This is a genomic window from Testudinibacter sp. 'clade 2', from assembly GCF_006227735.1.
Lineage (GTDB): Bacteria > Pseudomonadota > Gammaproteobacteria > Enterobacterales > Pasteurellaceae > Chelonobacter.
Genome location: NZ_VDHB01000078.1, coordinates 1 through 47,824, shown reverse-complemented (window position 1 = coordinate 47,824; position 47,824 = coordinate 1). Strand labels below are relative to the sequence as shown.

Annotated in this window: 55 protein-coding genes; 44 read left to right on the top strand and 11 right to left on the bottom strand. The window is 45.9% G+C overall.

The genetic code is table 11. From position 1 onward, the window contains the following. Both FHQ30_RS07360 and FHQ30_RS07355 read right to left on the bottom strand, forming a co-directional pair. Positions 1-613 (bottom strand): AAA family ATPase (locus tag FHQ30_RS07360; RefSeq protein WP_176552765.1); only part of this gene is annotated, 613 nt, incomplete at its 3' end. A gap of 83 nt (positions 614-696) precedes the next feature. Next, positions 697-1,407, bottom strand: a complete 711-nt coding sequence (locus tag FHQ30_RS07355; protein WP_139611851.1) for a S24 family peptidase — start codon at positions 1,405-1,407, stop codon at positions 697-699. Positions 1,408-1,526: 119 nt separating this feature from the next. Here FHQ30_RS07355 and FHQ30_RS07350 point away from each other — a divergent pair, with 119 nt between their 5' ends. From FHQ30_RS07350 to FHQ30_RS07310, 9 genes are all read left to right on the top strand, one after another. Further along, on the top strand, positions 1,527-1,748 hold the full coding sequence (locus FHQ30_RS07350) for a helix-turn-helix domain-containing protein (RefSeq protein ID WP_139611850.1): 222 nt from the start codon (positions 1,527-1,529) through the stop codon (positions 1,746-1,748). Between the two features lie 48 nt (positions 1,749-1,796). Further along, positions 1,797-2,234 carry a YmfL family putative regulatory protein gene (locus tag FHQ30_RS07345; RefSeq protein ID WP_139611849.1) on the top strand — a complete coding sequence of 146 codons (438 nt, stop codon included), beginning with the start codon at positions 1,797-1,799 and terminating at the stop codon, positions 2,232-2,234. Between the two features lie 65 nt (positions 2,235-2,299). Then, entirely contained in the window at positions 2,300-2,986 is a 687-nt protein-coding gene (locus FHQ30_RS07340; RefSeq protein WP_139611848.1) for a phage antirepressor KilAC domain-containing protein, read from the top strand. Next, positions 2,983-3,960 (top strand): conserved phage C-terminal domain-containing protein, encoded by a 978-nt coding sequence (locus FHQ30_RS07335; protein WP_139615021.1) that lies wholly within the window; start codon positions 2,983-2,985, stop codon positions 3,958-3,960. Before FHQ30_RS07340 ends, FHQ30_RS07335 begins: the two co-directional genes overlap by 4 nt. Continuing rightward, entirely contained in the window at positions 3,938-4,522 is a 585-nt protein-coding gene (locus FHQ30_RS07330) for a replication protein P (RefSeq protein WP_176552648.1), read from the top strand. Before FHQ30_RS07335 ends, FHQ30_RS07330 begins: the two co-directional genes overlap by 23 nt. Continuing rightward, a complete protein-coding gene (locus tag FHQ30_RS07325) occupies positions 4,519-5,061 on the top strand; it encodes a DNA N-6-adenine-methyltransferase (protein ID WP_139611674.1) in 543 nt (180 codons plus the stop codon). Before FHQ30_RS07330 ends, FHQ30_RS07325 begins: the two co-directional genes overlap by 4 nt. Positions 5,062-5,163: 102 nt before the next feature. Then, positions 5,164-6,174, top strand: a complete 1,011-nt coding sequence (locus FHQ30_RS07320) for a DUF968 domain-containing protein (RefSeq protein WP_139611673.1) — start codon at positions 5,164-5,166, stop codon at positions 6,172-6,174. Continuing rightward, entirely contained in the window at positions 6,162-6,545 is a 384-nt protein-coding gene (locus tag FHQ30_RS07315; RefSeq protein ID WP_139611672.1) for a RusA family crossover junction endodeoxyribonuclease, read from the top strand. Before FHQ30_RS07320 ends, FHQ30_RS07315 begins: the two co-directional genes overlap by 13 nt. Next, complete coding sequence (locus FHQ30_RS07310) at positions 6,515-6,883, top strand: antiterminator Q family protein (RefSeq protein WP_139611671.1); 369 nt, start codon at positions 6,515-6,517, stop codon at positions 6,881-6,883. Before FHQ30_RS07315 ends, FHQ30_RS07310 begins: the two co-directional genes overlap by 31 nt. A gap of 36 nt (positions 6,884-6,919) precedes the next feature. Here FHQ30_RS07310 and FHQ30_RS07305 read toward each other — a convergent pair whose 3' ends face one another. Both FHQ30_RS07305 and FHQ30_RS07300 read right to left on the bottom strand, forming a co-directional pair. Next, entirely contained in the window at positions 6,920-7,228 is a 309-nt protein-coding gene (locus tag FHQ30_RS07305) for a helix-turn-helix domain-containing protein (protein WP_139611670.1), read from the bottom strand. Position 7,229: 1 nt separating this feature from the next. Beyond that, positions 7,230-7,589 carry a type II toxin-antitoxin system RelE/ParE family toxin gene (locus tag FHQ30_RS07300; protein ID WP_139611669.1) on the bottom strand — a complete coding sequence of 120 codons (360 nt, stop codon included), beginning with the start codon at positions 7,587-7,589 and terminating at the stop codon, positions 7,230-7,232. 916 nt (positions 7,590-8,505) lie between these two features. Between FHQ30_RS07300 and FHQ30_RS07295 the strand changes: the two genes are divergently transcribed. The 35 genes from FHQ30_RS07295 (at position 8,506) to FHQ30_RS07135 (ending at position 37,771) form a co-directional block, all read left to right on the top strand. Continuing rightward, a complete protein-coding gene (locus FHQ30_RS07295) occupies positions 8,506-9,429 on the top strand; it encodes a phage antirepressor N-terminal domain-containing protein (protein ID WP_139611668.1) in 924 nt (307 codons plus the stop codon). Positions 9,430-9,603: 174 nt separating this feature from the next. Continuing rightward, positions 9,604-9,945 carry a phage holin, lambda family gene (locus FHQ30_RS07290; protein WP_267963839.1) on the top strand — a complete coding sequence of 114 codons (342 nt, stop codon included), beginning with the start codon at positions 9,604-9,606 and terminating at the stop codon, positions 9,943-9,945. After that, positions 9,932-10,345, top strand: a complete 414-nt coding sequence (locus tag FHQ30_RS07285; RefSeq protein WP_139611666.1) for a M15 family metallopeptidase — start codon at positions 9,932-9,934, stop codon at positions 10,343-10,345. Before FHQ30_RS07290 ends, FHQ30_RS07285 begins: the two co-directional genes overlap by 14 nt. Continuing rightward, the gene (locus FHQ30_RS07280) at positions 10,342-10,710 is read left to right on the top strand and encodes a DUF2570 family protein (protein ID WP_139611665.1); all 369 of its coding nucleotides are present in this window, start codon (positions 10,342-10,344) and stop codon (positions 10,708-10,710) included. Before FHQ30_RS07285 ends, FHQ30_RS07280 begins: the two co-directional genes overlap by 4 nt. Beyond that, positions 10,616-10,915, top strand: a complete 300-nt coding sequence (gene lysC, locus FHQ30_RS13435) for an Rz1-like lysis system protein LysC (protein ID WP_442805686.1) — start codon at positions 10,616-10,618, stop codon at positions 10,913-10,915. The genes FHQ30_RS07280 and lysC overlap by 95 nt, the downstream gene beginning before the upstream one ends. Beyond that, positions 10,899-11,213 (top strand): HNH endonuclease, encoded by a 315-nt coding sequence (locus FHQ30_RS07275; protein ID WP_139611664.1) that lies wholly within the window; start codon positions 10,899-10,901, stop codon positions 11,211-11,213. The genes lysC and FHQ30_RS07275 overlap by 17 nt, the downstream gene beginning before the upstream one ends. Positions 11,214-11,344: 131 nt before the next feature. After that, positions 11,345-11,803: a phage terminase small subunit, hendrixvirinae-type gene (locus FHQ30_RS07270; RefSeq protein ID WP_139611663.1), complete on the top strand. Its 459-nt coding sequence runs from the start codon at positions 11,345-11,347 to the stop codon at positions 11,801-11,803. A gap of 1 nt (position 11,804) precedes the next feature. Next, on the top strand, positions 11,805-13,316 hold the full coding sequence (locus FHQ30_RS07265; protein ID WP_139611662.1) for a terminase large subunit: 1,512 nt from the start codon (positions 11,805-11,807) through the stop codon (positions 13,314-13,316). After that, positions 13,313-14,551, top strand: a complete 1,239-nt coding sequence (locus tag FHQ30_RS07260) for a phage portal protein (protein WP_139611661.1) — start codon at positions 13,313-13,315, stop codon at positions 14,549-14,551. Before FHQ30_RS07265 ends, FHQ30_RS07260 begins: the two co-directional genes overlap by 4 nt. Beyond that, positions 14,535-15,194 (top strand): HK97 family phage prohead protease, encoded by a 660-nt coding sequence (locus FHQ30_RS07255; protein WP_139611660.1) that lies wholly within the window; start codon positions 14,535-14,537, stop codon positions 15,192-15,194. The genes FHQ30_RS07260 and FHQ30_RS07255 overlap by 17 nt, the downstream gene beginning before the upstream one ends. A gap of 3 nt (positions 15,195-15,197) precedes the next feature. Further along, complete coding sequence (locus FHQ30_RS07250; protein ID WP_139611659.1) at positions 15,198-16,403, top strand: phage major capsid protein; 1,206 nt, start codon at positions 15,198-15,200, stop codon at positions 16,401-16,403. 45 nt (positions 16,404-16,448) lie between these two features. After that, positions 16,449-16,769: a head-tail connector protein gene (locus FHQ30_RS07245; RefSeq protein WP_139611658.1), complete on the top strand. Its 321-nt coding sequence runs from the start codon at positions 16,449-16,451 to the stop codon at positions 16,767-16,769. 1 nt (position 16,770) lies between these two features. Beyond that, on the top strand, positions 16,771-17,106 hold the full coding sequence (locus FHQ30_RS07240; protein ID WP_139611657.1) for a phage head closure protein: 336 nt from the start codon (positions 16,771-16,773) through the stop codon (positions 17,104-17,106). Then, entirely contained in the window at positions 17,087-17,569 is a 483-nt protein-coding gene (locus FHQ30_RS07235; RefSeq protein WP_139611656.1) for an HK97-gp10 family putative phage morphogenesis protein, read from the top strand. The genes FHQ30_RS07240 and FHQ30_RS07235 overlap by 20 nt, the downstream gene beginning before the upstream one ends. After that, on the top strand, positions 17,566-17,910 hold the full coding sequence (locus tag FHQ30_RS07230; RefSeq protein ID WP_139611655.1) for a DUF3168 domain-containing protein: 345 nt from the start codon (positions 17,566-17,568) through the stop codon (positions 17,908-17,910). Before FHQ30_RS07235 ends, FHQ30_RS07230 begins: the two co-directional genes overlap by 4 nt. Before the next feature lie 4 nt (positions 17,911-17,914). Further along, positions 17,915-18,577: a hypothetical protein gene (locus FHQ30_RS07225; protein ID WP_139611654.1), complete on the top strand. Its 663-nt coding sequence runs from the start codon at positions 17,915-17,917 to the stop codon at positions 18,575-18,577. 61 nt (positions 18,578-18,638) lie between these two features. Beyond that, positions 18,639-19,061 (top strand): hypothetical protein, encoded by a 423-nt coding sequence (locus FHQ30_RS07220; RefSeq protein WP_139611653.1) that lies wholly within the window; start codon positions 18,639-18,641, stop codon positions 19,059-19,061. A gap of 44 nt (positions 19,062-19,105) precedes the next feature. Beyond that, the gene (locus tag FHQ30_RS07215; RefSeq protein WP_139611652.1) at positions 19,106-19,336 is read left to right on the top strand and encodes a phage tail assembly protein T; all 231 of its coding nucleotides are present in this window, start codon (positions 19,106-19,108) and stop codon (positions 19,334-19,336) included. 253 nt (positions 19,337-19,589) lie between these two features. Further along, complete coding sequence (locus tag FHQ30_RS13430; protein WP_267963837.1) at positions 19,590-19,715, top strand: hypothetical protein; 126 nt, start codon at positions 19,590-19,592, stop codon at positions 19,713-19,715. 61 nt (positions 19,716-19,776) lie between these two features. After that, on the top strand, positions 19,777-20,307 hold the full coding sequence (locus FHQ30_RS07210) for a hypothetical protein (protein WP_139611651.1): 531 nt from the start codon (positions 19,777-19,779) through the stop codon (positions 20,305-20,307). 237 nt (positions 20,308-20,544) lie between these two features. Beyond that, complete coding sequence (locus FHQ30_RS07205) at positions 20,545-21,306, top strand: factor H binding protein domain-containing protein (protein WP_139611650.1); 762 nt, start codon at positions 20,545-20,547, stop codon at positions 21,304-21,306. 305 nt (positions 21,307-21,611) lie between these two features. Then, a complete protein-coding gene (locus FHQ30_RS07200) occupies positions 21,612-22,052 on the top strand; it encodes a type II toxin-antitoxin system PemK/MazF family toxin (RefSeq protein WP_139611649.1) in 441 nt (146 codons plus the stop codon). Between the two features lie 386 nt (positions 22,053-22,438). After that, positions 22,439-23,383 carry a phage antirepressor N-terminal domain-containing protein gene (locus FHQ30_RS07195; RefSeq protein ID WP_139611648.1) on the top strand — a complete coding sequence of 315 codons (945 nt, stop codon included), beginning with the start codon at positions 22,439-22,441 and terminating at the stop codon, positions 23,381-23,383. A gap of 134 nt (positions 23,384-23,517) precedes the next feature. Continuing rightward, positions 23,518-23,730 (top strand): hypothetical protein, encoded by a 213-nt coding sequence (locus tag FHQ30_RS07190; RefSeq protein ID WP_139611647.1) that lies wholly within the window; start codon positions 23,518-23,520, stop codon positions 23,728-23,730. A gap of 57 nt (positions 23,731-23,787) precedes the next feature. Next, a complete protein-coding gene (locus tag FHQ30_RS07185) occupies positions 23,788-26,994 on the top strand; it encodes a phage tail tape measure protein (protein WP_139611646.1) in 3,207 nt (1,068 codons plus the stop codon). Then, positions 26,994-27,320, top strand: a complete 327-nt coding sequence (locus FHQ30_RS07180; RefSeq protein ID WP_139611645.1) for a phage tail protein — start codon at positions 26,994-26,996, stop codon at positions 27,318-27,320. Before FHQ30_RS07185 ends, FHQ30_RS07180 begins: the two co-directional genes overlap by 1 nt. Positions 27,321-27,328: 8 nt before the next feature. Further along, positions 27,329-28,051 (top strand): phage minor tail protein L, encoded by a 723-nt coding sequence (locus FHQ30_RS07175; RefSeq protein WP_139611644.1) that lies wholly within the window; start codon positions 27,329-27,331, stop codon positions 28,049-28,051. A gap of 8 nt (positions 28,052-28,059) precedes the next feature. Then, on the top strand, positions 28,060-28,800 hold the full coding sequence (locus FHQ30_RS07170; RefSeq protein ID WP_139611643.1) for a C40 family peptidase: 741 nt from the start codon (positions 28,060-28,062) through the stop codon (positions 28,798-28,800). Then, positions 28,740-29,534: a tail assembly protein gene (locus tag FHQ30_RS07165; protein WP_139611642.1), complete on the top strand. Its 795-nt coding sequence runs from the start codon at positions 28,740-28,742 to the stop codon at positions 29,532-29,534. The genes FHQ30_RS07170 and FHQ30_RS07165 overlap by 61 nt, the downstream gene beginning before the upstream one ends. Before the next feature lie 9 nt (positions 29,535-29,543). Continuing rightward, a complete protein-coding gene (locus FHQ30_RS07160) occupies positions 29,544-34,802 on the top strand; it encodes a TipJ family phage tail tip protein (RefSeq protein WP_139611641.1) in 5,259 nt (1,752 codons plus the stop codon). Then, positions 34,799-35,167 carry a hypothetical protein gene (locus tag FHQ30_RS07155; RefSeq protein ID WP_139611640.1) on the top strand — a complete coding sequence of 123 codons (369 nt, stop codon included), beginning with the start codon at positions 34,799-34,801 and terminating at the stop codon, positions 35,165-35,167. Before FHQ30_RS07160 ends, FHQ30_RS07155 begins: the two co-directional genes overlap by 4 nt. After that, positions 35,164-36,105, top strand: a complete 942-nt coding sequence (locus tag FHQ30_RS07150) for a hypothetical protein (protein WP_139611639.1) — start codon at positions 35,164-35,166, stop codon at positions 36,103-36,105. The genes FHQ30_RS07155 and FHQ30_RS07150 overlap by 4 nt, the downstream gene beginning before the upstream one ends. 67 nt (positions 36,106-36,172) lie before the next feature. Then, positions 36,173-36,511 carry a hypothetical protein gene (locus FHQ30_RS07145; protein WP_139611638.1) on the top strand — a complete coding sequence of 113 codons (339 nt, stop codon included), beginning with the start codon at positions 36,173-36,175 and terminating at the stop codon, positions 36,509-36,511. 748 nt (positions 36,512-37,259) lie between these two features. Further along, entirely contained in the window at positions 37,260-37,445 is a 186-nt protein-coding gene (locus tag FHQ30_RS07140; protein ID WP_442805685.1) for a hypothetical protein, read from the top strand. Positions 37,446-37,480: 35 nt separating this feature from the next. Continuing rightward, on the top strand, positions 37,481-37,771 hold the full coding sequence (locus FHQ30_RS07135; RefSeq protein WP_139611637.1) for a hypothetical protein: 291 nt from the start codon (positions 37,481-37,483) through the stop codon (positions 37,769-37,771). A 72-nt stretch (positions 37,772-37,843) separates the two neighbouring features. On the opposite strand, the gene secF is transcribed toward FHQ30_RS07135, so the two are convergent. The 7 genes from secF to FHQ30_RS07100 all read right to left on the bottom strand — a co-directional run. Continuing rightward, complete coding sequence (secF, locus tag FHQ30_RS07130) at positions 37,844-38,746, bottom strand: protein translocase subunit SecF (protein WP_139611676.1); 903 nt, start codon at positions 38,744-38,746, stop codon at positions 37,844-37,846. Positions 38,747-38,834: 88 nt separating this feature from the next. Then, positions 38,835-40,682, bottom strand: coding sequence for a protein translocase subunit SecD (gene secD, locus FHQ30_RS07125; RefSeq protein ID WP_139611636.1), 1,848 nt, complete (start codon positions 40,680-40,682; stop codon positions 38,835-38,837). A 36-nt stretch (positions 40,683-40,718) separates the two neighbouring features. Further along, positions 40,719-41,018: a preprotein translocase subunit YajC gene (gene yajC, locus FHQ30_RS07120; protein WP_139609623.1), complete on the bottom strand. Its 300-nt coding sequence runs from the start codon at positions 41,016-41,018 to the stop codon at positions 40,719-40,721. 151 nt (positions 41,019-41,169) lie between these two features. Next, positions 41,170-42,330, bottom strand: a complete 1,161-nt coding sequence (gene tgt / locus FHQ30_RS07115) for a tRNA guanosine(34) transglycosylase Tgt (protein WP_139611635.1) — start codon at positions 42,328-42,330, stop codon at positions 41,170-41,172. 80 nt (positions 42,331-42,410) lie between these two features. Next, a complete protein-coding gene (gene queA, locus FHQ30_RS07110; RefSeq protein ID WP_139611634.1) occupies positions 42,411-43,499 on the bottom strand; it encodes a tRNA preQ1(34) S-adenosylmethionine ribosyltransferase-isomerase QueA in 1,089 nt (362 codons plus the stop codon). Positions 43,500-43,718: 219 nt separating this feature from the next. Beyond that, positions 43,719-44,906 carry a hypothetical protein gene (locus tag FHQ30_RS07105; RefSeq protein ID WP_139611633.1) on the bottom strand — a complete coding sequence of 396 codons (1,188 nt, stop codon included), beginning with the start codon at positions 44,904-44,906 and terminating at the stop codon, positions 43,719-43,721. Between the two features lie 107 nt (positions 44,907-45,013). Beyond that, positions 45,014-47,824, bottom strand: a 2,811-nt coding sequence (locus FHQ30_RS07100; protein WP_176552764.1) for a YadA family autotransporter adhesin, incomplete at its 5' end; no start/stop codon positions are given.

The following is a 47,824-nucleotide window of genomic DNA, read 5'->3' as shown; positions in this document are numbered from 1 at the left end:
ATATATGACTGGTTGATTGTTTCTCTATAGATGATTTTAAATTTTTACTTTTTGCTCTAATAAAGTCTTGCCGAGTCTTATATGCATTAGAAGGATTTATCGAATGATATAAACATCTATCAAATGCACTTAATTCAGAATAAACAACCTCTTTTTTAATTTTTTTCCATCTTGTGCCGGATAAATTAGTTGAATTGATTTTTTTATTTTCAACAGTTTTCATACCAAATTGGGCTTTGGGTCTATCTGTTTCCCAATAGTCAGCATTCCTATCAATTTTCTGATTATTATGCTGAAAGACTTCTGCTGACAAGCCACTTTGTTGATCTTTATAACTATACCAGTATGACTGATAACTATTTTCTTCTGATTTATCTATTGGTGTTGTAAACCAATAGTCAGAAGGTACTTTTCCATCCACAGCGCCATACAGTGCAACTAAAGCTGATGTTTTATTTGTACCATTTTGACCAACCAATACCGTTATAGGGTAATCAAAAGTAAGTTCTTGCAGTTTTTCAATATTTTTAAAATTCGAAAAAACAATTTTTCTAATAAAAGGCTCTATTTTTGGAGAATTAAAAATACTTTCTAAAGGATCTTTTTTTGTCATATATATATCTTAGTCTTGAATATTATATTTATTCTACAAATCTACTTTACAAGGTAGCTTGCGGTGTTCAACCATTGTGCTATCTACAAATCCACCATCTTCAACGGTAACGCTTTAACGAACTTCGCCAACACTCTAAATTCGCTAAATTTTTCAAATGGGACTTGGAGAGGCGGATATTTGCTGTTGTTGTCGGAAAGAATCATCATGATGTTGCCCGGTGCGCGCATTAGGCGTTTGATATACAGTGCGCCAAACTCGTCGATAAAGATGTAAACGCCTTCGCCGTCGTAGGCATTGCAGTGGGTATCCACAAAAGCGATATCACCTTTTCCAATGGTCGGCTCCATGCTGTCGGTTGGTACGTTGATCAGGTTCATACCGCTAATGCTTTTGCGCCCGAGAATATCGACGACGTGGTCTTGTGCGATCACGATTTCTTTAATGACTTCTGGGTAATCGTCATTGATAAAGCCATCATGCCCTGCGGCAGCCTTTACGTCCCATAACGTGATAGACACGCTGTCAGAGTAGTTTTGCCGTATTAATGCAGGCTTGTTACTGGAATAGTCCGCCGCAGCATCATCGGACATTGAGAACCAATGTTCAGGATAGCCAGTTACTTTAGCAAGATTGGTTAAATTTTCCCCTTGTGGGGACGTCATTTTTCCAGCCTTGTTCGGTCTGAGCCATTGTTGAACGGCTTGCGGAGAAATATTTAACTGCCTTGCCAACTCTGATCTATTCCAGCCGTTTTCAGCCAAAACCTGCTCAATTCTATTCTTTGAATTCATTTTTCACCTCTTTTTATAAATTCTACAAGGTTAGCTTTAAGTTATCACTTAAAGAATTACTTGTTTGTGTTTTAAATTACTTGTAATATTGCTTTAATAATTAACAAGGAGATCCTGCAATGACACCAGCAATTAGAGAAAAACTTGCTGCAACGAATAAATCTGAAATCGCACGTCAATTTGGTGTAACGCCACAGGCTGTTCAGCAATGGTTTATCAACGGCATTCCGGCAACTAAGGTTGTTGATTTTTGCCGTTGCATTAACTGGGTTGTAACGCCCCATGAAATTGCGCCGAAACAATACCCTAATCCAACAGACGGGTTGCCAGCTAATTCTTAATTTACCAACCCCAGAAAAAAACAAAACCATAAAAAACGGCAAGAAATTATGAAGAAAATCATTATCTCGATGATTGAGAAAGTTCCGGGCGGCAAAAGTGTGGTAGCGGGCTTTCTTGGCATGTCTGAAGCGTGCTTGAACAACCGCTTGTATCAAACCAAGGGGCAGCGGTTTACCTGCGAGGAGCTGATCGCCGTACAGCAAACATTCGGCTTGAGCGATTACACCGATGAGATTTGTCGCTTGTCCGGTGGTGTGTTTGTGCCGGTGGCGGAGTTGGACACGTTAGACAACGTGGAATTGTCGCTGTTGCAAATCCGTGAGGCGGCGGCGCGTGGGTTGTTGTTTGAAACGCTACAAACCGCACTTGAAGATGGCGAGATAAATCGAGCCGAAGAAAAAATTTTGCGGCGGCTACTGCATAGCCATTTATCGGCGACATCAAAAACGATCGAAAGCGTGATCGCACTGAACAGCAGACAATAAAAAACCACCGCGGCTACGGTGGTTAATTATCAGGTTTTATACAAAACCAATCTAGTGAGGTAATTATGACCAATTTAATAAAATTTAGCAATAGTGTTTTGACGATGAGCAGTCGTGAGATTGCTTCGCTGGTGGAGTCAAACCATAACGATGTGTGCCGGAGCATTAAGCGACTGGTTGAAAAAGGTGTCATTGGGGGGTATCAGCCAATGGCTTACACCCACCCACAGAACGCTCAGACATACTATGAATATCATCTTGTCAAACGTGACACTTATGTCGTGGTCGCTCAACTTTGCCCGGCGTTTACTGCTCGGCTGGTAGATCGCTGGCAAGAACTGGAAAACCAACAGCGGCCGCCAACCGCACTTGCCCCTTCCCGTAAAGAACTGGCGTTGCTGGTGCTGCAGGCGGAAGAGGAAAATGAGCGGTTGCAGTTGGAAAATCAGCAGTTGAAGCCGAAAGCCGCTTTTGTCGATCATTATGTTGATGTCGGCACCACAAAATCCCTGCGGGAAACCGCAAAAATTATCAATATGCCGGAAAAGGCGATGATACAGCGGTTACTTGATGATCGTGCACTGTATCGTCAATCCGGCAATCTCATTCCCTTCTCAGACAAGCAAAGCCGTGGTCTATTCAGTGTGAAAACCGGCACTGCTGAGCATGGACACAATTACACCCAAACTCGCGTAACCGCCAAAGGCATTCAGTGGATTGCTGATCGTTATGCGTCGGAGTTAATGTCATGACAAATCATTTTATCCCCAATTCATTTCAGATCCCCAATGCGTTCGTCGATCAGGTCATGGGTATGGTTTCCGGCAATGCGGTTAAATGCTATTTGCTGGTGGCGCGCAAAACAACCGGCTGGCAAAAAGAGAGCGATTTTATTTCAATCAGCCAGTTCAAACAGGCGACACAAATTAACCGTGATAAGACTATCTATGCGATTTTGAAAGAGCTGGAAGATGTTGGCTTGATCCGCACTCGGAAAGCCAAAGGCAAGACGACAGAGTTTTATTTAGTGCGTGATATGCCGGCAGTGGAGAATGTGAGTACACCAGTGGCGGAAAGTGCCACTACTCGAAATAAAACCAGTGGCGGAAATCGCCACCACTGCCGAAAAGCGCCACCAGTGGCAGAAAACGCCACCACACCAGTGGCGGAAAGTGCCACTACTACCAGTGGCGAAAACCGCCACACTACAAAAACAATTATAAATACAATAAATAATAACCCCCCTATAGTCCCCCCTGTGGCTGAACCTGCGGCGGAGGCGTTGGGCTATCTGAACACGGAACTGGCAATACTGGCGGCAAGCCGTGGCGAGCGCAAGCCGTCAGGATTTAAACCCACAGCACAAACCCTGTCCGCAATCGGCGCACGGCTGCAAGAATACACCGTCGAAGATTGCCGCCGTGTAGTGGATTACCTGATTGCGAAGTGGGGCAACGATCAGAAAATGGCGGATTATCTGCGCCCGAGTACAATTTTCCGCCCGACCAACTTTGCCGAATATGTCGCCCTGTCCGATGCTTGGGACGCCAAAGGACGCCCACGCTGCCAAGACGGGTACTGGGTCTTTGCCGACGGGCGCATGAAGCCGATGAGCAATGTACCGGATCCATTCAATCCGCCGAAAAACCGCAAGCTGGTGGTTGACCGCCGCTGGAGCCAACCACTCACCGAGGAGAGCCCTTATGCACTGTCAAACTTTGCCTGATCACGTTGCTGCGATGGCAGATCAACTTTTTGCGCGGTTATGCGTGTACTTCCCTGCGTGGCGCAATGCGTTTCCGACACCGGAAGCGTTGGAACAAGCCAAGGCGATTTGGATTGATGAGCTGGTGGCGGCTGGTGTGGTGCGATTTGAGCAGATTCAGCGTGGCTTGTTGGTTGCCAAGAAGCAGCAGGGTGACTTTTTCCCAAGTCTGACCGATTTTATTGCATGGTGCGACAATGGCGGCTTGCCGACGGTGGAGGAGGTGGAGGCGGCATTTCATCGCTATTGCGGCAATCGATTAATGTTCAATAAACCGCACTTTACCCATGCCGAAAAGGTGATGTACTGGATTGTAACCGGTGTCCACCAGCGTAAGCCGTTAGAAGTCGATTTGAAAAGGGTGATTAAAGCAGAGATTAAGAAAGTCGCAGAGAGGCTGCATAACTTGCCTGAGCCAAGAACAATGTTACCGTCGCCACCGCCGCAAAAACCATTATCTCAAGAGGAAAAATTAGATCGCCTTGCCGGAATGCGAGCGATGTTACGAGGAGCTGTGGCATGAGTTTTGACAAAGACACTTACCGCACGCCGCTATGGTTTTTCCGTTGGCTTGAAGCTCGCTTTGCGTGGTTTCATTTTGACGGCTGCGCTAATGCACAAAATACGTTGCGTCCTGAATGGATTGGTGACGGTGGTTGTTTTCCTGATTTTTTGGCAGATGACTTAATTGAAAATTTGCTTGATGTGGTGGTGGAATATGGCGAATGCCCGTTGCGGATTTATGTTAACCCTCCATACAGCAATGTTACACCGTTTTTGAAACAGGCGAAAAAACTCTGCGATGCTGGTCATTTCGTGGTGATGTTGTTGAATAACGATAAATCAACCAAGTGGTATCAGAACCACGTTCACAACGTGGCAAGCGAGGTGATTGATATTACTGGTGGGCGGATTAACTTTATTCACCCCGTTAGTGGCGCAGAGGCAAAAGGCAACAGCAAGGGGCAAATGGTGGTGGTGTTCGATCCGACCATGGACGATTTTGTACAGCGCAGTGTGAGCTTGGAGTTGGTGAAAAGAATCGGTGGATATAAAGCATGATATTAATACTAAACTTATTTTTGTTATGCGTTCTTGCGGCTTTCGCTGTTGCGGTACTCAGTGCGCTGGTGGATTGGATCATGATGACGATGGGGTCAAACAATGACTGATTGCCTTTTGCTTACGCCGTATGTCCAGAATGAAGTTGGCATTGCATTTGTGCGGATGCCAAAAGACAGTGTGCACTTTTTTAAGAATCGGATCTTGATTATCCCGGCACCAGCAGAAATGGATGCGCAAAAATCCGGTTCGGTGAAGTGGCAGGGCGCTATGTCGCAGACGGCAATGTCTGCTGAAGTAGTAAAGTTTATCCGTGATCACAAAGTGCGGTTGCGTGTTGGTGGCATAGGCGGACTACAGTACTACGTTTCGCAGATCAAGCAGTGCCAGTTGCGTGATAGTGATTATTGTCATCAGCAATTAACAGTAACGGAAATTTATGACGGTATGATCCGCACTTGCTGGTGGCATGACACTGAAATCAGAGCCGGGCGGTTTAATGTTGCTGAGGTGAAAGCGCTGGTGGCGGCAAACTGGGATAATTTTGTTGCCGGCAAAATAAAACAGCGTTTGGCAAAAGCAGCTACGCATACACTGACATTTGCTGATATTACGCTGTGGGCCATTCTGGAGCGTGTGACCGCACTTTTGCCGGAAGCTGGATTAAGGCATTTGTTACACCTGCCGCCGCAAGTGGATCTTGGCAAAGAAAGCACTATCGGTTTTGAAACCTATCCACATGACGATATTCAAAAACTAGCCAAGCCAATTGTCGAGCTGGTGGCAGACGGCGACCCACCAGCGCAATATATGCTCAAACCAAAGCCGCTGTATTTTCGTAGCGAGAAATGGTTGCGTTGGGTGAAATCTCAGCCTTGTGTCTGCTGCGGGCAGCAAGCGGACGACCCACACCATTTAATCGGGCAAGGCAGCGGTATTATGGGTGGGAAAGCAGACGATTTGGACGTGATCCCTTTATGTCGGCAACATCACGATGAACTGCACCGCGATCCGCAAGCGTTTGAAGTGCGGTACGGCAGCCAAAAAGAACTTTGGCACGACTTCTTTATTCATTCGATCAAAATTGGGGCGGTGGCGGAATGGAAGAAATAATTTTAGAACTGCCGTTTCCACCGTCAGTGAACACCTATTGGCGGCACGTTGGCAATAAAACCTTGATCAGTGAGAAAGGGCGGAAATATGCGAGTGAGGTTGCGTGGCTGGTCCGTCGGTCACGCCGATTTCCGGCGAATAAAAAAGCCAAAATAGTGATCGAAGTCTATCCCCCTGATAAACGCAAGCGGGACGTAGACAACTTGCTGAAAGCCCCGTTGGATGCACTTGTTAAAGCTGGTGTTCTGGTGGATGACGGTATTATTGATGATTTACATATTATTCGTTTTCCGAGCATTAAAGGTGGAAAACTGGTTGTTTATATTTCGGAGTTAAAAATATGTTGCAGTACAATATCAAACAAATCTTAAAATTATGGGGACACTTGTCCACGCCACGTTTAGGCACGGAATATCCGGCTTTTTCGTTGGGCATCAGTGGCGCAGAACCGGTCAAGAAATACAGCGTGCTTGAACTGACCGACGAATCGTACATGGTGATTGAAAAGGTGGTGCTGAGCCTGCGCAAGGTGAATAAGGTTTGGTATGAGATGTTGCTCGGGCAATATGTTTGCCGCGCGGACGAAGCCGATCTCCTCGCCTACTTCAACACCAGCCGCACTACGTTTTACCGCGAACTAGGACAAGCCGAAGCCTATATCTTAGGCGGCATTGTCAATAGCTCAATTGAGGTGGTGTTTTATGCGTAATAATAAAAACCTGCCTTGGCAGCAGGTTTCTATAAGTTAGATGTGGAAAATATGGCTATTGCCGGTCGGCATTTCAACCGCAAGGCTGAGTTTGCCGCCCATCGTTTCAACATAGCGTTTTAGGGTGGAGAGTTTTAATTCATTACCACGTTGTTCGATTTGAGCAACCGCAGGTTGAGAAATGCCAAGTGCTTGCGCTAAGTCCTTTTGAGATAGCTCAAGTTCTTCTCGCAGTCGGGATAATCCCATCTCAAGGATGAGTTCTTGTGTTTTTTCTTGAATACGTTGTTGTGATTCGGGAGATTGTTTTGCAATTAAGTCATCCAATGTCGTGTATCTTTTCATTTTATTTCTCCAATTCCTGTAAATAGTCGGTAAATTCATTATCGGCAATTCGTATCATTTTTTCGTAGAATTTTTTATCGTTGCTTTTATCTCCGGCACAAAGCACGATAGCTTGTCTAAGCGGATCGAATGCAAAAAACGCTCGTAGCGGTTTACCTTGGTGTTGGATACGCAATTCTTTCATATTCGGATATTGAGAACCTTTAAGGGTATCTACATAAGGTCTTGCTAAATGATGCCCGAAAGAACGCAGTATATTTAAAGACGATAATACCGATTCTCTTGTACTTTCGTCTTGTTCGGTAATCCAATTATTAAAAAGTTCAGTCGTAATCACTGTCCATTCGGTTGTATTCTTCATAATAACTCTTATAAGTTTTAGTTTATACCTATAATATAAGCCATAGATTATTAAGTCAATCATAATTTTGAATTATTGACATCTCACCACATTTCCCCTAATATCTTCCCCAAGGTGTCAGAACCTAAACCAAAAGCGGCAATCCGCACCCGACAGCATAGCGGTTTTTTTATGCGTAAAATTTGTGATCAAACTCTTTTCTCTCCTAAGTAAAAGATTGATTGCGCATAAATCACACTCAATGCCGAGAGGGCGGAGAATACAATACCCGAAAGGGAAATAATCCCAGCTGGCTTTTGGCAGCTTCTGAACCTCTTGGCACCCTAATTGACAAGCAATCAATTTAGGTATAAATTAATACTCATAGAGCTTCAAAACTCTATTCTCTTTTTTCAGTTCGTCATTCACTGCGTCAATGTGATTTTTTTGTACCTGAAATTTGGCTTTCTCTCTCCAACCGATTTTAAGGGTACAAAACAGCAATCTCGATCTATGGATAGGGTGGTGCGGAAATAACCAATACCCACGCCGCTTAACTGAACGGTTTTGAACACCCTATCCACCCAACCTATTCAAAAGGAAATCAGTTATGACTACTCAAATTACTACTCAAACCATTGACAATTTCTAATAAAAATTCTAGTATTTGTTCCAAGGTGTCGAAACCTTAACAACAAGCGGAAATCCGCACCCGACAGCATAGCGGTTTTTTTATGCGTAAAATTTGTGATCAATTTCTTTTCTCTCTCAACCAAAAAAGATTGATTGCGCATAAATCACAACTCAATGTCGAGAGGGCGGAGAATACAAGACCCTTTTGGGGAATAATCCCAGCCTACTTGTTGAGGCTTTCGAACCTCTCGACACCCTATTTAGGGTTATCTTAATATCGAAAAAAAACAACAAGGAGACAGTTATGTCTAATCAAATTACCACTCAAACGCTTTCATTCTACGGTTCTGATCTTATTACGCTAAAAGTTGAAGATGTTATCTATACTACTGTTAAACCGATTGTTGAAGCATTGGGGCTAAGTTGGGGAACGCAAAAAAGAAAGCTCATTGCTCAACAAGAAAAATTCAACTGGGTTCATATGAACTCAGTTGCCGAAGATGGTAAAATTCGTGAAATGCTATGTATGCCGATCAAAAAACTCAACGGCTGGCTGTTCAGCATTAACCCGGATAAAGTGCGGTCAGATTTGCGTGAAAAAGTGATCCAATATCAGGAAGAGTGCTTTCAGGCGCTACACGACTACTGGACGAAAGGCATTGCGATCAACGAGCGTAAAACCACCGTTGATGATCGCACCGGCTTGCGTGATGCTGTGAATATGTTGGTGAGCAAGAAAGGGCTGATTTATTCCGAAGCCTACAATCTTATTCATCAATATATGAACGTTCAGCATATTGATGAAATCCCTGCGGATAAATTACCTATGGCGGTGGCGTATTGTCATAAGATTGTGCTTGAGGGGGAATTAATCGATACCTTGGCGATAGCGCATAAAAGTGCGGTTCCGGCACAATTTTCCGAAGAAGAATTACGCGATCAAGCGTGGCTGTGGAAAATCAGTTGGATTATGTTAGAGATGATCCGCACAGTAGAAAAGCCGTTATCACAGCTTGGCTCGTCGTATGCCGGTGCATGCTGCGGAATGTTAAGTGAGTACGGCAGATACATTGAACGAGTGCGAGCGCCATTGGCACGGGAAACCGAGCATATTCAGCTTACCAATTTTTCAACATGGGAATGGAATCAAGTGTTGCCGGAATTACGGCGCGGCGAAGTCGGGCAATTGTGGGGGAGCGATAAAGCAGTGACTCGGCAGTTTGTTTAGAAAAACCTTGAAAAGTGCGCACTGAAAGTATAGAGTATTAGGCATGGTGCGGAAATCGCAACTGAACGACAAGCTCGGCAATCGCTGGGCTTTTTTTATACCTATTTTACAGCCCTGATTGGTTTTCCAATCGGGGTTTTTTATTGCCTCAAAACAGGGGGCGGAGTTATGAAAATGCCAGAAAGAGATCCTAATCTGTGGCTCATTATTTGGGGCTGCATACAGCAGAACTATAACGCCATCAGTGGATTTTCGATGGCGTTTTTTATGTCAATGTTGCGCGGCTGGCTGTTGAAGCAAAACCGCACTTATCGCCATCGGCTGATTGACTCAACCATTTGTGGTTGTTTAGCCTTGTCGAGTGAATCTGTGTTGGCGCACTTTGGCTTATCCGGCAGTCTGATGACGTTTATTGGTGCGGCTATCGGATTTGCTGGCGCAGAGAAAATTAGGGAATTTTTATTTAAATTCATCAATAAACGAGTGGAGCGGGTGGATAACGATGAGCAACTTTAAATTATCAACACGCAGTGAAATGCGAATGGTCGGTGTTCATGATGAATTGAAAAAAGTGGTTCGTCGTGCGATCCAATTAACCTCCGTTGATTTTGCGGTGATTGAAGGCAAACGCACACGCCAACGACAAGCTGAACTGTTTAAACAAGGCGCAACAAAAACCATGAACAGCCGCCACTTGACCGGTCATGCGGTGGATTTAGCCCCGATGATTGACGGGCAAATCCCTTGGGCGGATAAGAGCAAGTTCAACGCGGTTGCAAAAGCAATGTTTACTGCGGCCGCTGAACTGAATATCAAAATCCGCTGGGGTGGCGATTGGAACGAGAATGGGAGAAGTGATGATGAGCGTTTTTATGACGGACCGCACTTTGAATTGACGTGGAGGGCGTACCCATGAATGCAATATTACTCGCTTTCCTCAAAACGTGTTGTGCCAATGTTGATAAGGCGGCCAAAGTTTTTGCAGTGATCTTCGTGATAGGTCTGTTGTGGTTGCAATACGAAAACAAAATTCAAATTGAGAAACAATCACACACGATTGATGCACTGCGTATCACGGTTGCCGAGCGTAATGCAGAACTGAAAAGACTGAATGATACGCTGGCAATCCACGCCGATATTACCAAACAACAACTGGCACACGAACAGGAAAAAAGGGGGCAAGCCGATGATCAAGTTAAAACGATTCGCGAATTGCTCAAGGGCAATGTATGTGGCGATACTCACGCCCCTGCTGCTGTGCTTGAGCAGTTGCGCAAATGAACCGGTAATTAAGATTGAGACACACACGATCATCCCACCACCGTCACTGCTAATCTCCTGCCCTGAGCCAATGCTACACGGTAACACTTACACTGCAATCACTGAGTATGCGGTGTTGCTCAAGCGTGACTTGCGGATTTGTGCCGGACGGTTGCAAGGCGTAATTGATTACACGGAGGCGGTTCAGCGTGAAAAGTCGGAGTGATTGGCACAATCTGTACTATCGCAAGGCATGGAAACAGCTACGCTTAGATCACTTAGCAAAAAATCCTCTGTGTGTTTACTGTCAACGTGATGGAAAAATAACGCCAGCAACCATTGTAGATCATATCAAGGCACATAAAGGCGACCTTAATCTATTCTTTGATCCGAACAATTTGCAGTCACTATGTAAGGTGCATCACGATAGCTCAAAACAACGAGCAGAATCAAAAAACATTAACGAAATTGGTTGTGATGCAAACGGTTTTCCACTAGACCCTGAACACCCTTTCCATAACTGATAACGAATATCAAATAGGGAGAGGGTGGGTAAAAAGTTCAGCACTTTCGCTTGAACAACCGCACTGGGAACGCACTTTTATCGCTAATCCAGTTTTTTCATTGAAAATTAGAGTATTAATAGGTTTTATTTATGAGTGGACGAAAATTAAGAAGTGATAGTGCCGCCGCTCAGGTCATGGCGGCAAAAGCTGCACAAACCCAAATATTACCGCCTGAAAAACTCAGTAAAGTCGAATTACAGTATTGGAATCAAATTATCAACAGCCGAGCCGGTGATTCTTGGACACCGAACGATCTGATTCAAGCAATGAATCTCGCTAAACTGTATGTTGAAATTGATAAACGGCAAAAAGAAGTGGAAAAAGTCGGGCGCTATTTCATTGGTGCCAACGGTGAGCCAAAACTGCACCCACTACACAAAATCATTGAAGACCTCAATGCCCGCTCATTATCCATGTGTCGCTCATTGCAGATCCACAGCCGAGCAACCAACGGCGAAAGCCGTGATCAAATCAAGAAAAACAAACTGTACAGCGACACCAAGAAATTTATTGAAGATGACGACGGCTTACTGGCGAGAATAAATTGAGATGACCAAAGCAGAGAAAGTTATCGCCTTTATCGAAAAATACTGCCTAGTGCCAGAGGGCAACCTTGTCGGCAAACCGATACAGCTACTCCCCTTCCAAAAAAGGTTTATTATGGAAGTGTACGACAACCCTGCAGGCACAAACCACGGCATATTAACGATCGGCAGAAAAAACGGCAAAACCGCACTTATTGCCTGCTTATTGCTCGCTCACCTTGTTGGCCCAGTGGCGATTTTAAATTCCCAAATTATCAGCGGTGCGTTAAGTCGTGATCAGGCTGCTCTGGTTTTTAATCTTGCAGTGAAGATGATCACCCTCAACCCAAGATTACAAGACGAAATCACCATTATCCCGTCAAGCAAAATACTACGCGGCAAAGCCATGACCACCGAATACAAAGCGCTTGCAGCAGACGGCAGAACAGCACAAGGCTTATCGCCAGTATTAGCCATTTTAGATGAAGTTGGGCAAGTGCAAGGCAGTCAATCCGCATTCGTGGACGCAATCACCACCGCACAAGGGGCGCATAAAAATCCACTGTTACTGACTATCAGCACTCAAGCGGCACACGACGCAGATTTGTTATCTATTTGGATTGATGATGCCAAAATACACAACGATCCGCACACCGTCTGCCATGTTTACAGTGCAGATAAAGCACTCGATATCACCGATCCGATTGCGTGGAAACAAGCAAACCCAGCGCTCAGTATTTTCCGCAGTGAAGAGGATATTAAAAAGCTTGCCGAAAAGGCAAAACGCATGCCTAGCTTTGAAAATACTTTTCGCAATCTAAACCTGAATCAACGGGTCAGCACAGTATCCACCTTTGTCAGTGCAGACACCTGGAAAGAAAGCGGCTTAGTGGCAGAAACACCTGACGGCTTAATCGTCTATGGCGCACTGGATTTATCGGCTCGCACCGACTTGACCGCACTTATCTTGGTTGCACAGAATCCAAACGGCACAATTAACGTATATTCCTATTTCTGGACACCGGAAATCGGTGTGAAAGACCGCGCGACTAAAGACCGTGCGCCGTACGATGTTTGGGTTCGGCAGGGTTTTATCCGCACCACACCGGGCGCAACCGTCGATTATGCTCACGTTGCCAAAGACATTGCCGAAATCATCAGTGATTTTGATATTCAAGCCATTGCCTTTGACCGCTGGCGGATTGACGTACTCAAAAAGGAACTGGATCAACTCGAATTAATCCTCCCTTTAGTACCATTCGGACAAGGGTTCAAAGATATGTCACCAGCAATAGATCGCTTGGAAAGCGATTTGCTCAATGCCCGTTTACGGCATGGAATGAATCCGGTTTTAACCATGTGTGCCGCAAATGCAGTTATTGCGCAAGACCCAGCAGGCAACCGCAAATTTGAGAAACACAAAGCAACCGGGCGAATCGACGGTATCGTCGCATTAGCCATGGCACTCGGTATCGCAGAAACAGCGGTGCAACCACAAGACATTGACAAATACTTAGAGGACATCATCATAGCATGACAACATTAAACGACAGCGGCTGGTGGTCACGCTTTTACGGTCGATGGTTTGGCGGTGCTAAACGACTGGATAAAGGCGATATTGCCAACCCACACATCAGCCAAACCACTGAATCTGGCAATATTGTCAATGCCGAAACCGCACTTAAACTCTCAGCGGTCTGGGCGTGTGTCAAATTGCGCAGCCAAACCATCGCCTCTTTGCCACTACACTTACGCGACAGCAACCGCGAACAGGCAAACGAACACCCGCTTTACCGGATTATCCACGATTCGCCGAATGCCGATATGTGCGCCAGTGAATTTTGGGAAGCGCAAAGCGCCAGCCTCGATCTATGGGGCAATGCTTACAGTCTGATCAACCGCACTTCGGGTAAAATTGTTTCCTTAGATGTATTAGATCCGCAATGTATGCGTGTCAAACGAGGGCGCAACGGTGAAATTGTCTATCTCTACGACAAAAACAACAGCGACGGCGGCGAATACAGCGAAAGCGATATTCTGCATTTTCGCGGTTTCACCCTTGACGGATTAGTCGGGTTATCCCCAATTCAGTACCAAGCACAATGTATCGGCGCACAAGTTGATGCCAATAAAGCGGCTTCCAGCGCATTTAAAAACAACCTGAAAGCAGGTGGCTTTATCAAGACCGGTAGCCGAGTATTGACCGACGAACAGCGTAGTCGAATGCGGCAAAATTTAGCCACATTCAGCGCACCGGAAAATGCAGGAAAATGGATGGTGCTCGAAGCGGAAATGGAGCCGGCTAATTCTGTGGGCAGTTGGATCAACCCACTGGACGCGCAACTGCTCGAAAGCCGCTTCTTTGGCATCGAAGAAATCTGTCGTGCGTTTTCCGTGCCACCGCAGCTGATTTACCGCACCGATAAATCCTCTTCTTGGGCTTCGAGCTTGGAGCAAACCAATCTGGGTTTCTTAACGTATTCGTTACAACCAACCCTGAAACGGATTGAACAAACGATTAGCCGTAAACTGCTCCAGCCGAGCGAGCGTAAGGAGTTCTACCCCTTGTTCAGCGTTGAAGGGTTACTACGGGCAGATAGCGCCGGACGGGCCAACTTCTACGCACAAATGCTGCAAAACGGTGTCATGAGCCGTAACGAAGTACGCAAGCTGGAAAATTTACCACCGGTTGACGGCGGCGACACACTGACCGTACAACTGAACCTCACATCTATTGAAAAAATCGGGGTGGAAAATGACACTCAAAACTAAAGACCTGCATTTTAAAGCCGAAGCCGTCCAAGAAGACGGCGTTTTTTCGGGGTATTGTAATGTATTTGACCTGAAAGACAGCTACGGTGACATCGTACGCAAAGGCGCATTTGCTCAAACCCTGTTGGACTGGGCGGGAAAAGGCAAAATGCCACCGGTGCTTTGGAATCATGATCGCAATCAGCCAATTGGGGTTTGGACATCACTCAAAGAAGACGATCACGGCTTATACGGTGAAGGTAAATTATTAATTAATGACGTAGCCCGTGCGAAAGAAGTCCATGCACTACTCAAAGCAGGGGCAATTGACGGCTTATCAATTGGCTACTTCTTAAATAAGTGGACCTATGACGAAAAAGAGGACACGCTGGAAATTTTAGACGTGGATCTGAAAGAAGTCTCGGTCGTCACCTATCCGGCAAACGTCGAAAGCACGGTTTCCAATGTTAAAACCGCACTTTTGCACGGTGAACTGCCGACCCTATCCGAATTTGAAAAATTCCTGCGTGAGGCAGGCTTTTCCAAAACGCAAGCTACAGCTATCGCGGGGCATGGTTTGCGCAAACTCCTTCGGGGCGAGCCTGAAAAAACAGAAGTTGATACCGCACTTACCATTTTAAAATCAATTAATACGGGAGAATAACGTATGTCAGAACAAAATTTAGAACAGCTTGCCACCGAGCTGAAAAAAGCCACCGACGGCGTAAAAGCCATGGGCGAAGAGTTAGAAGGTCGTCTCGGTAAAGGTGAAAAAAGCCTTGATTCCTTGAAAGAACAAGTCGATGAAGCCTTATTAGCCATGGGCGATGTCAAAAGCCGCTTAGATGAAGCCGAACAAAAATTGGCACGGCGTGGCGCAAGCGATACTCAATCCGGCAAATCATTAGGGCAACAACTGGTTGAATCGGAACAATTCAAAGCCTTTGCGCAAGATCCACGCTCAGGGCGCTCCGCTCGCTTGGATATAAAAGCGACGATCACTAGTGCCACCGCCGATGCCGCAGGTTCAGCCGGTGCGTTAGTGCCAGAACAACGCTTACCGGGCATTATTGCGCCGCCGGATATGCGCTTAACCATTCGCGACCTCTTGGCGAAAGGGACAACCAGTAGCAACTCAATCACCTACATCAAAGAAACCGGCTTTACCAACAGCGCCGGCTATCAGAAAAAAGAGGGCGACAAAAAGGCGCAATCGGATCTGAAATTCGGTGAAGAAACCGTCGGCGTGAAAACCATTGCCCATTTTATGAAAGCCTCACGCCAAATCTTAGACGATGCCGATATGCTGCAAAGTTATATCAGCGGACGGCTATTCTTTGGCTTAAAACTGTTCGAAGAAAAACAATTGCTGAACGGCACAGGCAGCAATGGCGAGCTAAACGGAATTTTAACGCAAGCGACAACCTTTGCTGATCCGGCAAAATTGACCGAATACACCATTATCGATCAGCTTCGCCTTGCATTATTGCAAGCAATCATTGCGGAATATCCACCAAACGGCTTTATTTTGAATCCGATTGATTGGGCGAAAATTGAATTGCAAAAAGATGGGCAAGGTCGCCATATCATCGGCAATCCACAAAGTTTGGCGCAACCGACACTGTGGGGGCTTTCTGTTGTACAAACCCAAGCAATGACCGCAGGACAATTCCTCACCGGTGCATTCAACTTAGGCGCACAGATTTTTGATCGTCAAGCGTCCTCAATTGCGGTATCTACCGAAAACGAAGACGACTTCATCAAAAACTTAGTCACCATCTTGTGTGAAGAGCGTTTGGCCCTAGCCGTTTACCGTCCGGAAGCCTTTATCAAAGGCAGCTTGACAGCGAAAGCGGCTACCGTAGGCGGTTAATCCCGTTGCCCTCTTCGGAGGGCAGTTTTTTGAGGTATAGGCAAGATGTTAATCACTCTGGAACAAATTAAATTACATTGTCGCATTGATAACGATGAAGAAGACATCTTGTTAATCGGCTATGCCAATGCGGCACAGGATTATCTGGAAGCGCAACTCAACCGCAAGTTATACCAAACTGAAGTGCCTGAAAACGACTCGGACGGAATGGTGGTCAACCACGCCTTACGCCACGCCATGTTAATGCTGGTGGCACATTGGTACGAACACCGTGAAAGTGCGGTCATCGGTAATGGAACGGTCAGCAAAGAGATTGAGGACGGAGCTTGGCGACTACTTCAACCGTACCGAATCATGGGGGTGTAATGTGCAAATCGGCAAACTTCGCCATCGAATCACTCTACAGCAGCAAATCACCCAGCTAAACAGCTACGGCGGCACCATTACGGATTGGCAAGATGTCGCAACAGCTTGGGCAGAAGTCAAACCACTATCAGGGCGCGAATACTTTGCAGCAGAACAAGTGCAGTCGGAAATTACCACCCAAATTTGGTTGCGTTATCGACCAGACATTCAGCCGACCATGCGGGTGAAATGGGGTGATCGCACTTTTGAGGTGATTTCCGTAATCAACCATAACGAGCGGAATACCGCACTGCAACTGATGTGCAAGGAGCGAATCAATGGGCAGCGTCACGGTTAAAGTCAGCGGCCTTAAAGAATTGCAAAAAGCAATGGGGGAACTTGGTAGAAAAGCCAGTAATCGCATCGCCGTTAAAGCCATGCGAAAAGGCGGTGCTATTGTGCGCGACAAAGCGCGTGCCAATGCACCAGTCTTAACAGAAAATGTACCGCACAGAAAAGCAGGTACAGTAAAAAAAGCCATTTCTAGCCGCACCAAAATCGGCAGAAACGGCAAAACCAACACCTATGTTTGGGTAAAAGGGCTTTCTACCAAGCAAATCCTCAAATTCAAGGGCAAAACCGGAAAAAGCGGTGCTTTCAATCCGAAAGATCCGTTTTACTGGCGTTTTTTGGAATTCGGCACATCAAAAATGCCGGCGAAACCGTTTATGCGCCCAGCATTTGAGCAAAGCAAACAACAGGCGGCAAAAGCCATTATTGACACCTTACGCACCGAGATTCTCAAGGAAGGCAATAAATGATCCAAAACAAACTCTACTCCGCTCTGTCGCCTTTGGTGTCGGGGCGTTGTTTTTATGAGGTCGTGCCGGAAACCAATACCGAGTATCCGGCTATCGTGTATCAGTTTCCGCTGATTTCGCCCAATTCCGCACTGGAAGACGGTGATTTAGACGATTTTCAGGTACAAATTGATATTTATAGCCGCAATTCTGATGATATTTTCAACCTGAGAAAGCCAGTCTTTGAAGCGTTGGAAGAAAAATTTGAATTTGCGGAACGCATTAACGATCACAGCGATTACGAGCCGGACACCAAATTGCACCGGCGATTGATTTTATACACCATAGCATATGAGGGCTAAACTTATGGCAACACAAACTACTCCTTTTCAGGGGACAAAATTTTACTTGGGTATCGGCTTAGAAACAGAAAAAGCGATCACGGCTTGCTCTGTTACGCCCAGCGCAACCATCACCGTCGCCAATCACGGCTTGAAAAAGGGCGATTGTATCAAAATCACCGGTCTTGGTTCACTTGACGGTTATTATCCGGTAAAAACCGTTGACGGCGGTACCCCCGGCTTAATTACTCTCGCCGATGAAGTGGATTGGACGGAGCAAGACAAGCCTACTGATTTCACCGCTGCTAAAGTGACAAAAGTGAAGTGGTCCAGCAATTTCTGTGCGATCAAAAACATTGAAGTGGACGGCGACACCCTCACCGAAGAAGATGTGACCACGATGTGCAGTGACGGAACAGAAACCGAGCCTGGCGATATCGAATTTGGTTCGGTAAAACTAACCTTCTTCTACGCCCCTGCAACCAAAATGCAATCAGATCTGCGTACCAAATTTTATGCGAAAGAGACTTTTCCCTATTTAATGGTGCTACGCAAAGAACAAGGCTCCATCTACGGCACCGGCTTCATTCAAACGGGTGCTAACGCCTCCGGTGAAGTCAAAGGCAAATTCGAATCCGGTATCACGATTAAAAAATCAAAACGTGATTACTTGCTGCCGGTGGCGTAAGTCGAACCGCACTTTATGCCCTGCTTCGGTGGGGCTTATTTTTGACTAAAAGGACATAGTTATGACACAACAAAATGGCAACCGCCAAGATCTATTTACAATCAAACCTAAATTAACCCCTGTTGAAATTCATGGCAAAACGTTTTTTATCCGTGAACTCAATGTCGGAGAAACCAATAAAGCGCTGTACGGACAGCGTGCTGCATTGCTTAAACTTGCCCAAGAACAAGGCATCGAGCTGAACATGGAAGACGAGCTGGTGCTGACAATGCAGCTGCGTAATGTGTACGATCCTTACACCCTCGCACGCAATATCGCCACGCGTTTATGTGACGAAAACGGCAAAAACCTGTTCAATGCCGATAGTCAAGACGACTTAGACCAAATCCTGACCCTGGACGGCTCGGTTCTTGACGCGATCAATAAAGTTTTAGCAACGGAAGAACCGGAAAAAAACTCACCGAACGCCGACGATTCCAACTAACCCTGTCGTTGGCGTTAGGCAAAACGCTACAAGAAATCGAAACCATGCCCGAACCGCACTTGCGTGAGTATCAGCAATTTTACCAAGAACAACCGTTCGGGCTGTGGCGTGAGGATTTCAGAACAGCACAAATCGCCTACTTACTCGCAGCCGTCAATTCAGATCCGAAAAAATCATCACCGAAACTCACCGACTTCATGCCGTTCTTTGCGGACAAAAGTGCGGTAGCGGACAATGAGGACGATGGCAGCGAAGAGTTTTTGGCGAATAGATAATTTCTTTAAAGTAGTTTAAAAGCATTTGAATACCTCGCTATGTGAAAATTGCTCTCACATTGACGGGGTGCTGAACATGTTCATCTCTTTTGAGACGCTTTGCACTGGCATAATCGCAGTGCAATCGGCAGAAAAACAAAGCCCCGATTGTTACCAGCAATCAGGGCTTTTTTATTCCCACTTATCCTAACTAAGAAGGAAATAACTTTGAATGAATGATAAACGATTTACCTTTAAATTTCTAGGAGTTCTTATGGAAGCCATAAATATCACCCCGAAAGAAATTCGTAAAACCATGTGGACGGCTGCAATTATTCTGTTCACCTTTGCGTTATTGTGGAATCTGCCCGAATTAATTACCGCGGTACGTTGGTGGTAGACAAATCAGTAAAATCAAATTAAGTTTGATCTACAGATATAAACTAAGACAGGAGCAAGTTATGACTTTACCTGAAGATTATTTTTTAGATACCGATGATGAAATGCTGTCATACTTAGAAAAACAAGCAGAACAGCACATTCTGGAGTTGCGGGAATCCAATGCACGCAACAAAGAAAACGCAACTAAATTATTTAATCTCCTATTGGCTGGTGCCGGTGGCGCATTTTTACTCCTTGTCAGCGGTAATGTAACGACCTTTTTTATTTTTATATTAATCGCGACGATTATCGGCTGGGGTGGAACGGCAATTTACTTGTCAATTTCATGCTTGATTACCAAAAATCAACCGCACTTATATAATCCACCGGATTTACTTTACACCGGCTATTATAAAAATCTTACCGATAACCGTAGTGCTATGCTTAGCGTGTTACGGCGTTATCGTTTAAATAATTATGTTGAAATAGCCAAAAGACTTCGCACGCTTAATACCGCACTTGCGAAGTCTTTAGATAAGGCAAGGGTTGCCGCCGTTACGGTACCAATTACCCTTGTTCTTTTTCTTGTATTTTCTATTATTTGGGCTTAGGTATTCTATCTTTAAAGTCTGGAATCGGTGGCACGGGGCTATCCTTTTTCCTGTCTTCTTTTTGTGGTGTGCTAAACATAACGCCTCCGGTAGTCTGATTGAATAAGCACCATTCATTCTACCGATCTTATTTCACGCTTGACCACCTTGCAGGGCTATAAGTTTGATCCGGCTCACTTTAATTCTTGGAAAATTGTGATAGAGTTGCTCCAATTTTAAATGAGAACAGGAGCAAGTATGAAAATGTTAAAACTCTCTTTGGTTTCAGTTAGTCTGGGTTTATTAGTCGCTTGTGGTGGCGGTGGAGGTGGTGGTTCATCGTCTAGTGATACAAAACCGATAACGCCTCAAGCAACCAAATCCATCGATTTAGTCCGTGAAGACCTAAAAGATAAAGTCCGTGAATTAAAAACCATTAAGCTAAATGACGGAACCGTATTAGACGTTGCCGCACATCCAATGGGTATTATTGAACAAAATAATGTGATGGGCGGTAAACTTCGAGGCTTAAACGGTGCTTATTTCCTGAGTGGTGTTTGGTTGCCTAATGGATTAAAAACAGATAGAGACCACGGTTTCATTACCGATACTAATGGCTACCAAGTCGATGCGCGCTTTGCAGCGCTAGTGACTAAACCTAATGAAATACCGACAAGTGGCGTTGCAACTTACCAAGGTGAATCACTGGGGGCGGTTACGCGCGGAAAAATGACGATGAATGTTGACTTCGCCAACAAGACGCTTGAAGGTAGAATTTATGATCGTCAATTCGATTCCGGCAAAAAACTAACTGATATTCAACTCGCTAAAGGGAATATCGTTCAAGGCAATGATGGTATGGGATTCCGGGGGAATGCCACTTACGCAGGTCATCAAGGTGAATATGCGGGTAGTTTTGCGGGACCAAATGCCGAAGAATTATCTGGTATTGTCGGCAGCCAAGCGCTAGATGTTGAAGTATATGAAACCTTTGGTGGTGCCAGGGGCGAAATTAAATAAACATTAAGCATACAAACAAACCCCGTTGACACCCAACGGGGTTTTGCTTTATAGTGTTTCCCAAGGTCTCAAAACCTTATAACTAGGCGGTTATCCGCACCCGAAAGCATTGCGGCTTTTTTATGCCTGTAATCTGTGATTTATATTCTTTTCTCTCTCAACCAGAAGAATTTAGATCAGGCTAAAACACAATCAATGTCGAGAGGGCGAGGAATACAAGACCGAAAGGGAATAACTCCAGCCAACCTAGTTAGGCTTTTGAGCCTCTCGACACCCTAATCTCAAACCATACAAAACGGATTTATATGTCAATTCAACAGCATCGCCCAAAAGTCGGAGAAATTTTAGAATGCCATTATGGTGCATTCTCTGAAAATGACGATGTGAATGGACATATTCCACCTGAAATTATTAAAAAGAGAATGGTTGTTGTGCTAAATGGGAAATTGAACGGATTGGCTCTTGTCGTGCCGATTTCTTCAACTAAGAGCCTTGACGGCATTCAGAATGGGTTACATATTGAAGTTGCACCAGATCTGATACGCACGACTGGGTTTTATGATAAGCGAGTTAGATGGGCGAAAGCGGAATTAATTCAAGCCGTTAGTCGAAAACGGTTATTTCATATTTATGATAAAGGCAGCCGCATTACGCAATATTTACCGAGAGATGTTGTTGAAAAAATTCAAAGAGCGGTCATCAAAGCCGTTAATGCAAGTACGTTACTTGACAAGGCGGAGAAATAGGCTATACTGAAACTGTAACGCCATTGAGCGATCATCATCGAAAGATGAGCTTTTAACGCCTTAGAGCGATAATCCCCTGAATAGCAATATTCGGGGGATTTTTATTTACAGCGATAAAAAATTGTATTAGTATCTTATCCAAGGTGTCGAAACCTTAACGGCGGTCTTACCGCGCCCGATAGTATTGCGGCTTTTTTATGCCTGAAATTTATGATCTTTCTCTCCTAACCAAAGAATTTAGATCAGGCTAAAACACAATCAATGTCGAGAGGGCGAGGAATACAAGACCGAAAGGGAATAACTCCAGCCTACCGTTAGGCTTTCGAACCTCTCGACACCCTATTTGATAGGGAAATTTAATTTCGAAAATTAACGGAGGCATTATTATGTCTAATCAAATCTCTACACAAACATTCCCATTCTATGGATCTCAGCTCGTTACATTCAAATTGGAAGAAACGATCTACACGGCGATCAAACCTATTGTTGAAGCAATTGGCTTAGACTGGGGTGGACAACAACAAAAATTTTCTAAATCAGGCGATAAATTCAACTGTAGAGGTATCTCTATAGTTGCCCAAGACGGCAAAATCCGTGAAATGTTGTGTATGCCGATCAAAAAATTAAACGGCTGGCTGTTCAGCATTAACCCGGATAAAGTGCGGTCAGATTTGCGTGAAAAAGTGATCCAATATCAGGAAGAGTGCTTTCAGGCGCTACACGACTACTGGACTACTGGCAAAGCCGAAAGAGCGGTTAAAACAGAAAGACTGTCAAAAGAACATCAGCAGACGATTAAAGAGTTGGTATTGGGCAGAGCAAAAAATTTACCCAAAGAAGCGCAAGCGAAAGTGATCATTAAACAGTGGTCGGCGCTGAAAAATCATTTCGGTAAAACATACAAGGAAATTGACGACGATCAATTTGTGGAAGCGGTGAGCTTGTTGGCACGGTTGCCGCTTGAGGGCGAATTGATAGATACCCTTGCTTTAGAGAATAAAAGTGCGGTTGTCGGAAAATTTTCCGAAGAAGAATTACGCGATCAAGCATGGTTATGGAAAATCAGCTGTATCATGTTAGAGATGATCCGCACAGTAGAAAAGCCGTTATCACAGCTTGGCTCGTCGTATGCCGGTGCATGCTGCGGAATGTTAAGTGAGTACGGCAGATACATTGAACGAGTGCGAGCGCCATTGGCACGGGAAACCGAGCATATTCAGCTTACCAATTTCTCTACATGGGAATGGAATCAAGTGTTGCCGGAATTACGGCGCGGCGAAGTCGGGCAACTGTGGGGGAGTGATAAAGCAGTGACTCGGCAGTTTGCTTAATTATTTGATCAATAGAAAACAGCCATACTTAGAGGGGCTTGATTTTTCATGAAACGAAACTGGGATTTGATTGAAAAACAAGCAAAAATGTGCTATATATGGTTTATATTAAGTTGAAAATGAGAGGATATATTATGCTGTTTATTCTAACGAGTTTGGTTTGGCTTCCACTTATTTTTGTCGGATTATTTTTTCTTGCTAGCCTATCTCTTACACAATGGCTGATTGTCCTTGGTGTTTTCGCTGCACTAATTATTCCTACACATTTATGGGTTTATTTAAAAGTTCCAAAAGGAAAACGGCAAATTGCAATTAATAAATTATGGGGTATTAACCCTATAAAATAATTTTTTAGGCTATTTCATAAACCTCGCTTCGGCGAGGTTTTTTATTTGGGAGAAATTATGTCGGGTACATTAGGAAAACTAAATATTTTACTTGGGTTGAATAGTATTGAATTTACGAAAGGGCTTGGTAAAGCCGAATATCAAGCGCAACAATTCGCCAAAAATACTCGAGCCTCACTTGCAGAAGTACAGAACAGCTTAAAAGTGCTGGAGCGCTCAACAAAGCTGACCAATTTAACTTTGTGGGCAGCCCCGGCGATAGGCGTTGGTAAAAATCTGGTCAGCCATATGGATACCTATACGGAAATTGGTAATCGTATGCGTTTAGTTACGTCAAATTCTGTTGAAAGTGCTAGAGCAATGCAATCTGTTTTTGATGTTGCAATGCGTACTAATCAAGGAGTTGATGCTACCGCACAAGTTTATCAACGCTTTGCACAAAACGCCCAACAGCTTGGCATTAACCAAACACAAGTAGCAAGTTTGACAGAAACCGTATCAAAAGCCGTGGCGATTTCAGGGGCAAGTGCAGCGTCGGCACAAGCGGCTTTAATGCAATTCGGGCAATCTTTGGCTTCTGGCATATTCCGTGGTCAGGAGTTTAATTCCGTTATGGAACAAACGCCAGGCTTGGCACAGGCAATTGCAAAAGGATTAGGCGTCACCACGGGTGAACTTCGCCAGATGGCGAACGACGGCAAGCTGACAATGGACGTGCTGATTCCAGCATTGGAAAAAGCCAAAGCCAGTGTTGATCAGCAATTTGCCACTCGTGTTATTTCTGTAGGGCATGGATTTCAGAACCTAAAAAATGCGTTGATAAAATGGTCTGGAGAAATGGACAGCACTGTTGGTATCACCCGCAATCTTGGTGGCGCACTCAATGGGTTAGCAAATAATCTCGATAGGGTATTAAATGTTGCTCTTTTAACAGGTACAGCCTTTGGCGTATCCAAAATGGCACAACTTACCTTGGCATATTATCAGAATTCCGTAGCAATACAGCATAATAATTTGATTAAACTTGCAGGTGCGCAAGCAGAAGTCAGAAAAACCTCAGCAGAGGTTGTAGGAACACAAACTTCAATTCGCTATCTACAAGCACAGCTAGCATCTGCAACAACAGAGGCTAAGAGAATTGTATTACGCAACCAAATTGCGGCGCAGTCTGCCCGAATGACAACTTTAACCAATGCAGAAGCTGCTGCGGTTACACGGTTAAGTCAGGCACAAAATGCCGCCAATCGATTCGGGAAAGCGATGACATTTCTCGGGGGACCACTAGGCATAGCTGCAACCGCGCTTACGCTTTTAGGAAGTACTGCCTATAGTTGGTATCAAAGCGCGCAAGACGCGAAACGTGCAACGCTCGAATTTGCTGAAGCGCTTGATGTCAGCGAGGGCGCATTAAAAAGTATGACGGCGGCGCAGGTTGAGGCGAATGTGACGTTGCTGTCTGCATCTATTGATGCGCAATCAGCAGCGTTAGAAAATTTAATCAAGCAATATGAGCGCGCTAAACAAGCGGCGAAAGAAAGCAGCATTACCACCTATGATAGTTTTGGTGGTCCGTCTTATACCTACAACAAATCCGACAAAGAGATGGCGGAAGCCCGTAAGGAAGAGGCACGGCTATTGCTTGAAGTGAAAAATGCCCAAGATAAGGTAGCGGCTTCACAACAAAAGCTCTCGACCTTAACCGGTATTCAAGCCGAGAAAATCAAGCAGGAATTGAATTCCGCCTTGAACGATACCGGAATCGCCTTACAGCAGCTTGATCCGGACATGCAGAAATTCGCACTTGCTTTAATTGATGTTAATAGCCATGTTTTGACCTTGAATCCGAATTTAAAAGCCTTAATGGGAACCACGTTAGAATTAGCCGGGGCTGCGGTACAAGCCGCATTGGGTTTGAAGCAGATTGAAGGGGTCAAATATAGCGCCGGTGCACAAGATGAAATTGATCGTTTGCAACGCCAAGCCAAAATCAATGGTGCTAAAACGGACAAAGAGCGGATTCAATATCAAGTTGAGGATTACCGCGCCGGACTACAAAAACGTGCGGAGAAAGACGGTTTAAGTGAATACGATATTAGTGGCATGACCGCAGCATATCAGGAAACGCTTGAGGCAAGAAGTAGTAATAAAAAATCAAGTGGTTCAAAATCCGGCAAAAAAGAAAAATCCCTTGAAGATTGGAAAAAGGATTGGGATAGCTTCCATGATGAAATTCAACGCTCGAATGCGTCGGCGATGAAGACGATTGAGCTGAACGAACTGCGTTTGTCGCAAAAGGTAGATGAATTTCGCAAACAAGGCGTGATCAGCGAGGCGGAAGCGGCGGCGGCACGGTTGCAGATTGAGCAACGCTATCACCAAGAGCGGTTGGAATTGGCAGGGCAATACAATCAAGCGATTGCGGCGCAGCAGCGGCATAAGAAAATCATGGAGGACGTGACCGCACTTGAGAAAGAGGGGCATTTAACCTCGGCGCAAGCCAATGAGGTGAAAGCCGAAGCGAACTGGCAGTTGTGGAAAGATCAGGCGGATAAAAGCGATCCGCTTAACGGCATGAAAGTAGCCATGCACGACTTTGGCAAATCGACAGAAGATGTCATGGGCAACGTGGCCAACATCACCCAAAACGCCCTCGGCGGTATGTCGGACGCGCTGACAGATTTTGTGCTGACAGGTAAAGCGGATTTTCGTGGCTTGGCACAGTCTATTATCAAAGACATCACTGGCATGATTATCAAGATGATGATTTTTAATGCGCTGAAGTCTGCTTTCGGTGGAACAGCATTTGGGGATTTTATGGGATGGGGGCAAACTGCTGCTCGTGGCGGTTTGATTGGTTCAGTACGAGTGCCAACTACCATGTTTGATGGCGGTGGCTACACCGGACATGGCAACCGTTTAACCCCTGCGGGTATCGTTCACAAAGGCGAATATGTGCTGACCAAAGAGGCAACCAGCCGTATCGGTCGGGACTATTTGGACTTTTTGAATTATGCCGGTGGCCGTGGCTTTGCTAACGGTGGTGGCGTTGCCGTGCCGAAAGTGCCGAGCATTCAGCGAAGTGGTAATAGCCCGAAAGTATCGGTGAAGGTGATCAACAATGGAGAACCGGCACAGGCACAAGTCAGCACCAAACAGAAAAACGGAGAATTGGAAATTACCGTCGAGCTAATGCGTTCGATTGCCAAGCAAGAGGCAAATTCACTGATTCAAAACAACTTTAGATCCGGAGGCGTGTTTGCGTAATGGAAACCTTTAAATTTTGTATCCGCCCTAAATTTACCATTGAAAATGAACCTAAGCGTAATATCGTTCAGTTTGGCGACGGTTACGCTCAACGAAGTCGAAAGACGATTAATGCGCTACTCCGTTCCTATCCGGTGGTGGTAAAAGTACGTAATAACGTACGGTTGGAAGTCGATAACTTCTTGGCTCGACATGGCGGTGTCGAGCCTTTTTATTTTAATGATCCTTACACTGGAACAAAAAAGAAAGTGGTGTGCGGAAAATGGTCTGCTGCAATGGGGCAGGTTTATACCGAGTTTAGTTGTGAATTTGAAGAAGTACCATAGGAGAAATCATGTCAAACCCAATCAGTGCCGAATTTAAGTTGGAGCTTGCCAAATTGGAGCAAGACACGCTATTAGAGCTGTTTGAAATCGACTTACGTTCAATTGTCGGCAAGAAGGGCGCACAGGGCGATGTGTTCCGTTTTTACAGCGGATTAAACGAGTTGAAAAAGAACGTCGTGTTTCAGGGGCAGGAATATTTTGCCTACCCGATTCAAGCAACGGGATTTGAATTGTCAGGGCAAGGTCCGAGTAATCGCCCGACACTGACAATTTCCAATCTGTATGGTGTTGTTACCGGTTTAGTCGATGAATTCGGTCAAGGTGTGGGCGCCAAAGTGACCCGTCGCCGGGTGCTACTGAAATACTTAGACGCAGTTAATTTTAGCGGCGGCAATAAACATGCCGATCCGAGTGAAGGCAGAACTGAGCGCTTTATCATTGAGCGTTTGTCACAACTGAATAATGATGTCGCCACCTTTGAATTGGCACTGCCGGCAGAAACAGATAATGCACGCATTCCGGTATTGATGATTATGTCGGATACCTGTATTTGGCAATACCGTTCGCCACAGTGCGGTTATACCGGTGGTGCAGTGGCGGACGAGTTTGATCAGCCAACAACGGATCTAAAAAAAGATCAGTGTTCAAAATGTTTGACCGGCTGCAAATTACGTTGGGGTGAAAGTGCGGTATTGCCTTACGGGGCATTTCCATCAACTACACAGTATTAGAGGGGAAAATGAATTTAGAACAAAAAATAATTGACTATGCCAAACAGCAAGCGCCGCACGAAATGTGCGGCTTTGTTGTTTTTGACGGTGGCAAAATGCGATTTATCGCTTGCGACAATATTGCCTCCGAGCCGGAGCACTATTTTGAAATCGCCACCGACGACTGGCTGAAAGTACAAGCCTATGACGGTGTGATTGCCTTGGTGCATTCACACCCTGACGGGGAACCGGCACTATCCGCAGCAGATCAACAAATGCAGTTGCAATCCGGCTTAGATTGGTGGCTGGTATGTGATAGCAAACTTCACAAGTTCCGCCACATCCAACCGCTCTTGGGCCGCACTTTTGTCAATCAAGCCGCCGACTGCTTAAGCCTGTGTCGAGACGCTTATATGCTGTCTGGTCAGGATTTCCCGCAATTTGATTATACTTTTGATTGGTATGAAAAAGGTGAGCAGAGTTATATCGACGGCTTGGCAAAGTATGGGTTTGAACGGCTGGCAGACAGTCAAGATTTACAGCTTGGTGACATTGTGATGATGCAAGTCGGATCGAGTGTTGCGAATCATGCCGGGTTGTATTTAGGTGATCAGCTGTTGCTGCACCATAGCCCGAATCAGCTCTCAAGACGTGTGATTTACGGCGGTTACTATTTACAGGTTACACATAGCATTTGGAGATACAAGCAATGCTCACAGTTAAACTTTACGGCGATCTTAAACAATTTATCCCTGACGATAAACCGTTAAAACTGGCGGTTGCCACGGGCGCCGAAGCGATTAAGTGCCTGACATCGCAGATTGAGGGCTTACAGCAGCACATTATGCGCGGCGTGTATAAAGTGCGGATCGGTTCTCGTTATTTGTCGGAACAAAATCTGATTCAAGGGCTGCATGAAATATTATCGAAAGGTGCGGTGCTACATATCACCCCAGTACTGAAAGGAGCAAAAAGAGGCGGGGTTTTTCAAACCGTCTTTGGTCTGGTGTTAATTGCTGCTGCTTATTTTGTACCGGCATTTGCGCCTTATGCTATGCAGATGTACGCAGCCGGGGGAGCGATGGTGTTGGGTGGGGTGTCACAAATGCTGACTAAGCCACCCAATATGGATATGAAGTTGGGCAATAGTGATAAGAAAACCGGTTCGGCATTTTCCGGCTTACAAAATCTATCACCACAAAATCGTCCGATTCCGCTGTTATACGGGCGGATGATGGTCAGCATGATTCTGATTTCTCAAGGTGTGGACACCTTTATTCCAGAGCCGACAGAAGCCGAAAAAGAGGCTATGCGCAAGGAAGAGGAAAAGAAAATACAACAAGCAAAATCCGCGGGCAATCGCTATCCGAAACCGTTTGAGTATGGTGAACATAACGAACGAGATAGGGAGCGAGAGGCAGAAAATGAGCGAGCCGATCGGGAACGAGCGGAGGCGGATAAGAAAAATGAGCGGGACGAACGACGTTCCGAGGGTACAGTTTAAGGAGTTAATATGGGCGGACCAAGTGGCGGCAGCGCACGTACACCAGTAGAAGCACCTGATTCGGCGGCATCAGCACAATATCTTAGAGCAATCGGTTTGATCAGCTACGGTCCGATTAAAGGTGCGGTCAATGGCTTTAAAACGACCTATTTTGACCGCACCCCGATTGAGAATGAAAATGGTAGTACCAACTTTACCAACACTCAAATTTCATGGCGGCTAGGCACACAAGACCAATTGCCGCTTGAAGGGTTTGAGTTTTCTGAGCGTGAAGTATCGGTAGGAACACCGGTTAAAACCGCGGTTGCAGTCTCAAAAACAGTGATCGATCGTGATGTCGATCGTATTCGAATGACTGTTGGGGTTGACGCTTTATTTGAGCAGAATGATGATGGCGACACCAACGGATCTACCGTACAGCTGCTGGTGCAGATCGGTAATGCCCGCAGTGAGAGTATTACCATCGAAGGAAAATACTCCTCTCGTTATTTGACCTCGGCTATTTTTGATAATTTACCGCCAAGACCATTTACGATTACCGTCAGCCGGATCACGCCGGACAGTAAAAGCCAACGGTTACAAAATAATACGTTTTGGGCAAGTTATACTGAAATTATCGATGCTAAATTAGCGTACCCAAACTGTGCGATGGTAGGCATTCGGTTAGATTCACGTGATACGCCACAATTCCCGAATTTTAATGCGTTGGCAGATGGGCGGATCATTAAAATTCCTGATGTCTACAACCCAGAAAACCGCACTTATAGTGGCTTTTGGAATGGTACATTTAAGTCTGACTTTACGGATAACCCGGCATGGATTTTTTATGACTTGGTCACCAATGTCGAATGCGGCTTAGGCGCTCGTTTAGGCGATTACGGATGCGACAAATTTGACCTATTCAAAATTGCGCAATATTGCGATCAGCTGGTGCCTGACGGTTACGGCGGCACTGAGCCGAGAATGCGTTGTAATTTATGGCTGACCGAACAATCATCAGCCTATGAGGTGATTCAAGCCTTAGCGTCGAATTTCAGAGCCATGCCGATTTGGAACGGCACACAGATCACTGTTCGCCAAGACCGTCCGGCAGATCCAGTGTGGACGTTTACTCAAGCCAATGTGTTAGACGGTAAATTTAGCCGTCAATATGCGCCGCTGAAATCAATTCATACTGCTGTAGAAGTAGAATATCAAGACGAACGCGATCACTATCAGCGCAAGGTTGAATATGTGGTGGACGATGCGCTGGTTAAACGATACGGCTATAACGTGAAAAAAATCGTTGCTTACGGCTGCACCAGTCGTGGGCAAGCGCACCGCTTGGGGAAATGGGTAATTGCGACTGAAAGCCTTGAACAATGCACCATTACGTTTGGTGTCGGACGTGAGGGGTTGGCAGTAATACCGGGGGACGTTGTCGAAGTTGCCGATAATGATTATGCCGATGTTAATTTGGGCGGACGTGTGATTGCTGTTGAGGGCAAACAAGTAACCCTCGATCGCCCGATTGAGTTTAGTACTGGCTGCACACTGGCGTATGCCGTGATTGAAAATGATAAACTGGTGACAAAGCGAATCAAAATCAAATCGGCTAATCAGGCGGCAATCGAGCTTGAGGATATTGCTGACGGCTTAAATCCATACGATCAGTGGACGCTCAACACACCGAAAGTCAGCACGCAGTTATTCCGCGTCTTGACGATCAGCGAAAATGAACAGGGCTACAGCATTACTGCCCTGCAGCACGAACCACAAAAAGAAGCGATTGTTGATAACGGTGCGCACTTTGATCCGATTGTTGACACCTTACACAGCGGTAAAACGCCACAAGTATCACATACCGCAGTCAGTATGGAAGCTGACGGCATTGTGTTCACTTGGGAAACACCGAGCGTAGTAGGTGAGGTCACTTTCGAAGTCAAATTGTATAAAGACGGTAAACTGTACCGCACTTACAGCAATTTAACCTCACCAACAGTGACATTTACGGATTTACCGAATGGGGCTTACGTTGCGGAAGTGCGGGCAAAAAATGCGTTGGGGCAATATTCGGAAGTAGTCGCTAATGGCTTTGAGATTGATTTTGAAGTCAAGGAGCTGATTGCGCTGCCGGAAATTATGGCGATTGCTCTTAGATGGCGGTTGCCACGTTTTGCGAACCGCACATCAGCTACTGAAATTTGGTACAGCAAAACGGATAATGTTCTGACTGCACAGAAAGCCGCAACGTTGCCTTATCCGCAAAATTACTGGACATTAAGCGGTGTCGGTTTATCGCAAACGTGGTATTTCTGGGCAAGAATGGTGGATAGCAATGGCACTAGTGGACAGTTTACCCCTGTAGTCAAGGGCGAAGCCGATCACAGACCGAATATTTTGGTTGATTATCTCAACGGACAAATCACCGAAACCGCCCTCGGCAAAGACTTGATCGCACAGTTGACCGGGTTTAAAGACGGGATCGCACAAGCTGACGATAAGATCGCACAAGAAGCACGCAACAGATCCGCCCAGCTTTTAGCCGAAGCGCAAGCAAGAAGTCAGGCAATTGCTGCCGAGGCAACTAAGCGCAGTGCGGAAGTCAAAGCGGCGGCGGATAAAGCAGCACAAGCCTTGCTTGATAAAGCAAAAGAGCTTGGCACGCAAATCAGCACAGCCCAAACTACAGCGGATAATGCGGTATCGACAACAAACACGCTGACAGCAAGGTTTGATAATCTGGCGGTTGGTGGGCGGAACTTGTTGTTAAATACTGGGAAATTAACCGATAAAAATTTATGGAGATTTTCAAAGCACGCCAATCAAACGCAAGCAGAAATAGCGAGGACTGATAGTGCATTGACCTTAAAATCAACCAGCGCTTATTGGGTTCAATATTACCAGCGATCTTTAGAAAATGCGGTTTTAGTTAACGAAATTGTTGAGGGGGAAACTTATACGTTTAGCTTTGAAGCCAAAGCAAATACTCTGACACAAAACTACATTCGTTTCTTTTTTCGGCAGATATTTACAGGAGGAAGCAGTAATTCAGGAAAATACTTTACGGCATCCGAGGTTGATAAGTGGGAGCGGTTTAGCTGCACCTTTGTAGCGCAAGCTAAACACGCCAATCATCTATATTGGCAATTAATACTTGAAATCAACAACACAGTACCGGGGCAATTTGAGTTTAGGAAAACTAAACTCGAAAGAGGAAATGTTGCAACAGATTGGACACCCGCACCGGAAGACAGCGAAACCGCACTTGCTGTTGTTGCGTCCGCCGTTGAAACTGAAAAATCTGCTCGTGTGGCGGCAGATTTAGCCGAAGCCCAAGCCAGAACCGCACTCGTGGGGCGAGTTGCCAATGCGGAAGCGGATTTGACCGAAGAAAAGCGAGTTCGGGTTGAAGCTGACAGGGCGCAAACGGAGGAAACGAAAAAGCTCACATCTCGTGTCGGCACAGCTGAAAGTACGCTGACCAAGTTGAACGAAACCGTAGCGGATAATCAGCGCTCAGCGGCAACACAGTTTACTGAGATGAACAGTAAGTTTAACAGTTTGTCTGTTGGCGGACGGAACTTGTTGTTAAATACTGCCAAAATGACAAATAGGTCAAGCTGGCTGTTTTATAAAAACGCCCCCCAATCTCAAACGGAGTTACCTCGATCAGATGATGTTTTAACTATCAAAACCGTCGAAGCGAGTTGGACAGGTTATAGGCAAATTGTATCTGATGACCGGGTTATTGAAGGCCGACAGTACATTGCTACGTTTGAAGTTAGAGCTAAAACGCAATCAACAGTTGGGGTAGCTGGTACGGTTCGTTTTTTCTTCAGGGAATATTTTGGCGCAACCAGTCGCCAAGTATCTGCTAAGTACTTAGCTATCAGTGGCTTGGATACGTGGGAAAAGATTAGCATACCTTTTACTGCAAGTTATAGCGCCGATCATAAATATTTTATTTATTACATTGAAGCTGTTCTTGCGGATAAAGAATTTGAAATACGGAAAATGAAGCTGGAAACAGGTTCAATTCCGACAGACTGGACGCCTGCACCGGAAGATACTGACAGTGCCATAGTCGAAACTAACGCCAAGGTTACCGCACTTGAGCGAACCACGGCAGAAGCCGATAAAGCGCTTGCTGAGCAGTTTAAGCAGATGCAGACTAGTGTTGGCGCTAATAATGCAAAAATCACCGCTGTCGAAAAAGCGGTAAGTGATGAAAAGCAAGCCACAGCAACTAAGTTACAGACGCTAGAAAGCAGTTTTAGCAATCTGAAAGTTGGCGGACGTAACTTGCTGCTCAATTCCGGCAATATCGGCTGGAATGGCACAGGTTACACATTGCGTTTAGCCTTGGCGGAAGCACCTGCGGTGGGAGAAGATGTCACGGTTACACTGTGGGGTGAAATTTCCGACTTGCGGACTGGTGTTGCTTTTTACAATACTCAAGGTTATAGCGAAATCGGCAAATTAGTGAAAATCGCTGATGGCGTTTATCGTGGTTCAGGTAAATGGGGCTTGCCGATGAATGGCGCAACACCACGAGCCCCAAACAACACACACTTAAATATCTATTTTTACCCGAACGATACAAGTAAAGGTACGAATATTGTTAACCGTGTTAAATTGGAACGTGGTGCGGTCGGCACAGATTGGTCACCCGCACCGGAAGACAGCGAAACCGCTCTGACGGAAGCAACAGCGAAAATCACTGCACTACAAACTGTTGTGAGCAACAACCAACAATCTGCCACTCAGCAGATTAGCACAATGCAATCATCCCTAAATAACGCTACTGCTAAAATCAGTGATGTACAGAAAACGGTGGCAGATGTCAGCGGCAAAGTATCATCAACCCGCACACTGAAAACTGAAGTGACAACGGCTGGGCGTACGGTCATTACCGGAATAGTGATGGGTGCCGCTGCGGATAACAACACCGTTGAAAGCTCAGTGATTTTGATGGCGGATAAATTTGCGGTGGTCAAAAATGCGCAGGACGGAACTGTAACCCCAATGATGTCGGTGATTAATCATCAGGGCAAATCACGGCTGGCAATGAGTGGCGATATTGTAACGCGCGGAACTGTTTTGGGTGCAAGTTTTGAGGGCGGTTCTATTCGGATCGGTGGCGGGCGCTTTGATGTGACCAATGCCGGACAGGTGTCTATTCGCAGTAATCCGACTGCTAACATTGGGTTGGCAATGTCAAATGAGGCATTGATTATCTATGATGAGCGTGGTCGGGTGCGGTTTAAAGCGGGGAAACTACGATGAGTTACGGTATTGAGGTTTTTGGACAGAATCTGAACTTTAACGCTTATTTGAAAAGCGGCAAAATAATCAAGGAGATTGTTGTTGGTAATCATAGAGGAACGCTGTCTTTTGCGTTGCCGACCATGTCAAATACGTATGGCACATTGACTTATCTCTTTGTGCCGTTATATCAGCAGTGGTCGTTAGTACCGCCTCGCACGCCTAAAATTTGGTTTACCAACAGAAGTCATATTAATGTGAGCTGGGAAGATATCCCATATTACATGGACGAAGGGATTCCACCTGATTGGCGAGAGAGGCTGTTTGGCAGTGCCAGCGCGCAAGGTACCAATCAGGGCGGGATTTTAATGGTGATTGCATTATGAGCTACGGATTTGAATTACTGGACGAGCAAGGGAAGCTTGTATTGAATCATGAGCTTCCGACACTGCAATACGGCGCATCAACAGATAGCAGACTTCATAATTTGCTAGATGGGCAAAAAGAAAGAGGGGGGATTTATTCGAAATACTATGTGCCGTTGAAAGCAAAAAGTTATTATCCATTAGTAGTCTATGAATCAATTGAGTTTATCTACCCTATTGTGAGACAAGTTTATTACCCTACAAATTTTCCGACGTATCTGACGGGAACGCCACCTCAGCACAAAACCGATTATCGCTCGACGGAGCATGGTTTTCCTAGAGAGTGGTTAAATGACGGACGTCCTCACAGAACTCACGTTGTGGAAGTTCACCAAGAGGAAGCAATGGAAAATAAGGTCAATGTGCATGTTTTTGAGAATGCCCGTTTTTTACCGCCGAACGATGCGCAATACGGCATGCAGGTTTTTGATGACACCGGAACGTTGCTTTATGACACCTCTCGTACTTTATTGCGGATATTAGATGTCATCCAAATTAATCACGGAGATAGAGACCTTACTATCCGCAAAGAGTATCCCATGAGTAAACGGATAGGTTTTGCGGTGTACGGTACCGTGACCACTAACCATAATTGGTTTGATACATGGATGTATTTACACCAAAGGGCACCCCAAATCGGTTACCCGCTCTATTTTTGGCATTTTTGGATAAAGTTATATAAGAGTGCTTGGGGAAGCTGGACGCCAAGTAGAGGAATGCCTCAATATTCAGACTGGTTAAAAACCGGTTATCAAGGGATTGAAATCGGTAAAAATCTACTCGCCGCAGATTCTAATTTTAATTCCGGACAGGTATTCGGTCAGATGACGGTTCTCGTTGTCGATCTCGAAAGCTCCTTACCTGAGGGTGCTTCACCCGATGCAAGACTTTATGTTTAAAAATATCTACAACCTACACACCGCACCCAAAAGTGCGGTTTTTTATTACCTAAAATAAGGAAATCTTATGAAATACATCGAAAAATCAATCGAAGACGAACAAACAGGCGCAACAGCGAATTACCACGAAGTGACCACGCTGAATATTGACTACATCAATGGCAACGCTACCGTCGTCACAGCCTCTTATGTCAGCGCTAAAACCAAAGCAGCGGGCAAAAATGCGCTGTCGTTCAGCTCGTTTAATCTCAGCCCGCTACCTGCGGATAGAAACGCTGTCGGTTACGACTGGGCATTGACGCAGTTAATCCAAGCGCAACCGGAAGATTTTACCCCTGAAACATACACTGGATATGTTAATCCTCACACGTTTGCTGGCGGCAAAATCAAAGATACCGCTGCTTAAATAACATCGGCGCATTGAGTGATATATATATCACTTAGTGCGCCGATTTTTTGCTTTTGAGTGATTTTATTGATTGGAATTTATCCAAAGAAAAGAAAATAAGGGGTGCTTATGGATAGGATAGTTTGACGAGAATTTGACAAAATCAGCATAAAACTAGGGCAAATCTTGCTAATTTGGTATGAATTTTGTAGCATGTCTATGTGGTTAGGTCTTTGATTAATAATGAATTTTAAATTATATCTGCTTATAGCAGCGCTGTCTTGAAAACCGGCGAGGGTTTACGCCCTCCGTGAGTTCGAATCTCACTTCCTCCGCCACTTTTCTGTTTTTTAACGTTCGCCAACGTTCACAAAGTCTAAAAAATCCCTTTAAATTCAAGTCAAAAAGCCATTTTAATGGTTTTCTTTGTTTTTTATTGTTCGTCATTGTTCAGGGTCTGATGTTCCCTCCTTGCAGGTAATCATTTTCGAGGGAACATTAAACCAAAATATTGAAGCTCGAATGATGCTAAAACACTGGCAAAATCAATCCTCGTTTAAGCGATAAACAACTAAAAACCCTCAAACCGCAAAGCAAAGAATTTGCCAAAGCCGACGGCGGGATTATTGGATCATTATAATACGACAGGCAATTGTGCTATGTGGTGGTGATAAAAAGGCAAGAAAGAACCTTTTATAAAACGATGATCGCCCTTGCAGAACAAACCTATGGATGATTATCTCTCAATTTCAACAGGAGCAAAATAATGAGCGTAAACTTTAAAGATGTAATAGCAGCGCTTCCGGCGGAACAGCAAGCTGAAGTTAAAGAGATGGCGGATGAAATGCGGCAACGATATTCGGCTTTCTTCGGTGAAACGGTATGTGGAAGCGATGGGCGGTGTCTTAAACCTCTCGGTGAAACTGCCAACCGGAAAAACGGTATCGTTTAATTTGTGATGGTTGAATGATCAATAAGGGGGATAATATGCGACAGGTTACTGGTGATTTAACGACTTTTGCGGTCTATGTGGCAAAAATAGTTTTTATTGTCGCAGGTATTCCTCTGCTGATATTTTTTGCCTTGGGTACGTTAAATAGTATTACGGTTGGGGGTATCCTCTCGGCAAAAGGAGCTTATTGGCTCATTTGTGGGATCATTGCACTTTTCTGTGTGGTATCAAAAAAATTCTATTGTGCTTTCTTGATATGTCTGCCGTTCTTGTTGCTTTTCCTGTACTTTGGCGGCATTGACTATCTTGTCGATTGGCTTTATTAATTAACATTACGATTTAAAAAACAATCCGCACCTCAAACGTGCGGATTGTTATTTTATTGCGGCATTGTAGTTTTACGGCATAATCGCGTTTTGATCTTCGCCTTCTTTTTCTATTTTTGGTGGTAGCATATGCTCCCGTCTCAAGCCTAGATCAAAGGCTAACGAAGTGGCGATATAGATTGAGGAGTAAGTTCCAAAACCAATCCCGACCAATAGCGCCAATGAGAAGTTATGGATACTTGGTCCGCCAAAAATATACAGCGCCAATACCACGACCAATGTGGTGGCAGAGGTCATCAAGGTTCTGGCAAGCGTTTGCGTTAGAGAAATATCAATAATTTCTACCGCTGGAATACGGCGGATTTTACGAAAGTTTTCACGGATGCGGTCAAATACCACGATACTATCATTCAGTGAGTAACCGATAACCGATAAAATCGCAGCGACAAAAGTAAGGTCGATCTCTACCTGTAATGCCGCAAATACGCCCAGTGTCACAATAACATCATGCGCCAATGCCAAGATAGCGCCAGTTCCCAAGCGCCATTCAAAACGCAATCCAACATATAGCAATAGCATGATTAAGGTTGCCAACGTGGCATAAATTGCGGCTTCAGTCAGCTCTTTGCCGACATTCGGTCCAACGAACTCAATACTGTTGACAGTTGCTTGTGCATCAATGCCGTGTAGGATATTGATTATTTTCGGTCCGATGGTGGTATCGCCGTCTGCCGACGGTAAACGGATCATCACATCTCGTGTGCCGCCGGAAGCCTGCACAATCGCACTAGTAAACTCATTTTCCGCCAACACAGACCGCACTTTCGGCAAATCGGCAGGTTGCGAGAACGTTGCCTCAATCACTGTACCGCCGGTGAAATCTAATCCCCAGTTAAATCCTTTGGTGATCACAAAAAACAGCGATATGGCAACTACAGCTACCGAAAAAATATAGCCCAAAGGACGATATTTCATAAACGGCACAACTTTGCGTGCCAATTTAACGCCATTTTCGATTTCTATCGTTTGTTTTGCTCTTACATTCACAATTCAATCCTCACCACTAAATCGATAATTTGTTAATGCGCTTGCCACCATACAGGAAATTGACAATCGCACGTGTTCCGGTAATCGCGGTAAACATCGAGATTGCAACCCCTAATGACAACGTAATAGCAAAACCTTTAACCGGGCCGGTTCCAACTGCATATAGAATAATCGCAGTCAAAATAGTGGTTAAGTTCGCATCAAAAATACTGCTGAATGCACCGTTATAGCCTTCATTAATCGCTTGCTGCACCGTGCGTCCGTTGCGTAACTCTTCTTTTATTCGTTCAAAAATCAAAACGTTAGCATCAACTGACATACCAACAGCCAAGACGATTCCGGCAATGCCCGGCATGGTCAACGTCGCCCCCGGCAACAAAGAGAGTACTCCGATTAACAGCACGATATTCAGTACCAAAGCAATGTTAGCGATAATCCCGAATTTACGATAGACCACAATCATGAACAAAATGGTAAACAGCAAGCCATAAGCGCTGGCTTCCATGCCTTGTGCGATATTCTGCGCCCCTAATGACGGTCCGATCGTCCGCTCTTCCACAATTTGAATCGGTGCAATCAAGGCACCGGCACGCAACAATACCGAAAGGTTTAATGCTTCCGCCGGGCTGTCAATGCCACTGATGCGGAAACGGCTGCCCAGGCGGTCGTTAATCGTTGCGACGTTGATCACTTCTTCGTGTTTCTCAAGAATCGGCGTGCCTTTATCGTCTAAGCGACCACTCTCTTTATATTCACTGTACAGCGTAGCCATCGGTTTACCGATTGCATCACGAGTAGCTGCGGCCATAAGATTGCCACCCTCACTGTCAAGGGTGATATTCACTTCCGGTCGTCCCGTAGTATGATCGCTGCCTGAAGTTGCGCCGGTGATATGTTCGCCGCCGAGAATCACACGGCGGTATAACACCACCGGACGCCCTTCCCGATCATTTTTCACTTCGGAATCAGATGGTACTAAGCCACGCGCAGCGGCATCAGCGCTGGCATTGGTATTCACCAAGCGAAACTCTAATGTTGCGGTCGCGCCCAGGATTTCTTTGGCACGCGCAGTATCCTGCACCCCCGGCAATTCGATCACGATACGTTCGGCACCTTGGCGCTGAACTATAGGCTCGGCAACGCCCAACTCTTCAACCCGTTTACGCAAAATCGTTAAATTTTGCTCAATCGCATGCTCACGCACCTGTGCCAAATCGGCTTCGGTCATATTCACGGTTAAAAGGTTGCCGTTGCTGGCTACCGTCAAATCCGGATTACTGCGACGAATCAAACTTTGTGCTTCTGAAGCCTGTGCCTGTTCACTTAAGGTGACAATAGTTGAATAGTTGTCGCCAGCACGAATATTACTATAAGCAATTCGAGCTTTACGCAGTTCAGTACGCAACATATCTTGTCGTTGCGTTTCCAGTTTCTCAAGTGCGGTATTCATATCAACTTGCATTAAGAAGCGCACACCGCCACGTAAATCCAAGCCGAGTTTCATCGGGCTGCCGCCAATCGCCTCCAGCCATCTCGGCGTTGCCGGTGCTAAATTCAAGGCAACAGAATAGCTGCTGCCTAAGCTTTCAGCCAGTTTGTCTTTCGCTAACAATTGTTCGTCAGTGTTGCCGAATTTTGCCAACACCGAGCCGTTTTCCAGTTGCAAAGATTTAACCGGCAGTTGATTTTGCTGTAGAACTTGTTGAACTTGTTGATAAGTGGTGTTGTCTGCTTGCTGCCCGCGCGTTCCGGAAATCTGCACCGCAGGATCTTCACCATAAAGATTTGGAAGAGCATATAAAATGCCGATGGCGACCAAAATGATCACCATCAGATTCTTCCATAAAGGGAAACGATTTAACACAATTAATACCCTTTTTAATGGTATGGAAGAGAAAAATTACAGCGACTTCATTGAACCTTTCGGAAGAACGGCAACAACGAAATCTCTTTTGATTGTCACTTCAGTTGTGTCGTTTAATGCGATCACAATGTAATCATTTTCTGCTGAAGTTTTAGTAATTTTACCGATTAAACCACCGCTGGTTAACACCTCTTCGCCTTTTGCCAGAGATGCCATCAAATTACGGTGTTCTTTATTGCGCTTGGCTTGCGGGCGGAAAATCATAAAATAAAAAATTAAGGCAAAAATGACCAAAATAAAGATCATTTGCATTCCACCACCTTGTTGAGCGTCCATTTCTTATCCTTCTAAAGTTAATTGAAAAAATCGAGTGAATAAAACTTATCAGACACCGCTGTCTTGATTTTTGGCTAGCCGTGTCCGTTTTTAAGCCTGCTAAAAATAGCATAAAAAAGCCTTAAAGTGAAAAGCTTCTTCGTTGCCAACGCTATTTTACCTCGCTAAAGGCATGATATTGATTCAATGGTGGCACCGGTTTGCCGATTCTGGCGTAAAACTGTTCAACAAACTGTTCTAATTCGCCTTTTTCAATCGCCTCACGCAGCTGTGCCATCAACCGTTGATAGTAGCGTAAATTATGAATCGTATTTAATCTTGCGCCCAAAATCTCACCGCACTTATCCAAATGATACAAATAGGCCTTGCTGTAGTGTTTACAAGTATAACAATCGCATTCCGCTTCCAACGGTGAAGTATCATCACGGTATTTGGCATTACGGATTTTGATTACGCCGTCAGCGGTAAACAAATGCCCGTTGCGTGCATTACGGGTCGGCATCACGCAATCGAACATGTCGATCCCACGTCGCACGCCTTCCACCAAATCTTCCGGCTTGCCGACGCCCATCAAATAACGTGGTTTATCTTGCGGAATTTGTGGGCAAACATATTCCAAAATTCGGTGCATATCTTCTTTCGGCTCACCAACCGCCAACCCACCGACTGCATAGCCGTCGAAACCGATATCAACCAAGCCTTCGACTGAGACTTTGCGCAACTCTTCATATACACCGCCTTGAATGATCCCGAACAGGGCATTTTTGTTGCCTAATTCATCAAAGCGATCACGGCTACGTTTTGCCCAACGCAGCGACATTTCCATCGAGTTTTTGGCGTAATCAAAATCCGCCGGATACGGGGTACACTCGTCGAAAATCATCACAATGTCCGATCCCAAATCATATTGAATTTCCATCGATTTTTCCGGCGACAAGAAGATTTTTTCACCGTTGATCGGGTTACGGAAATGCACGCCCTCTTCTTTAATTTTGCGAATATCGCCCAAACTGAACACCTGAAAACCGCCGGAATCGGTCAAAATCGGCCCGTGCCACTGCATAAAATCATGCAGATCACCGTGCATTTTCATCACCTCTTGCCCCGGGCGCAGCCATAAATGGAAGGTGTTGCCCAATAAAATTTGCGCCCCGGTAGCCTTAACTTCTTCCGGCGTCATCCCTTTGACCGTGCCATAAGTACCGACCGGCATAAACGCCGGCGTTTCAACACTAAATTCGCCCTGCGGACGTTGAAATGTCAGTCGTCCGCGTCTGGCACGTCCGTCAGTTTGCTGTAATTCATATTTCATTTTTGCTCCTTCAACGGAAAAACAGTCCGAAGATATTGATTAAACAGGAAAGTGCGGTTATCCGTACTTTCCTCTCTTACTTATTCTAATCCTTTTACCATTGGATTTTTGCTGATAAACATCGCATCGCCATAACTAAAAAAGCGATACCGCTCGGCAACCGCACTTTGATAGGCACGCATCGTGTTTTGATAACCGGCGAAAGCGGACACCAACATCACCAAGGTCGATTCCGGCAAATGGAAATTGGTGATCAGCGCATCAACCACGCGAAATGGTTTGCCCGGATACAGAAAAATGGTAGTGTCGGAAAAATAGGGGGCAAGCAAGTGCGGTTGATCCGTCTCCGCCGCTGCCAATGCCGCACTTTCAATCGAGCGTACTGAGGTTGTGCCGACCGCAATCACTCGCTTGCCGGCGGCTTTGGTCGCCAAAATCGCCTCGACCGTCTGCTCACCGACTTCCACATATTCAGCGTGCATATGGTGATCTTCCACTTTCTCTACTCGCACCGGCTGGAATGTGCCTGCCCCGACATGTAACGTGACAAAGGTAAAATTCACGCCTTTTTCAGTTAATTGTTGCAACAATGCCTGATCAAAGTGCAACCCAGCCGTCGGTGCCGCCACCGCACCCGGCACTTGGTTATACACGGTTTGATAACGCTCCTGATCCATCTCTTCATCAGGACGATCAATATACGGCGGCAACGGAATATGCCCGATTTGCTGTAAAACCGCCAACAATGGCGCCTCGCCAACCACTTCCAGCTCGAACAAGGTATCATGACGAGCTTTCATCATAAAAGCGATACCGTTGCCCTCGCCTAATTTATCTTCGCCCAATATAATCTGTGAACCGGCTTGCGGGGCTTTCGAGGCTCGAACATGTGCCAAACAGCTGTTTTCGCTCAACACCCGCTCAACCAGCACTTCCAACTTGCCACCACTGCTCTTGCGTCCAAACATCCGCGCCGGAATCACCCGCGTATTGTTAAACACTAACAAATCCCCGGCGTTTACCAAATGCAGCACATCAGCAAATTGGCGATGTTGCAACTCGCCGGTCTCCCCGTTCAAACACAACAGACGACTGCTAGTGCGCTGCGCTTTCGGATAGCGTGCGATCAACTCGTCCGGCAACTCAAAATGAAAATCTGAAACTTGCATTGATTTTAACTCGTTTCCCAATATCTAACCAAAATAAATGCTGTAGTCTATTGTCTGTTAAGGCTGATAGCAAGATGAAATCTTGTAAATGTATAATACTCCCCAAAAAAGGAAGGCTGTTTTATCCCTAAAACAGCCTTCATCACGCTACGATGCCCACTATGGCTCACCGTACTTTCTGCACCTCTCCGGTTTCTGCTCGGTACTTCCACCCCGCCCTTAGCGACGCTTCAACACCAGCTTCTCCCCCTTCGCATTGTTTATCTCTATCTGCGCCGGCGCTCGGTTCTTCTTATGTAAAATCCCTATATAGTTCCCAAACTGCGCCAACTTCTCATATTTCCCCTTCAATACCAATACCGACGTGTCCGCCCCCTCTTCAAATATCAAAAACGTACTCAGCGGTGTCACCTTAATATCCGTCAACCCCAAACGCACCTTACTGCTTATCTGATAACTCGGCGCCTTTTTACTTTTATACTGCGCCAATACTTTCGGGTCGGTGCTCTCCATCACAATATCATTCAACAAGTTCATCTGCTTCTCTTGTTTCGGCTCTAACACCAAAGCTTCTACCTTACCCACAGGCACTTGTCCTGCGACCGCATCTCCCACCTCCGCATCGGTACTCCCTTCAACGACTGCTTCTGTTGCTGTTGCTGTTGATGCAACTGCCTCGCCTATCGGTGAAGTTTCCATTCCCTGCAACGCTGCATTCACCGCTACTGTCTCTACTTTTGCTGCCTCTACTTTTGCCGTTTCTGCTTTTGCCGCCTCATTGGTCTGTGGCGCGACCGGAGTAACAGGCACAGTTTCCTCACCACCCTGCCCCTCTTCCTCGTCTAACCCAACCAACTCAATACGGTTCTTCACCAACTCCGGCTCCGCAAATACCACCTGCCCAATATACTGATTACTCTTTGGTTTAACCCCGGTTATCTCTTCACTCCCGCTCGACAGCACCAAGAAAGTGCGATTGCCCAACTCCGTAAACCGGATATTACTGTCCACCAACTGTTGATTAATCGCATCAATCAGCCCTTTAAACGTCTGAGTACCATTGCCCTTTAATATCACCGGACGCGAGGAATCAATATTGTAAGACATATAACCAACATTCAGCCGTTCCGCCAATTGCTGTAATAAACTGCCAACTTCCCCCTCGTAAGTCACCGCTATTTTAGCCTGCTCATAGCGCTCAAATTCAGAACGGCTTCCTATATCCTGCGCAAAGGCAAACGGGCTCACCGCGCCCAGCAACAGACTGCCAAATACGATTGCCCTGACACGCTTGATGTTTTTCATGTTTTTTATATTCTTTATATTTTTTATGCTCTCTATGTTTTTGATACTTTTAATACATTTCATACTTTTGATATTTTTCATACCCTTCATCTCAATTTCCACGGTTAGCTCTCCTGATTTCAGAACAAAAAATCCCTTTTCACGCTCGACAACCCACTAAGCGAAAAAGGGATTTTCACTCAAACACCATTACCCCAAATACGTTTCCATTAGAACACCCAACCGACCCCGGCTTTCACTGCCGGTCTGGCTTCTTTGCCCAATGATGAACCCACCCCTAGCGAAATTTTTATCTTGCCCGAGTTAGTCAAATAGTTACCGCCCAACGCCACCGCAGACTGACCATCATACATCGCCGTTCCAACCCCAATAGCCACTTCGCCCGGATGTTGTTGTGGTAAATCAAGGTTCATTGCCATCGACGCCGCTATCCCTTGCGAGGCAATTTTGCGAGTTTGCTGAATCTCTTGTTTCAACGAGCTGTGAACATTGCCCAACGCACGGCTGACCTGTCCGACTGTTGCCGCATCGGAGGCATTCACCCCATCAGCAACATTGGTAATCCGACGGGTCAAACCGGTTTCCGCATTCCCCACTGAAAACTCCAGCGGGTCCCTGGCAACCGAACCACTGCCCATCGCAACACTGCCTTCTCCCTTCGCAACCGCACCGCCTCCAACAGCAACGCTCTCTTTGCCGGTTGCTGCCGCCGGTTTCAACTCACTGTTCGTCGCAATGTACTTGGTGCCGTTACTATTAATATGGTCAAGCGCCGCCCCCACATTGTTCACCGTGGTGCTAGTGCCGTCGTTGTTATACACCGTATAGCTGGCATTGACCGTAATAGAACCGTCCGGATTCACTACCATTTCACTGCCCGTACCGGCTAAGGAAGTCACCGCGGAATAGAGTTGCCCACCGTTTACCACCTCTTTTGAACCTTTCGCCACTTTACCGCCTTTAACATTGCTCAACACTACACCCTCGCCTAAGCAGTCCGGGTCGTTAGGATTACTACCGGCTTTACAATTCGGGTCAACGCCCAAGGTCGCTTTGTTATACACATACTGACCTGAAGCATCCTTATCGTATTTCAATGCGCCCTTATCATTTCCGGCAACACCTGCACTACCGCTGGCAAGCGCCTGTACTTTAGTTTCCAGTTCGCCGACTTTTTGATTAGTGGTATATAACTGCCCACCGGTAACCGCATCATGACTGTCTTGTCCGACCAGGCCGTCCTTCAAGTTACTCAAAATCGTCGGTGTCGTGGTTAACCCATCGGCATTCACCACACTCAACCGTACTTTATCGTCGGTTATCGCTGCGGTTGTTGTATCTGCGCTGCCGTCGGCTTTCAAGGCATAGAACTTACCGTCTTCACCGCGCGCCAAGCGTTTACCGTCCTCTGCGGTGTACACCACTGCCCCTGCCTGTCCGTTACGCAACGCATTGGTTTTATCGACTAAATCCTTACCGTTCAAGCCGTCTTGTCCTGCCGCGCCGTTTTTACCGTTGGTGCCGTTAGTGCCGTCTTGACCATTTTTGCCAATTAAGCCGTTCAAACCGTCAATACCGTCTTTCAAGCCCGCAACCACACTCTTCGCTTCATCCGCCGTGGTTTTCGCCAAATTCGCCGTTTTCTCCACGGCATCCAACTGCCCTTTATTAACCGCATCACCTGCATTGGTACCATTGGCAACCCCAGTCAAAGTACGGTTTCCTGCACTGCCGACAATTGATAAGATGGTCGAGTCACTGTCCTTACCGATGGTAATGGTGCTGCTGGCCGCATCATCCTGTACTAAACCAAAACCGGCTTGACTGATTTGATTGATTTTGGTCGTCAGATTGGTAATCGCCGTGGTATTTCCAGCGGCTGTCTCTTTGACCGCATTCAGTTGTTTCACATTCACCGCATCATATTGCTGTACCCCGTCTGCAATGTTGTTTAACACTGTCGGCGCCGTGGTGGAGCCATTGGCATTCACCGCACTCAACCGCACTTTATCATCTGCAACCGCTGCTATTGTGGTGTCGGCACTGCCATCCGCCTTCATGAGATAGAATTTGCCGTCTTCACCTCGTGCCAGACGTGAGCCGTTTTCGGCGGTATACACTACCGCACCGGCTTCACCGTTACGCAACGAGTTGACTTTCTCGGTCAAATCCTTACCATTCAGACCATCTCGCCCGGCTGCACCGTTTTTACCGTTGGTGCCGTTGCTACCATCTTGACCCGGTGTTCCAACCGCACCTGCCAAACCGTCAATTCCGTTTTTCAGGTTTGAGGCGATATCTTTGGCTTCATCAGCCGTGGTTTTAGCATTGTCTGCCGTGGTTTTGGCGTTATCAGCGGTCGTTTTCACCGTGAACAGTTGTCCACCGGTCACTGCCTCTTTCGAATCTGCTGCCAGTTTGCCATCGGCAAGATTGCCCAATACGGTTGGAGTGGTGGTTAAACCGTCGGCATTCACCACACTCAACCGCACTTTATCCGTTGCAACGGCTGTCGTTGTCGTATCTGCCGTGCCGTCGGCTTTCATCGCATAGAACTTGCCGTCTTCACCCCGCGCCAAACGTTTACCATCCTCTGCAGTGTACACCACTGCCCCCGCCTGTCCGTTACGCAGGGCATTGTTTTTATCCACCAAGTCTTTACCGTTCAAGCCGTCTTGTCCTGCTGCGCCATCTTTACCGTTGGTGCCGTTAGTGCCGTCTTGACCGTTTTTGCCGATTAAGCCGTTCAAGCCGTCAATGCCGTCTTTCAAGCCCGCAACCATACTCTTCGCTTCATCTGCCGTGGTTTTGGCATTATCTGCCGTGGTTTTCACCGTGAACAGTTGCCCACCGGTCACCGCCTCTTTCGAATCCGCTGCCAGTTTGCCATCGGCAAGGTTGCCCAATACCGTCGGTGCCGTCGTAGTACCATCGGCATTCACCGCACTCAACCGCACCGCATTCGCCGCCACTTCCTTACTCTTATCAGCACTGCCGTCTGCTGCCCGTTGGTAATATTT

Excerpts from the sequence above, each read along its gene's own strand:
- FHQ30_RS07355 (WP_139611851.1), bottom strand. The coding sequence starts at position 1,407 with ATGAATTCAAAGAATAGAATTGAGCAGGTTTTGGCTGAAAACGGCTGG.
- FHQ30_RS07350 (WP_139611850.1), top strand. The coding sequence starts at position 1,527 with ATGACACCAGCAATTAGAGAAAAACTTGCTGCAACGAATAAATCTGAA.
- FHQ30_RS07345 (WP_139611849.1), top strand. The coding sequence starts at position 1,797 with ATGAAGAAAATCATTATCTCGATGATTGAGAAAGTTCCGGGCGGCAAA.
- FHQ30_RS07340 (WP_139611848.1), top strand. The coding sequence starts at position 2,300 with ATGACCAATTTAATAAAATTTAGCAATAGTGTTTTGACGATGAGCAGT.
- FHQ30_RS07335 (WP_139615021.1), top strand. The coding sequence starts at position 2,983 with ATGACAAATCATTTTATCCCCAATTCATTTCAGATCCCCAATGCGTTC.
- FHQ30_RS07330 (WP_176552648.1), top strand. The coding sequence starts at position 3,938 with ATGCACTGTCAAACTTTGCCTGATCACGTTGCTGCGATGGCAGATCAA.
- FHQ30_RS07325 (WP_139611674.1), top strand. The coding sequence starts at position 4,519 with ATGAGTTTTGACAAAGACACTTACCGCACGCCGCTATGGTTTTTCCGT.
- FHQ30_RS07320 (WP_139611673.1), top strand. The coding sequence starts at position 5,164 with ATGACTGATTGCCTTTTGCTTACGCCGTATGTCCAGAATGAAGTTGGC.
- FHQ30_RS07315 (WP_139611672.1), top strand. The coding sequence starts at position 6,162 with ATGGAAGAAATAATTTTAGAACTGCCGTTTCCACCGTCAGTGAACACC.
- FHQ30_RS07310 (WP_139611671.1), top strand. The coding sequence starts at position 6,515 with ATGTTGCAGTACAATATCAAACAAATCTTAAAATTATGGGGACACTTG.
- FHQ30_RS07305 (WP_139611670.1), bottom strand. The coding sequence starts at position 7,228 with ATGAAAAGATACACGACATTGGATGACTTAATTGCAAAACAATCTCCC.
- FHQ30_RS07300 (WP_139611669.1), bottom strand. The coding sequence starts at position 7,589 with ATGAAGAATACAACCGAATGGACAGTGATTACGACTGAACTTTTTAAT.
- FHQ30_RS07295 (WP_139611668.1), top strand. The coding sequence starts at position 8,506 with ATGTCTAATCAAATTACCACTCAAACGCTTTCATTCTACGGTTCTGAT.
- FHQ30_RS07290 (WP_267963839.1), top strand. The coding sequence starts at position 9,604 with ATGCCAGAAAGAGATCCTAATCTGTGGCTCATTATTTGGGGCTGCATA.
- FHQ30_RS07285 (WP_139611666.1), top strand. The coding sequence starts at position 9,932 with ATGAGCAACTTTAAATTATCAACACGCAGTGAAATGCGAATGGTCGGT.
- FHQ30_RS07280 (WP_139611665.1), top strand. The coding sequence starts at position 10,342 with ATGAATGCAATATTACTCGCTTTCCTCAAAACGTGTTGTGCCAATGTT.
- lysC (WP_442805686.1), top strand. The coding sequence starts at position 10,616 with ATGATCAAGTTAAAACGATTCGCGAATTGCTCAAGGGCAATGTATGTG.
- FHQ30_RS07270 (WP_139611663.1), top strand. The coding sequence starts at position 11,345 with ATGAGTGGACGAAAATTAAGAAGTGATAGTGCCGCCGCTCAGGTCATG.
- FHQ30_RS07265 (WP_139611662.1), top strand. The coding sequence starts at position 11,805 with ATGACCAAAGCAGAGAAAGTTATCGCCTTTATCGAAAAATACTGCCTA.
- FHQ30_RS07260 (WP_139611661.1), top strand. The coding sequence starts at position 13,313 with ATGACAACATTAAACGACAGCGGCTGGTGGTCACGCTTTTACGGTCGA.
- FHQ30_RS07255 (WP_139611660.1), top strand. The coding sequence starts at position 14,535 with ATGACACTCAAAACTAAAGACCTGCATTTTAAAGCCGAAGCCGTCCAA.
- FHQ30_RS07250 (WP_139611659.1), top strand. The coding sequence starts at position 15,198 with ATGTCAGAACAAAATTTAGAACAGCTTGCCACCGAGCTGAAAAAAGCC.
- FHQ30_RS07245 (WP_139611658.1), top strand. The coding sequence starts at position 16,449 with ATGTTAATCACTCTGGAACAAATTAAATTACATTGTCGCATTGATAAC.
- FHQ30_RS07235 (WP_139611656.1), top strand. The coding sequence starts at position 17,087 with ATGGGCAGCGTCACGGTTAAAGTCAGCGGCCTTAAAGAATTGCAAAAA.
- FHQ30_RS07230 (WP_139611655.1), top strand. The coding sequence starts at position 17,566 with ATGATCCAAAACAAACTCTACTCCGCTCTGTCGCCTTTGGTGTCGGGG.
- FHQ30_RS07225 (WP_139611654.1), top strand. The coding sequence starts at position 17,915 with ATGGCAACACAAACTACTCCTTTTCAGGGGACAAAATTTTACTTGGGT.
- FHQ30_RS07220 (WP_139611653.1), top strand. The coding sequence starts at position 18,639 with ATGACACAACAAAATGGCAACCGCCAAGATCTATTTACAATCAAACCT.
- FHQ30_RS07215 (WP_139611652.1), top strand. The coding sequence starts at position 19,106 with ATGCCCGAACCGCACTTGCGTGAGTATCAGCAATTTTACCAAGAACAA.
- FHQ30_RS13430 (WP_267963837.1), top strand. The coding sequence starts at position 19,590 with ATGGAAGCCATAAATATCACCCCGAAAGAAATTCGTAAAACCATGTGG.
- FHQ30_RS07210 (WP_139611651.1), top strand. The coding sequence starts at position 19,777 with ATGACTTTACCTGAAGATTATTTTTTAGATACCGATGATGAAATGCTG.
- FHQ30_RS07205 (WP_139611650.1), top strand. The coding sequence starts at position 20,545 with ATGAAAATGTTAAAACTCTCTTTGGTTTCAGTTAGTCTGGGTTTATTA.
- FHQ30_RS07200 (WP_139611649.1), top strand. The coding sequence starts at position 21,612 with ATGTCAATTCAACAGCATCGCCCAAAAGTCGGAGAAATTTTAGAATGC.
- FHQ30_RS07195 (WP_139611648.1), top strand. The coding sequence starts at position 22,439 with ATGTCTAATCAAATCTCTACACAAACATTCCCATTCTATGGATCTCAG.
- FHQ30_RS07190 (WP_139611647.1), top strand. The coding sequence starts at position 23,518 with ATGCTGTTTATTCTAACGAGTTTGGTTTGGCTTCCACTTATTTTTGTC.
- FHQ30_RS07185 (WP_139611646.1), top strand. The coding sequence starts at position 23,788 with ATGTCGGGTACATTAGGAAAACTAAATATTTTACTTGGGTTGAATAGT.
- FHQ30_RS07180 (WP_139611645.1), top strand. The coding sequence starts at position 26,994 with ATGGAAACCTTTAAATTTTGTATCCGCCCTAAATTTACCATTGAAAAT.
- FHQ30_RS07175 (WP_139611644.1), top strand. The coding sequence starts at position 27,329 with ATGTCAAACCCAATCAGTGCCGAATTTAAGTTGGAGCTTGCCAAATTG.
- FHQ30_RS07170 (WP_139611643.1), top strand. The coding sequence starts at position 28,060 with ATGAATTTAGAACAAAAAATAATTGACTATGCCAAACAGCAAGCGCCG.
- FHQ30_RS07165 (WP_139611642.1), top strand. The coding sequence starts at position 28,740 with ATGCTCACAGTTAAACTTTACGGCGATCTTAAACAATTTATCCCTGAC.
- FHQ30_RS07160 (WP_139611641.1), top strand. The coding sequence starts at position 29,544 with ATGGGCGGACCAAGTGGCGGCAGCGCACGTACACCAGTAGAAGCACCT.
- FHQ30_RS07155 (WP_139611640.1), top strand. The coding sequence starts at position 34,799 with ATGAGTTACGGTATTGAGGTTTTTGGACAGAATCTGAACTTTAACGCT.
- FHQ30_RS07150 (WP_139611639.1), top strand. The coding sequence starts at position 35,164 with ATGAGCTACGGATTTGAATTACTGGACGAGCAAGGGAAGCTTGTATTG.
- FHQ30_RS07145 (WP_139611638.1), top strand. The coding sequence starts at position 36,173 with ATGAAATACATCGAAAAATCAATCGAAGACGAACAAACAGGCGCAACA.
- FHQ30_RS07140 (WP_442805685.1), top strand. The coding sequence starts at position 37,260 with ATGAGCGTAAACTTTAAAGATGTAATAGCAGCGCTTCCGGCGGAACAG.
- FHQ30_RS07135 (WP_139611637.1), top strand. The coding sequence starts at position 37,481 with ATGCGACAGGTTACTGGTGATTTAACGACTTTTGCGGTCTATGTGGCA.
- secF (WP_139611676.1), bottom strand. The coding sequence starts at position 38,746 with ATGAAATATCGTCCTTTGGGCTATATTTTTTCGGTAGCTGTAGTTGCC.
- yajC (WP_139609623.1), bottom strand. The coding sequence starts at position 41,018 with ATGGACGCTCAACAAGGTGGTGGAATGCAAATGATCTTTATTTTGGTC.
- tgt (WP_139611635.1), bottom strand. The coding sequence starts at position 42,330 with ATGAAATATGAATTACAGCAAACTGACGGACGTGCCAGACGCGGACGA.
- queA (WP_139611634.1), bottom strand. The coding sequence starts at position 43,499 with ATGCAAGTTTCAGATTTTCATTTTGAGTTGCCGGACGAGTTGATCGCA.